Source organism: Paenibacillus luteus, assembly GCF_006542765.1.
Classification (GTDB): Bacteria; Bacillota; Bacilli; order Paenibacillales; family Paenibacillaceae; genus Pristimantibacillus; species Pristimantibacillus luteus.
Window position 1 is genome coordinate 1 of the sequence record NZ_SKCD01000002.1, and the last position, 57,671, is coordinate 57,671.

Sequence of the window (57,671 nt, forward strand, 5' to 3'; positions counted from 1 at the left end):
TGTTGGATTGAACATTCAACGTGATGTACATACTCATCTCTCCCTTGAGACCAGTATGTTTCATCTCGTCAAAGTTGTACATTATTATTCAAGCACTTCTGTACATGTTTAGATTAGCATTTACACAATTACCACAAAAACCCCACTCCCTTCTACCAGATTCATCAACTATTAACTTGCTTTGATCTTCAACTCTTTAAGTGCTTGAAATCATGGAAGTGCTCAAAACAAAACCCTTTTCATTATATTTGATTAAAACAGATTGAGCTGCAATTAAAAGCAATGGCAGGATGCAGCTCAATTGTTATATCTTTCATTGATAAAAGAAGTAAAATTCCAGTAGATCATTAATTGCTTGCTCATAACTCATTTGTAATATTTTCATGCAAAAAGAAATATGACAGCCTAACTCATATGTTTTCTCATTATAAAAATAATGTTTACCAATAAGTATGTTTGTTAATTCATTAATTCGCATCAAATCAGTTTCTACTTCTAAAAGTTGATAACCCTTAAACTCAAGGAACTTTTGCAAATCAACTTTTGGAATATTTTTCACCCCTAAGTCAACATCCTGCAACTATCCACCTCCAAATTAAACTTAACACATCCGATAACTTGGTTTAACGATAATGAAGACTCGTTATTATTACCATACTAACTGAACAATTGTCATTATTGCTTAAAGTCGTATGCAGTTTACTAATCGTAATATGTAATGCCTATTTTTTAAAATCAAGAAACTCTAATAACTCATATACAGCAGCAGCATCACTCATCTTAAAAAATGCACGACAGAATTGAATTGCAAATCCAAAATCATGCTCTACATTATCGAAATAAGCGTTTTTAAGCAGCAAAAGTTCTTTGAAACCTTCTACAGTGTACACGTTATTATTGTGTTTAATAACCTTTAGACCTTTAAATGCAAGAAATTCATGTAATATTACGTTATTCGCAGTATCATATTCCTCTTCAGAATACTCCTCCAACAATAATCACCTCGCCTTCAATAAGAACACTTTAAAGCATGTTTTTGATTATGGGAATAGTGACGATTTCCTCAAATGGATATCGGAGGAAATTATTCAATTGTCAATACTAAACTTAATAAAATACACTTGGTATCAAAGCTGAAATAATCACTACGTATCTTTTTAGTTGCTTAAACGCCTGTATACGTGGCTTTTGTTAATTAGCTATATGGAAAGAGGGATAAACCTTTAAGCTGTTCACTGAGGAAAGTAATGTGTTTAGAAACGATATGACGAAAATAGGCTGATGTCCATTAAAAAAATACGACTGCCCTGACACAAAAATGTCACACCTAGTCCGTACAGTAATCATTCGTAAAGAACATTTAAGGACTCCCCCTAGTAAGTAAATATTTTCTTGGAATTACGTTCCTATTATATTGTATAACGAGCTATTCATTAGAAAAGTCAAAATAGACCACTCAAAATTGAATGGTCTTTAATATTAAAACAGTCAATATAATTATCATTCCTTAATGACCAATGAAAATCATAAAACCACTTTACAATTCCAAGTGAACACTATATAGTATAAACAATTGAGATCAATAGTTTAGTGTGCTTTCTTCAAGTAAAGCGGTTGAACCCTTGAAAAACCTAGTATTTATGCGGTCGTGGCGGAATTGGCAGACGCGCTAGATTCAGGTTCTAGTGGTGTAACAGCCGTGGAGGTTCGAGTCCTCTCGACCGCATCCTTTTCTTAAAAATCATCATAAACTCAACGTTTTAGCAATAATTAAATAATTCGTCATTAAAGTATAGCACATTATCTTTCTGTTTTTAACTAACAGTTGGATGGGTGTTTTTTTGTTATAGTATCGGTGATTATAGCTTCCTATAAAATTCATGAAGCTTATAGTGACCGATGCTGCTATTGATTGCTTTATCAATGAATGGGATTTCAAACTTGGGGATTCAGTGCGTATTTTCGTTCGATATCGCAGTGGCGGAAAATACGCTTTTGCTTTTGGAATAATGATGATATTGTGTTTATTCGCAAGTGAATCGCCTCGGATAATTTCATGGCTAATACCTATTTTACAATATGAAAGGTCGGGGCGTGATGCCTCGACCTTTTTATAATAGATGTAGTGTTAAAATTATCGCGTTTTTAAAAACTCAAGTTAATACAATCGACGGGACAAACGTCTGCACAATCGGCTGCTTTTTCATGGATACAAGCATCTGTTATGACAAATGGCATTCTGTTCCCCTCCCCTATTCCTAATTGTCAGTGCTGTTATTTGATTGCAGCTTAATAACGCTTGGCTACTTCGGTCCAAGTCACTTATGATCAGTCACACTTTTTACGGCTTCCTTTATAGTTCGCAGTTCTGAAGCTCGCACCGCAACCGCAGGTGGCTTTAGCATTAGGATTATCGATTGTAAACCCGCCAGTCATGCCTTGGTTTTGATAGTCAATTTTGACACCGTCCAAAAAATCGAAGCTTCGTTTATCCCAAACGATGTTGAAGGTTTCTGTCGGCAATATTTCGTCTTCCTCCGTCAATAAATCATCCATTTTAATCGTATAAGATAATCCACTGCAACCTCCGTCTTCAACTCCTACTCGAAGAAACAGATCAGCAATATCTTTTTCCATGATCATTTGATGGATAACCGATTGGGCCTTCTTACTGATTTCTATCATCTTAGTCACTCCTCAACTTAAAATTGCCATGGTTTGAAATCCGAACTACTTTCCCTGAAATTCAGATCATAAATTCAAGGATTGGTAGCTCCTTTGTTATTCAAGTATCGAGATAACGAAGCTTGAATGGCTCGCGCTCGTTCATAGATCAGCATACCGGGAAGGTTATAAGGCGGATTACCACCATCCAACAATAATGCCCTTGTAGCTGCGATATATCTCTTGGCAGTTTTAATTTCAGCCCATTCACCAGATGAAGTGTCGGCTTCATCTGGTTCATTGTTGATGCGTATTTCAACTTGTTCGATTTTTCTTTCGAGGTCCCGTATAAACCCCATTTTCTTTTTCAGCCGTTTTTTTAGTTTGCGGTCTACGCAGTCTCTTGGTTTAGAGATATAGTGGTATTGGCAGTATTGGTATGGTAAACCCGGAAGCAAATCTTCAAAGGCCAAGCGAATACAATACTGACCATCGAACACTAAACCTACAACGGGGAAACCTAGTTCAATAACGGACAGAATGAGAGCTTGGAGTTCAGCAACCGTTTCATTTTTCATGCTTTTTGCAGCAATTATTGTACCAGTAAATACTTCACGTATAACGTAGAGCATCTCGTTTCCCTTTACTGGCTGCACACCTTCTATAGACAACAGAATACCGCCATTAAGCTCAGTCGTCTCATGCAGAACTTGGCGAACCCGCTCATTTGATTGAATCCCCACTTCTTGAACAGCTGTCGTGAGTTCACTTACCGGCATATGTTGCTTAAAATCCAACTCTCCTAAGAAGCTTTGCGCATCGTACCCATAGGATGACTGGTTCATGTTGAGCATTTCTGCTTCCGCTGATTTGTAAAAGATACCTTTGTGAGAGCAAATTATATTTTTGCATGTGTAGGCCGTACTCCATGCATCAATGACACCGTTTAACATCGTAATTTTTTTGTGCCAAACGGTGTCGGCACGCCGTAACTTTTTCTCACAATGCGGGCAATGAGTAAATTCAGGTCGGAAATATATTTTACGATTTTCCTTTTGTCGATTTTCCGAAAGCAATGCGAACACTCCTCAAAAAGGTCTGACAATATATTTCGGCACTCACTGCTTCATCTGTTTCTCTGACAAGCATAGGAAAATACTAGGAATGTCTCCAACAGTAGGTTGGTCTCAAACCGTTGCACTCCCTTTGAACCCTTAATAACAAGCTTGTTGATCTCTTCTTGCATTAACAAAAACCCGGACAAACGCGCTCCTACTAAAAAGAGACTACACCTGAATCGCTTACCCGTCAGCAGTGACAATACTCGCCGCAATGATATTATCGCTTGTTATGCCGTACATGCCTCTTAAGTAACCAAGACCACCTCATAAAGCGAGTCCCGCAACGCCTGTTTCCGAAACCGTTCCTGTTGGGGTTGCTAGGCCGTATTTCTGCGTCTCCGTATCTACATCTCCTAGAGTTGCACCTGCTTCTACAACAGCTATACGCCGCACTGTATCAACGGAAACCTTAACCATATCGGATAAATCAATCATAAGGCCCTTGTTGCATACCGCTGTTCCAGCGACATGATGACCGCCACTCCGGATCGAGACCGCCTATTCGTAAAGGAAGCGTTTCAAGGATTTATGTATACACCGTATCCGGACACTTAGTAAACATAATACTTTATAAAGTATAAGGTACAGTTTAAGCCTGACTTTGTCAACATTTTCATTTATAAAGTAGATAGTGATGGAGCAGGTAAATTTATAATCAATTCTCTTCGCGTTCTCGCAACAGCCCAAAAATGGCTGTGCTTGAAAAAAAACAGCAAAAACCTTGATTTCACAAGTTTTTTGCTGTTTGCAAAATAGACTATTTTAGACATTTCAAAATTACTGTTTCAATACTATTTTTAGTTATCGATTCTAATTGATTTAGTGTTATTCAATGCTGGCTCCTCTCTCACAAAAAAAGCCGCCACCCTGGCGACTTTTTCACACACCTTTATCGACTATTCATTATTGCTTCGTTAGCTCGAAATGATCAAAAGCTGCCCAATTCCCCGCATTTCCATCAGACCATATTCCAACTTCAACCTGCCCGCTAGTCACCGGTATACTATTAATTGAGTATTGTGTCCAACTGCCTACTGATCCGGTAATCTGTGTATTCAGCTCCGCTCCTCCATATCCTCTCACCACAAGTTGAATTGAGTTGAAACCGCCGCTTGAACGAACCCATACACTGTACTTGTAGGTTCCATTTGGAACCGCCATGTTCTGGCTCGTTAATTGTGTATAGGCGGAAGAGGCATAATGCGACAGTTTGTAGCTGCCATTGAATGTTTGATCTTTATCAATAATTTGTGCTTCTGGTCCGCCATGCCAATCCGTCCACCCGGATGCATTTCCCCATTCAAAACCGCCATTGCTCAGCAGATTCGCAGGAACCAGTTCAAAATCATCGAATACAGCCCAATTGTTTGCATTCGCATCCGCCCAGACGCCTATTTCAATTTGGCCGTTCGTTATTTTGATATTGTCGATCGTATACTTTGTCCAACCATCACTTGCGTTAGAGGCGATAATCGCAGAATGCTCCGTGACAGCACCTGTCTGTTTGGCGAACAGATTTAACTTCTTTTGACCGCCGCTGCTTCTTGCCCACCCACTGAGCTTGTAAGTGCCATTCGGAACGCTCAGCGACTGTTTCGTTAATTGCTGATAAGCAGTAGCAGCCCAATAGACCATTTTGTAAGAACCGCTGCGTGGAGCGTCCGTATCTACATTTTGAGCGCTTGTTCCATTATTCCAAGAGGTCCAATTCGCTGCACTGCCTGTTTCAAAACCCGAATTTGCAAGCAGATTCCCACTTGTCAAGGCTGTTGAAGGAATGAGCTCCAGCCAGTTCAAGTTCCAACCGCTTGCAGCAGCTTGCAGGCGAAGCGTCTGAACACCTGCACTAAGTGTGACATTTTGCGAAAGCGTCGTCCATGTCTGCCATCCGCCTGTGCTGGGTACGGAATAGGTAGCGAGTGTTGTTGAACCGTTCTTCAGAAGAATCGCATTAGCGGAACCCGTTTGGCTTGCGACCCTGAGACGTACTTTGTATGTGCCAGTGACCGGAACATTTACTCTGTAATCCATCCAATCTCCCGCATCAATATAACCGACATTTAAACCGCTATTACTGTCAAGCGCGGCTTCTGTTTGAACGCCGAAAGAAGCATTATGGTTCTCAGCCTCAATGACGCCAGATGAATCCTTTGTATGCATGGCGGAACTACTCAAGCCAAATCCGTATGGGAATAAAGGTGAATAGTTCGAATCATTCGAGTTATTCGGAATTTGTGACATGCTTCTAGGCCATGTCAACGGCAGTTTGCCTGTGAAATCATAATCGCCGAACAGCACATCCGCAAGCCCATTTCCTTCCGTGCCTGGAAGCCAGCCGGCTATGAATCCCTTCCAATCGGAAAGCTGATTGGTCACGATCATTGGCCTGCCAGACAGCATGATTACGACCATCGGAACGCCGGAGCTCTTCACATTATTAAGCAATGTAATATCCTCCGTACTGAGTTCCAGATCTGCTCGAGGCTGCCCTGGACCAACATCACCGACCATCTCAGCAGAAGGATACTCACCAATGACAACAACAGCTACATCATTCCCAGCAGCACCTGTACCTGATGCAGAATACGTTACATTGGATGAATTCGTAACAGCGCTTTGAATGCCCTGAAGAATAGTTGTTCCCGGTGTTATGTTTCCTGGGGAGCCTTGCCAAGTAATCGTCCAGCCGCCGGATTGATAGCCGATATTGTTAGCTTTGGTACCAGCTACGAATACCTTTGAAGCTTTGGATAATGGCAAAATATGAGCTTCGTTCTTGAGCAAAGTCGCTGATTTGCGGACAGCCTCACGGGCAATCGCACGATGCTCTAAACCACCGAACGTACCGCTGTTGATTAAGCTTCTATCCGTATAGGGAGCCTCAAAGATCCCTGTCTCGAACTTAACTCGCAAAATCCGACTTACAGCATCGTCAATTCTAGCTTGTGTAACTTGTCCGGTGTTGACTAAGTTTTTGAGCGTTGGGATAAACGACTGCCAACTATCCGGCTCCATGAACATATCAATGCCCGCATTGACGGTAGCTTTGAGCGCATCGGAATAATTCGAATAGTAGCCTTGGTTGACTAGCGAATAAGTGCCATTCCAATCCGATACGACCATGCCTGTAAAACCAAGACCTTGCTTCAGCATCTCCGTAATCATATGATAATCCGTATGAGCCTTTATATTATTCCACGTAGTAAGGGAGATCATAACCGTTCTCGCACCTGCATCAATCGCTTCACGATATGGCTGAATGTATGGATCCAGCTCCTGCTCGCTCAAGGTAACATTGCCCTGATCATCGCCATTCGTCGTCGAGCCGTCTCCAACCCAATGCTTAATACTGCCAGCTACCTTCGTCCCTTTCAGAAACCCGCTGTCTGTCGCAAGCCCCTGTAACCCTTGTGTATAGGCGACGCCCAATTGACTAACTAATGAAGCATTCTCCGAGAAGCCTTCATACGTCCTTCCCCATCTCATATCCTGCGGTGCGCACAAGCACGGAGAGAAGTTCCACTGAATGCCTGTTGTCCTTACTTCCTTTGCAGTTGCAGCGCCAATTCTCTTCACCAGATCACTGTCCCTAGTAGCGCCAAGCCCTACGTTATGCGGGAAAATCGTAGCCCCATAGACGTTATTATGACCATGAACCGCGTCCACACCGTATATGATTGGAATCTGTAGACGGGTTTGCATCGCAGCATACTGGAACGCATCGATGGTATCCGCCCATGCAGTTGGTGTATTCGGTGTCGGATTTGATCCGCCTCCGCTAAGTACGGAGCCGATTAACTGATCCTTCACCTGCGTTGTAGTCGCGGATAATCGCTCTACTTGGAGCATTTGCCCCACTTTCTCGTCCAGTGTCATCCGCGATAATAAGTCCGCAACTCTTGCATTAACCGAAATGGCGGGATCTTGATATGGAAGAGGCGCAGCTGAAACACGCGTCGGCATTACCGATGCCATTGATACAAAGATGCAGCTTAAGAGAGCGATGGATATACATTTACGCAGTAGATAATCCGTATTTAATAATTTCATGGCAGCCTCCTATAATGGAAATGCCACCCCGGAGACAGCGTTATGTCTAAACGGGATGGCTTTTCGAAACTGAAATAACGTTTATTGAATCTTATTCATATACCTTGAATTCCGAAATCGACCACCAGCTACCAGAGCTTTGCTTCAATGTAACCTTGATATAACGGCCTTCCGTTAATGGGAAATTAGAGGTAACGACAGCTCCTGTCCCTTCACCATTGCCTACTGTCCTCCAATTGGTATTGTCGTAGGACATCTCCACAGTAAATTCTCTTGCATAGTCACTTGTGCTCGCTCCTGAATCCATAACAATATGATTAATCCATTGATTGGAGCCCATGTCAACTGTGAACGATTGACCACTTGCTTGAGCTGCCCCGCTGCTCCAACGGTTCGTTGTGTTGCCATCCAGTACGTTCGCTGCTGAGCTACCTGCTTCGGTCGAAGATGCAGCAGCTGTCCAGCCCGTTCTGCTCTTCTCAAGTTCACCGTACACGTTCAGTTCAGAAACCGACCACCAGTTGGATGCTGTGCCTGTTTGAACGACCTTGAGGTAACGAGCAGTTTGCGGTGCGAAAGTAACAAGAACCGCAGCGCTGCTGCCGGTGCCGCTCGCAACCGTTAACCAAGCTGTGCCGTTCGTTGAAACTTGAATCTGGTATCCTCTCGGATAATCAGTCGAATTCGGATCCGCATCGATTAATACGCGATTGAACGTCTCGTTCTTACCGAAATCCACTTGATAATATTGACCACTTGCCTGTGATACGCCGCTAGCCCACCATGTAGCATGACTTCCATCAATCGCTCTTGCTGGTACATTACCCGTTGCATCAGATGAGGATGCCGTTGCCGTCCAACCATTTTTATTCAGCATCGGTTCGGAATACACATGAAACTCGGCGATCGACCACCAATCCGGTCCGCTGCCAGTTTGTACGACGCGCACATATTGAGCATATTGCGGTGCGAAGGTAATCGCTTGCTTCCATCCGAAGCCTTGACCGCTCTTCACTGTCGTCCAAGTGGTTCCGTTGTTAGAGACCTGAACCTGATAGCCTCTCGGATAATCCCACTTATCGGTAGACTTTGTTTCGAATGAAATCTGATCAAATACTTTCTTTGCACCCATATTCACTTGGAACCATTGACCGCTTGATTGCGCAGTACCGCTGCTCCAACGAGTCGCTGTGTTCCAATCGAGCGCGTTCGAAGCCGAGCTGCCTGATTCGGAAGATGAAGCAGTTGCCGTCCAGCCCGTTTGAGCAAGAGGAACGGTCGCCATCCAAGGCTCGCCCTTCGCAAACTTCTTGACCGTATTGATAAAGCTGGTGTTTGGTTGAAAATTACTCGTTCCGAACTGTTGAAGCTTAGCAGTTATCGTCGATGCAGTATCATTGTTAATTACTGGAATTGGAGCTGAGTTGCTGTTGTATAAGCCCCAGTATCCGCCAACACCTTCATTCATATCACCTTTGACCTTGTAGGTCCAATTCGTCCATGAGGCATGAATCGCATTAAGCCCGCCCATCCATTTGGACCATACATCATCATAATGATAGAGCGAATATTCACCAAGCAGCACAGGAATATCCCACTCTTGCTGCTTGGACGCCATCGATTGGAGCTTATCCTCAACCAATGCGTTTTGCGCATTCCAATCTTTTCCGTTCGGCATATCATAAGGATGCACTTCATATATGACATTGGTCCAGCCTTTGGTGCTCGGTGCAGCTATATTGCCCCAATCGAAGAACGCAGCGATATAAATCGTATGATCAGGGTCAATAGCGCGAACAGCGCCATACAATCGGTCGTAATAATCCGATTTCTGGTTCACATCATCCGTGTCCTCGCCATAGTCAATCAACGGCTCGTTCATCAGATCGTAGCCAGCAACAGTCGGGTTGTTCTTGAAACGTGTTGCTATCTTCTGCCAGATGTCCACGACCCAATCCTGATAGGTCGTATTTGTCCAGAACTCATTAGGGTTCGGACCGAAGCGTCCGCAGCTGCCGAACGGGCAATTGCCACCAGGCAGAATATGCAAATCAAGCAGTACATAGAGGTTTCTGGAAGCTGCTTCACTAATAAGCCAGTCGATTTTGGTCCAGGCATTGGATTTCCATGTACCATCATCGTTCAACAGCTCATTCCAGCCAATCGGCAAGCGAATCAAGTTCAACCCCATATCAGCAATGTTATCAAGGTCACTCGTTTGAATCCATGTATCCTGATGTGTCGTAACGAGACTTTCAGCCATTGCTGCACCAAATCGCTGTTTGTATGCCGAGTTCATAGAGAGATCATCGTTATTGAGATATACATTCATTTCCCCGATCGTCCACCAGCTTGTGGCGATGCCCGTTTGCGTTATTTTCAAATAACGTGCAGTTACGGCAGGGAAATTAATTGGTGTTGCCTTACGTCTGCCTTGGCCAGTTGCAACCGTTGACCAATTCGTCCCATCCTTGGATACTTGAACGTTATAGCCCCGAGGGTAGTCCTGCTCAGACGTAGAATTTTTCTCTGTATCAAGAATGATTTGGTTGAATGGAATATTGGCGCCCATATCGACTTGGAACCACTGACCATTAGCTTGTGCTGCACCTGTTGTCCAGCGAGAGCTTACACTGCCGTCCTTCACATTATTAGGTCCCGCGCTAGCAGCGCTTGAAGACGCCGTCACTGTCCAGCCTGTCCGCTCTAATGCATTGCTTGAGAAGAGAGAAATATCTGCGATCGACCACCAGCTGGTAGTGCTTCCTGTTTGTGCGATCCGCACATAACGCATATAGGATGACCACCAGAATTCCGCAACGACAATACGGGAACTCCCGTAAGCGCTTGCATACTTTGTCCAATTCACACCATCTGTAGAGCCCAACACCTCATAGCCGCGTGGATAATCGCCAGCAGATGAAGGTCCAGCATCAATGACCACCTTGGAAACATCCTGCCCCGCACCCAGATCGATCTGGAACCATTGGCCATAGGCTTGTGCCGTTCCACTCGTCCAACGAGTGTTTACATCACCATCTAGCGCATTAGCAGTCGAAGATCCTGAGCCGGTGGATGAGGCTGTTGCCGTAAAACCGCTGTTATTCATCGTAGGATCAGAAAATACGTTGAATTCGGCGACTGACCACCACTTAGCAGCATTCGTTCCCGTTTGAACAACTCGGATATATTGTCCTACCTGTGGAGTGAACCGAATAACGGTGTTTTGCACAGTACCCGTACCACTCGCAACATCCTTCCAGGCTACACCATCACTTGATACCTGTACCTGATAGCTTACGGGATAGTCACCACTGAAGCCTGCCGCATTCACATAGATTCTGTTGAAGTAACCGACATAGCCCATATTCACCTGAAACCATTGCCCGCTTGTTTGACCGACACCAGTATTCCAACTTGTCGTATTGTCACCGTCGATCGCATTTCCTGCGCTAGTGCTGTTGACTGATGAAGTTGCGATCCATCCCGTTCGATCAAATGCAAACTCACCTGTTGGAGACATCCAGTCCTCAAAACTTAGCCAGCCACCCAAATTCGTGCCGCGGAGATTCACAATATCCCCCGTACCGGAATTTTTCTTAATAAATTTCCCATCTGTTTTCAGGAAGTCACTAGATGTGAATGCGGCATTAGCCGCTTGCGGTTTCGGGAGAGTGATCAAGAGCTCCATCATGACAGCCAAAGCCAGTACAAGTGACAGCAACCGTTTCTTCTTCATCATTTTGTCTCCTTTTCATTATGCTAAGTAGTACAAATCAACCACAACTCTTATAAAGCGTTTACATTTAATTGAACATATATAATCCCCTTTCTTTAATATGCTACTATTCTATCGAATACCGAAGGCTAAAATCTATTTAGTATATTAGCAATTTTTTATGCACTTTATTGACATTCCTTTCCAATATCCGTAAGAGACTATGCCTTGCTAAAGTTGAAACTTTAGAACATATTGCTACGGTCACGACATCTCTTTCTATATTTACAATCTTATTGCATATTTTTTATTTTGAAATTAAATATTAAACAGCCCCTCAACCAAGTTCGTTGAAGGGCTATTTGAATTTTTATCGAGGTTAATCAGCAAACGGAATGACGATTATACTCTCCACATTCAGTTCGCCATGACCACCTGTAAAACGAATGCGATTGTCCTTCCCAGGCTTTAACACAACGGTGATACTGGCATTTCCAATATTGTCCTGCGCGCTTCCAGTAGATAATGCATTAATGAAGGAGTGATCCTCACCGTTTACCTTCAAATTTAGCTTAGCTAGACGCTCTTCTGTTGCATACTTAATATGAATGGCAGCTCGGCCTCCTTGTCCGCCGTCAATCCATTCAAACTCGCAATAGGAGCCTTCGGTGTGCAAGCCTGCTACGATATGCGTACCGTGCTCATTCGTGTCGAGCTTCGCCCCACCGCCCACGCTGCAAGCTGCAGCCGGATAGTTATGTGAATTTAATTCGGGCGAGAGTGCCGCTCCGACAGGATGAACGCCCTCCTTGGTCTGAACGACGGTGCGGATTGTTCCATCCTCATTGAAATACAAATAATCGATACAAATGCTTCTTAAATTTCCTTCGCCGGAAATGTCCTGATTATGATAGAACAGATACCATTGCCCCTTGAACTGAGCCACAGAGCCGTGAGTGGTTGAACAGCCAGTCGGCTCCAGAAAGATACCACGGTACGTCCAAGGACCAAGCGGATGCTCGCTCGTAGCGTATCTCATCCGGTTATTCCCTTCCAAATTATCCGCATACGTAAGATAGTACAATCCTTCTCTCTTAAAAACCCATGCCGCCTCATGAAAGTCTTCAAGCCCCACAATTTCCCGCATTTCTCCGTTAATCGATACCATATCATCATTCAACTCGCCGCCCTCGCATCTGCTGCCGCCCCCATAATACATATAAGCACGATCATCTTCATCTACGAACACGCAAGGATCAATGAGAGCAAAGCCGCCAAGTCCCGGGACATAGCCCTGATCAGTAAAGCCGCTGGCTGGTTTCTGACTGGTCGCCACACCAATTTTCCAAGTGTCGTTCCAATTCGATCCGCTCGGATGCGGATAATAGAAATAATAGATCCCATTCTTATAAGCACAATCAGGCGCCCACATAAAACCGCCCTCCGGTCTGCCCCACGACACATCCTCCGAGCGAAGAATTTCACCTTCATCGACCCAGTTGACCATGTCTTCAGAGGAGAACACATGATATCTGTCCATATAATCACAGCCTCTGGCTGGATCCATATCATGAGATGCATAAATATAAACCTTTCCATCTTTCCAAACATGGGCAGATGGATCAGCGGTAAATATCGTTGTAATCAAAGGATTCCTTGAGGTTGCCTTCGCAATACTTGCTGGTATGCTTTCATTTCTCATCATCATAATCCTCCTGGATTCATAAATTTCATGGTTAAACAAAAAATAACGGAATAGCTCTCATCAGCATAACCCGACCGACCAATCGTTCACCATGAGACGATATTAAATATTCTAGGCGTTTCAAAAACTCAATCTACTTCTCAAGCCCTTTGAACCGGCAATCAACTATACTTACGAAAAAAAGAGCCCAATTCCATAGTGGAATTAAGCCCTTGATGAGTTAAACTATTTTAAAAAGCATTTGGAAGTTTGTCCAGTATAAATTTAACCGTTATTTTCAAATTACCATCAATCACTGCTACACTAAATACGATGATGATAACAATGGATGTCACTCCCTTCGGATCCCCAAGATCACAAACGATCCTACAATTCAGCGAAGTAATATTCCGTATATTTTACCATCTATATAAGTTCAACTAATGATTTTAGACTCAATGAGCTTCTGGAAGGAAGATTCCATACGGAAGCACAGTCGGTCAATGATAGTCCATTTATAATTTGGAATTTCCTCCATAAATAATCGTGGTTCGTACTCCCGTCTTCAAACTGCAATTGGTGGATTTCGACGTTCATTACTCTTTTTTCAAGTGAGGTAACCGTTCGCGCACAAACTTCGTTTGCTTTCCCTCATCGGCAGCTTCGAGCTTATACATCGGTCTGGTAAACCAGAGATCCGATCGGTGAAGCCATTTGGCCATACTCGTGATGGTGCAGCTTCGTTCAAAATCACGCTTGACATAAGCCGTAGCCAGAGCAGCGTCCAATTGTGCTTGTCGGGAAGCACAACTTTATGTGGAAGTTTCGATATCATCGTCTGCTCGGGAGTCAACTGTTCAGGAGTGCCTGTAGAGACATCATCATGAAGCCATCCAACCCTTATATTTATAAAATTGGTTGGAAGTTCTCACCGTTACAGGGTTTTTACAAATCATCTCCGCAATTTCGGTCACTGCATTAGCTTCACAGCATGTAAGTAAATCGTTTGATCGCGTTCATATATCCGGCAGCTTTTCTGTTATCTCAGCCGTTTTCCAGTTCCAGTTAATCTGCTGTTCGTTTTCCATGGTCATCACTTGTCACGAAAATTCAACAGAAATAGCAAAAACGGATGAAACGGATGAAATAGATGTGATAGATGAGATAGGTCTAAAAATAGATCTAATCTAGCCCAGCGACCCCAAATCAACTGGATATGGCTGGGTTATGGAGAAATAGATCTAATTTTTAGATCTAATCTGGTGAAAATAGCCAAAATCAATGAAATAGGTCTAAAAAATAGATCTAATCTAGTCCAGTGGACCCAAATCAACTGGATATGGCTGGGTTATGGAGAAATAGATCTAATTTTTAGATCTAATCTGGTGAAAATAGCCAAAATCGATGAAATAGGTCTAAAAAATAGATCTAATCTAGTCCAGCGGCCCCAAATCAACTGGATATGGCTGTGTTTTGGAGACATAGATAAGTTGAACGAAAGAAATGAAGGATATGCGAAGCGAGAAGATCGATCTGGAGAAATGAAGTGTTCGCCTTAGTAGCCGGATTCTTACCTTTACATGTCTTAGTCATTCTAAGAATCTGGGTGCAACAACGACCCCATAGAATGATTTACTCGCGCAGCGACCACAACGAGAAATTTTAGTGCAACTTATCTAATACTAATATTAGAAAATAGTTTCATAAGCAGCCAAATCGTTTATGTACATTTAAAAAACATGCTTATGAGAGGTGCTGTTGTTATGAATTCAACTGTCATTACCTTTAGATTTGACGATGATGGAATTATTCCGAATAACCACCAGCTACCGGTACTCCTTTATCTAGGTGCTGCTAAAGACAAGCCTAGTCAAATGGAAGCTTTGTTTAACTACCACAATTGGAGAAACAGCTGGACCAACGGTGTGTACGATTTTCATCACTATCACAGCAACTCTCATGAGGTGCTTGGCGTAAAAAGCGGTTCCTCCACCATTCAAGTTGGCGGTGAACTGGGAAAGGCGATCGAGCTCCATGCCGGAGATATTATTTTGCTTCCTGCTGGTACAGGACATAGACGGCTCAGCGCCAGTCAGGACTTCCAGATCGTCGGCGCATATCCGGATGGCATGGATTATAACCTTAGACGCGGCAAGGAGAGTGAGCTTCCGCTGGCGTTAGAGGAGATCAGCCAAGTTCCGATTCCCGAGACCGATCCGGTATATGGCTTTGACGGGCCAATGCGCTCTTTGTGGAAATAATCCGAATGAAGAAGAACCCCTGATTTCCATGAAGGAAACCAAGGGTTCTTCTCATCTGCATCTATCCAATTAAGCCTGAGCTAGCTTTACAAGCAGATGAGACAGCTTATGCTGCTCCTGCTCGTTCCCAACCTTCCAAAGCTCCTGCAGCAGCTTTTCTTCGCTATTGCGCGGCTCTTCATTTTCCGCTAGATAACCCGCAACCTTCTGTGCAATAAGCGCAAGCTGCTCCTCATTTAAACCGATATTTTCAGCCAGCTCGATCCGCTTGGCAAGATAACCTTTAAATTCCTGAAAATTTTGCAGGATCTCGTCTTTTTTCCCCTCGTCCATTTTGTCGAGTGCCTGATCGATTTTCCCGAGCTTCAGCTCACCGTCTTTATCCACCACATGATTGATTTCTGTCATGCTCATTCCTCCTTCACAAAATGCTTTACTTGATATACTTATACCCTTTCCACCGCTTAAATAAACAAAGGACTAGGGAAGCTGCGCGTCATTCTCCCGAATGACGCACCACGCCACACAATGAAATTCCGTGTGATCAAAAAAAGCCACCGTTCACAAATAAGTGAAGGAGGCTTCGGATTTAGGAATGATTCGGTTCGGTATCCTCGAGAGGGTTTACTCTTTCCTCTGATACAGGAGCGTAACTATAGATTCGGCTTAATTTAACAACCCTACGATTCGGACGGCGAATGACGACGGAGCTTTCATCCCAAGCAACGACGATGCCATGAACATCATTAACTTCCATCCCGTCCCTAACCACCCGAATGGTCTCGCCGCTAACGCGGAACTTGTCCAACTGCTCTTCGCTAATCAATTCCATTCCTCCTGTTGTTATGTAAAAACCCCAATGCCTGCTCTCGCAACGCATTGAGGTTCCTCCAACTATCATGATTAATGATGCTCCATTGAGACTACCTGCTCGCTCAATTAACCCGCATGCTCTTTTGCATCATTCGTTTCATACCATTCATCCAGAACGCGCGATGACATCACGCGCTTTCCGATATAATCGCCCTGGCGGTCCGTGAATTGTTCTTTCCATTCAATGGACAACTCGTCACACAGCTTCACAATAGTTAGCAGCTCCGACCACGCGACATAGCGCTTGTACCAGAAAAACTGCGGATGCTCAATCATATAAGGATACAAATCATCAAATTCCGTATGTTTACAATCTAGTGCACGCTCAAAGTGGACTTTCGCGTCAGTAAGCTTCGCATACATAAACTCTGCAGACATTTCCCCCATAATTTGTGCCTCCCCTCGATCACTTCTGTATCATTATAAGCGATAATGCCGGATGCGAAAAGAGCAATTGTACTGGAACATTCTACTCAAACTTTATTTCACCGTTATCAAGCGATGAAATTCGAACGAGCGGCTCCACCCGGATGCCCTGTTCCCGCAATGTTCTTCCGCCGGCTTGAAACGACTTCTCGACAACGACGCCAAGACCGATTAAGGTAGCTCCGGAGCGTTGAATAATTTTGATCAATCCGCGTGCGGCATCGCCGTTGGCGATAATGTCATCAATAAAGAGTACCCGATCTTCAGCGGTTAGAAACTGCTTTGATACCATAATGTCGGTAACCATCCCTTTGGTAAAGGAAGGCACTCTCTCCACATAAGCGTCAGGATCGGCGATCAGCGTTTTTTTGCGACGTGCAAATACAAGCGGAACACCAAGCGTATACGCCGTTGCGTACGCCGCAGGGATACCAGAGGATTCGACTGTAATCACCTTCGTAATATGCTCCTCAGCGAAGCGCCTTGCGAATTCTTGCCCCATCTCCATTGTGAGTGCAGGGTCGACCTGGTGGTTGATCAAAGCATCCATCCGCAGCACATTACTCGACAATACGGATGATTCTGCTAAAATACGTTGTTTTAAGCTTTCCATCTTTCATTACCTCCACCAAAATCCTTTTCGTTAACGTACCATAGGTCAGGCGAAATGTGCAACCCTCTCTGAAGCTTCAGCCAAAAACTAAACAAAAAGGGAGTATTTCTAAGGAATAATTTCAAATCTACGGAAAAAACGAGCAACTTTTTCCACCTCTACACGTCTAATTAAATATAGATTCTTAAGCATAATAGCTAACTTATCTAACACTCATCAAATGCTATTATAAATCCGATTAATGTTTTATACAGAAAGGAGTGCAGTGCATGATTCCAACTAGAAAAGATACCAATAAAGCAGCAATGCTTGCAGCAGCATCTGCGCTTGTCGTCCTCCTAGCCGGCTGCCAAAGTGCAGTATCAACTCCGCCAGCTACGTATACGGGCAGTACGCTTCCTGTCCAAACGGAGAAAATCAAAGAACCTGATAGTCCACAAAAAACGTATTCGGAACAAGAAGGCAATGAGCTCCCTATAGAAGAGCCGTATCTCAACCATGCAGATACGACGAATGACACAAATGCTGAGACGTCGACAGTTCGGAAGAAAGAGGATACCAAAGCTACGGTTAAAACCGAAAGTGAGGATGCTGCCTGGTCTGCCAATGCCCCTTTGCTTCACGGCATAGCCATTGGCGATAATGAATCATCCGTGACCAAGCTCTACGGCAAGCCTCAAGACACCTATAAGCTTGATGAAGAAACAGAAACTATTAACGTCTTGGAGTACGACGGCTTTGCCGTAGGCATCAACCCAGCGAAAAAAGTTCAATTCGTGGAAGTTTACGGAAAGCTCATCTCGACCGGATTAAACGGACTACATATCGGCGATAACCAAGAAGATGCGTTAAAGTTACTGGGCAAGCCAAACAAGCAAACCACCTATCTGTTAACTTATGAAGCCAAAAAAGCACTACTAAAGCTCGACTTGGACCCCGTACATAATCAAATCGTATCCATAAAGCTGCTTACCGCCAATTCCTAAATCAGGACCAATCCAGCAGCCATAAGGCAAGAAGCGCGAGCAGCAATATTGGAAATGTAAGCAGCAACCCATATTTTGTATATTCACGCCAACCAATAGAGACGCCTCCTTGCCGAACAAGCTGTATCCATAGCAAAGTGGCAAGAGAGCCGATCGGCGTGAGCTTCGCTCCAATTGAGGTACCAAGCAAGCTAGCAAACGGCAAATAATCCGGGCCATTCACCTGAACGATTGCGAGTGATGAGATGAGCACGGCAGGCAGGTTATTAATTGCGGCTGCAAGCAAGGCAAACAATATCCCTGATCCGAAGATCCCCATAAAATCATTACTGCTCGCTATTGGCCTTAGTATTTCTGGCAGCCATGCCGTTGCGCCATGAATATGCAAGCTGTATACAATTAAGTTCATCGATAAAGCAAACACAATGATTAGCCAAGGTGCCCGTGCAATCGTTTCTTTTATAGGCGCCTTTCCCACTGCAGCCGAAGCCCCCCATTGCAGCATCGCGCAGCCAAGCGCGACAGCGGCTACCGGAATTCCCAATCTCTCCGAACCCAAATAACCAATCATCATCAATACAATGTTAAGCCAGGACAAATAAAACAAATGCCTATTTTGGATTGCAGATGCTGGCTGTGGGAACAAATGCGGTGCAAGCGCCCTTTTCCTCTCGCTTAAGATGGAGCGCCCAAAGTAAGCCACAGTGACAGCAATGGTAGCTGCGATTCCAATTAAACCAGGCCAGACCATACGGGAAGCATATTGCCCAAAAGAAAGATCGAAAAAATCAGCCGTTAGTATATTGGTCAAATTGCTCATCATTAAAGGCGCACTTGCCGTATCTGCCATGAAGCCTATTCCCAATAGGAAAATGAGCCTTCCGCTTCTGGAGAGCTTAAGCAATGCCGTGATTTCAAGTACGATCGGGACCATAATTAGAATGGTTCCATCGTTATTGAAAAACACGGTAATCAAGGCAGCCAAAAGCGATAACCCGATAAATAAAACCAGTTGGCGGTTATGGAAGCGATGAACGATATGCAGCGCAGCCCAGCGAAAGAAGCCGTTATAATCAAGCAAAGCAGTGAAAATCATAATGCCAATTAACGAAAATGTGGCATTCCACACAAAACTCCAAATATACGCCGCATCCCCCGGCTTAAGAAGCTGTGCTGCGAATAACAAGCCCGCTCCAGCCAATGCGACAAAAGCCTCATTTACTCCTTTTGGTTTAATTAAGATAATGGCTAATGCTGCAATAAAAACAGCAATGGTCAAAAGCATGGACATGTTAAGTGCTCCTTCAGCTGACAACGATGACTGATAAAATTTTGAAAAAAGTCATGCCTGTCCCCGATAGGACATACCTTCTAATTATAGAGGGTCATCGAACGGAGGACGGTAGACAATGTGGAAACGTATCGGAAAGGTGCTGCAAATCGCTTCAACCTACATGGGCACTATCGTAGGAGCTGGTTTTGCCACCGGTCAGGAAATTTTACAATTCTTTACCCGGTTTGGCTATTGGGGAACCATTACCATTGCACTCTCTACCGTGTTGTTTATCTGGTTAGGAACAAAGATGATGCTCATTGCAAGCGAAATCAAGGCAAAATCCTATGAGGATCTGAATAAAGCCTTATTCGGAGACACTTATGGAAGGCTCATCAGCCACTTTATGCTGGTCGTTTTGCTCGGCGTAACAGCTGTTATGCTAGCAGGTGCGGGCACGATCTTTTATGAGCATTGGAACATTTCCTATCAATCCGGATTGCTTATTACGATAGCGGCCTGTTATTTCTTGCTGCGTAAAGGGATGAATGCCATCCTGACGGTAAACGCTATTGTAGTCCCTATCATGCTCTTGTTTACGGTGCTTATTGTGATCGATACCTTTAGAACGCCCGGCGCTGATAAGTTTCTCACCTTATCCAGTGACCACTCGATATGGGCGGCATGGGCTTCACCGTTCCTTTACACCGCCTTCAACCTGTCCATGTCACAAGCCGTACTTGTCCCGCTTGGCGCAGAAATTAATGATCGCAAAGTCATCATTGCCGGCTCCTGGGTCGGCGGAATTGGCATCGGATTTATGCTGCTGGCGGGACATGTCGCTCTTTCCGTACATATGCCCGGCATCCAGCAGTTTGCCATTCCGATGGGCGGCATCGCCCGCCAGCTTGGCCCAAGCGTGCAGTTCATTTATATTTTTATTATTTTCGCAGAAATTTTCACAACGCTTATCGCTGATATTTACGGGCTGACTCTTCAACTGCACGAGCGGCTGAAATGGGCGCGCAGCTTAATTGTTCTGCTCATTCTTGCCATTTGTTATGTCGCCAGCCAAATCGGCTTCGGCATGCTGTTATCTACTCTCTATCCGATTTTCGGATTAATCAGCTTCGGCTGGCTCATATTGATCATACGCAAGCGGGTAGCATCCAGCTAGATCTAAGCCTCTGCTACTGCCATCATTACAATTGCACAAGCACTGCTTCCGCACAATGATGCTGCAAGGCATCCCGGACATGCTCATGGCAGGTCATAACGATGATCTGACGTTCACAAGATAGCTCTTCCAGAAGCTTGGCCACGGCATGCAGGCGGTCTTTGTCAAAGTTAACAAACACATCATCCAGCATAAGGGGTAGCTTGGCTCCATGCGAAGCTTCCTCTGCCAACGCGAAGCGCATGGCCAAATAGACCTGCTCCGCTGTGCCCCTGCTCAGAACCTCGCTGTCAATCAAACGCCTATCCGACGTTTCTAGCTTAATTCCCGATTCTCCTGGTACCGTCAATACTCGTATGTATTTTCCTTCCGTCAGCTTCTCGATAAACCGCGAGGCGTTGCGAAGCACAACGGGCTGCCGCTCTTCTTCATAAATTCGTTTCGTTCGGCTAATCAGTGCCGCACTGACCGAGAGAACCGCGTAGCGTTCTGCGGATGACTCCAATTGAGCCAAAGTCATTTCTTTCTCAGCTAGCAGTCTCTGCTGCTCCGCTTCCTGCAGCAAATGCTCCATGGATTGCCGAAACCGTCCCATCTTCTCTAGCGCTTCCCGTTTCTCCCTCTCCAGCTCCTCAAGCTCTGTCAAAGAAGATGACTGCATGGCTTGCAATTGCTCTTCATCATAGCCTTCGAACAGCAGCTCCAATTCCCTTAGCCTCTCTTCGGAAAGTCCGGCAGCAATCTCCAGCTCTGCCTTCGAGAGCTCTAAATGAATGAACTGAAGGGTACGGCGATGCTCTAGCGCCAGCGTATATTCAGCTTCGCCCGCCAGGCCAGCGGCAGCAAGCTGCGCAGCAATCTCCGCATCCAGCTCCTGCAAACGGAGATCGGCGGCATGCTTCGCCATATGCAGTTCTTCACGGCGCGCGATGATGCCGAGCGCGTCCTGTTTGGCAGCAGCATGGCGGCGAATCTCGGCATGCAGCAGCCGCAAGGCAAGCGCGGGGTCTGCAGCGTGCTGAGCGGCAGCTTCTTCGAAATGCTCGCACAGCTCGGCCGCCTGCTTAGCGAACGCGGCCAGCGTACTGCCTGCGGCGGCGTGCTTCGCCGACAGCCGGTCATATTGCTGCAGCCGCTGTAAAGCTTGCTCGGCCAGCTCGAATGCTTCGAGAACGGCGGTCGGAGACATATCCGCCGGAAGCGAGCGGACTGCCAGCCAGCCGGCCCATTGCCGGGCAGCTGCTTGTTTGGTTTGTGCAGCAGCGGCGGCAGCCTCGCGGCGGCCTGCAGCATGCGCGCGCAGCCGGTCGAGGCGCTGGGCGAGCTCGCTGCAATGGTCGAGGAGGCGCTCGCTCGTTAGCAGCGCCTCGAGAGTGGTTTCAACTGCGGCGCGCAGCTGTACGCGTGCCTGCTCAGCCGCGAGCATGTGCTCGGGCGAGCGATAATGTTTCGCTGCGAGTAGTGCGGCAGCGGCTTCTCTGGGCTCCCGCACTATTACCTCCAGTGCTTTCATCACACGTTCTTCGCGCGATTCAAGTGTTGCCGCACTCGAATTGCCTGCATTTGCAGCTGTGCTGCGGCTTCCGCGCCCTTGTCCTCTGCCGTGCTGCTGCCCCGCGAGTTCCCTGCCAGACGCAGCTCCGCTGCGGCCGCGAACTAGGGCAGCAGCCGCAAGCAAGATAGCCGCTCCAGCAAGCACAAGAACAGCGAGGCTGACCTCGCCAGCCCCGACTGCAAGCGCCAGCGCCGCTCCCCCGGCTCCAGCGGCAGCTGCCCACAGCATGCCAGCTCCGCTTCCGCCCGCTGGCTGCCTGGTTTCCGCCGCCTCGCCAGCGCTGCCGGCTGCACGCACCCGCTCGAGCTCCCACTCGCGGAGCGCAAGATCCAGGGCGTTCCACGCCCCCTTCAGCGCTTCCCGCGTGCCTGGAAGCACCTCAAACCCCTCGCCGCCACTCTTCTCGCGGCGAGCCTGCTCACGTTCGGCGGCTGACCTCGCCTCCTCCAAAGCTAGCGACGCTTCCAGCTCCTGCTGGCTCAGCGTCTCCAGTTCAGCCGCGATCCGCTCCTCCGACCGCGACAGCTCCAGCGCCTGCTGCCGTTCATTCCGTACCAAATCACGGTCCGCCACGGTCACTTGCAGCTCCCGCAGCTGCCGCTCCGTCCACTCCGGCGCAATGCTGCTTACTAAACGAGCGATCATTTCATCATGCTCTCGCAGTTCTGACGCAAGCTCGGCGCGATCCTGCTCCAGCTTGCGCATGCTGTCCGAGGCTTGCAGCAAAGCCTCCGTTTCAGTTCCTAGCCGGATCAGCTCTTCGTCGTAGCTAATCGCCTCAAGCTGAAGCTCGATCAGCATCCCTTTTTGCCTATGCTTCTCCCATTCCTCGCGCCGCTCCGCTCGCTGCCTGAGCAGCTCCGACCAGCTTCTCTCAGTCGCCTCAGAGATTTTCCCTGCATAAGCGACTGACTCCCGCTCCACAAGCAGCTTTTGTTTCCTCATCCATAAGGGCCGAGCTGAGCAGGCTTTACTCATTAAACGATGTCGAGCCGCTTTCTCTGGAAGCTCCGATTCCATACGAACAATCGAAGCCTCTAGCTTCGTGGTCTGAGCTGTCAGCTCATTGTAGATCCCAATCGAATCTTCCCGCTTACGTAGAGTTGCTTCAAGCTGCTCTAACGATTTGAGCTGCTGGTTCATCGGTTGCAGCGAACCTCGAGGCTTAAAGAGTGATTCCATCTCCTGAAGAAGACGTTTTTCAGCTGCAGCGATCGTTTTGCCATTATCCCAGCCGGCTTGATACAAGTACCGGCCCAGCTCATCGCCTGACAGCGCTCCAACCTCTTGCAGCTCAGATAGGGTAATTGCAAATAGTTGGCGATAAAGCCTTTCGGTAACGCCGCCAAGGAACAGACGCTCCCAATCCGTTTGCAATAGCAATGTCCCCTCTGCATATCGCGCATCTGCTTCGCTATTTGTCTCTTGTGTGGCTCGGTCCGTTTGGCCCTCTCCAATGCCAAGCTCTTCCCCCAACCCGCGCAGCTTAAGCTTACCGGCATGATCTGAGGCATAGCGTTCCAGTACGAAGAGCTCATTCTCCGCATTGCTAAAGAACAATCGGCCCCCATGCTTGCCGCCGTTCACCGGCTCCTGCCGCTCAAGTGGCTGCCCTCGTCTCGCGAACCCAAACAGCATGGTGCGTATAAAACCAAACATCGTGCTCTTGCCTGCTTCGTTAGGTCCATATACGATAACAACAGGCGCATTCAGCGGAATCTGCCGCGCATTCAACTGCCCATATCCGTTAATTTCAGCCTTCACAAGCTTCACGCTATTCTTCATCTCCTAAAGGGCTCACGACTACCGCCCACAGCCGCAAGCCCTAACATTATCCATAGCTCTATAACTGCCGTTCTTGGCTCCAAGCGTCAGCACTCTCGCCTATTCCAGCCAGCGCTCAGGAAGCTCGTCCCTTTAGTCAGCCAACCACATTCCTTCTATGTTCCATCCCTCTCATTGCCGCCATAAATAGCTCCCAGCGTCAGCTCTCTTGCCTGTTCTAGCCAGCGCTCCGGAAGCTCGTCCCATTTGTCCCGCAGCAAGCGACCCAGCTTCGCATGACCAGCCATGCTACTCACGGCATCCTTCGCAAAATCATGCCATAACGTTTGGTCCGCTTCCAATAATGCGCTTAAGCGATAAAGCTCGCCTGCAAAGCTGTCCTCCGCTTCCAGCTCTTCCCAATCCAGCTCAGCACCTGTAGCAGCTTCCATGCTATATAGATGAATCCATGTCTCGCCTGTGGCAAAAGACTGCCTTTCTTGCAGCTGCTCCAGCAGCGTCCGCATAATAAGCGGTTCCGACAATTTCTGGTGCAGCACTCCGCGGCCAACCAGATTCACGCGCAGCATGATAGAACGCCCGGCTGACTCCAGCAAATGCTCATCCATTAACGACTCTAGCTGCTGCAAAAGCTCTTGCTCCGTGCTAGCCTCGGCGATCGAATGACTAATTTCAAGCCAGCGGACCGAGTCAAGCGGCAAAAAAGTCATTTTTACCGCTTTAGCAGTCGACACCTCAACCAGAAAGCAGCCTTTAGCTCCCGTTTCCCGTGGATTTCGGCCTTGTACATTGCCTGCATAAACCACATGTGGATATTCATGAAGCACTCTTCGATGGTGAATATGTCCAAGCGCCCAATAATCAAATCCGTTGCTCCCTGTCAACTCGCTCAGCGAACAAGGTGCATAAGGATCATGGGAAGCGTCTCCATCAACATTGCCATGCAGCAGCGCGATATGGAAAGGAGCTTCTGGCTCGATGCGATAAGCAGCCGCTATATTTTCTGTCATGATGCGCGTACCGTACGATCTGCCGTAAACAAAAGCAGCCAGCTCACCGCTCTTGCGATAAGCCGGCCGATATTCCATCTGCTCTGCTCCAAATACATGCACATTAGGCGGCAGCTGCAGGGCTGCCCGCTTACCGCTCAGCGGATCATGGTTTCCGTGAATGACGTATATGGCAATGCCATGCTCATGAAGCTTCTCCCACTCTCTTGCTAGCATAAGCTGTGCCCGCAAGGAACGGTCTGCCTCGTCAAACAAATCACCCGCAAGCACGATAAAATCCACCTGCTCATGGATCGCTGCCTTCGTCAATTGTCGCAGCGCGGCAAAGGTCGAATCGCCTAATGTCGCCCGCACCTGCTCCGGTGCCTTCGCTAGGCCGCGGAACGGACTATCCAGATGCAGGTCTGCCGCATGAATGAAACGAAAAGAAACCGTCATGTGATAACCGCCTATTCCCTTAAAATCTGCCGTTACTCCGGCTTCATGCTGAGGTAAACCTTTTTTAATTGCGCGATGACACGCTGCAGAGAATATACCTTTTTCGCTTTGTCCCAGCCTGCTCTTGCCAGATTATACCGATAGGTAGGATCGGTAACGACCTTCTCAAGCGCGTCAGCAAGCGCTGATGGATTCTCCGGCGGTACTAGCAGCCCGTTAACGCCATCATCAATCTGTTCGGCAATGCCGCCTACATTCGTACCGATTAAAGCAAGCCAGCATAATGCGGCCTCCGCAAACACCGAACCAAATGCCTCTGCTCGCGACGGGAGCACGAATACATCAAAAAACGGCATAAACTCCTCTGGATGCAGCATATATCCGTAAAAAATAATGTCATCATAAAGATCAAGCTCCACCGCCAAAGCCTCCAGCTCCTCGCGTATCGGTCCATCGCCGATAATATGGAGAACAAACGGATGGCCTTTTTTCTTAAGCTCCGCGCATGCGTGCAGCAGTACATCAAGGCCCTTAGCCGGAACCAAGCGGCATACCGTGATCAGCTGCGTAACTTCGTTCTCATGGGCAATCGGCTTGAATCTTTTCTCATCAAAGCCATTTGGAATGACCTTGATGCTTTCAGGATGCTTAATGTACGGAGCAATGTAGGAACGGAATGATTCCGAAACGGTCAGCAGATGATCCGCCTTCGCTTCAAGCTCGCCATAAATGCTCATCAAAAATTGATGTTCTTGGCCGCCTTCTTCAATTTTACCGTTCAAAATGAGCTCTCGCTCATAACTGGAGTGGATCGTTACGGCAAGCGGCGTTTCCGGGAAAAGCTGCTTCATGACGAGTGCGGCAATCGGATGATGAGCATGGATAATATCGTATGGCTTTTGAATCCGCATCTTGGTCCACCATACGTAATCCTTGTAGGTTTGTATATATTTATCTACCATTGCATTGCCTTTGTAGACGGTATGGTCAAAGGTCTCAAACACGACCTCCTCTTGTCCTTTGCTTCTAACCCGCTTAGGCAGCGAGAATAATTCCATTTGCCAGCCCAGCTTAATAAATCTATCTTGAATGTACGGGATCATGGAAGAAACTCCCCCCGGCTGCTCCGGCGGAAAAAACAAGGCTTGTAAAATATTCATGTGTCCCATCCTTTCAACGTAAAACATCTAAATCAACTTTTCGTTCATCGTAAAACATGATATAGTAGAACGTATGTTTCTGTAAAGTTAGCAAACATAATACTATACGACGGTGGTTAACTTATGTCCATGACAGAATGGCTCTCAGGTCCAACCGGTCAGCTGCTATCTTCATCGGCAGTGATCGTTATCCTCATCTTAATGCTTCTTATGTCGGTTAAGCTTTATGCCAGCTACCGAAATAAACGGATTTATCGCTTGCTTATTACTGCCATCCCACTCATTGTAGCCAAGCAATGTTTGCTCGTTGTGCTGGCCTATCCGGGGCATGCTTTCTCCTCGTGGCTTTATTTAGCGTTTACCGTTTTGCAAATCATCTCTTTTATTATTATAAACTTTGTTTTCATGAAATTATATACTCATCGTTCCGCACAGCTGAAAGTCACACCCTTTATCATTATGAGTATGCCTGCAATCGTCATTGCAGGCATACAATTTGCCTTTACACCTTTTACGATGGAGACGGTTGTCGGCTCGCAAGCTTTCACCTTCCCTGCGCTGGACTTTTATGGACTTATCGTTATTTTCATGATTATGCTCGACACTAGAAGCGCGCATATGAGCTCCAAATATTATGCCAGCTTAATCGTTTTCTTTGCAAGCGAGGTTGCAAGACTTGCCAATGCTTATGTATTTCACGACTCGCTCTCTTGGCTCGTTATCGTCAGTCAACTGCTGCCAATCGTTTATTACTCCTTACTGTTTATCCTACTGTTCGAATGGGTGATTGACCGGCTTATGCAAACCTATCAGTCCTCCATTGTCGATGGCCTGACCGGCCTATATAATCGCCGTCATTTCTATTCCAAAGCCCAACAGCTTCTTCAATCGAGCAAGTCCATCGCGATTATTTTTTGTGATATCGATAATTTCAAGAAATTAAACGATACCCATGGACATCACAAAGCCGATGGCGTATTGAAACAGGTAGCCGAAATTATGAAAGAGGAATCGAGCGGTATTGGCTCGGCAGGGCGCTACGGCGGTGAAGAGCTGCTTAGCTGTATCAGCACGGAGCAGGTTAAACCCGAAATCGTAGCCGAATCCATCCGTCGCAGAGTGGAGCAGGAGACGATGGTAACTGTCAGCGTAGGCTTCAGCACCACCAAGGACAGCAAGGATGTGCAAGAAATGATCAAGCAAGCGGATGAGGCGATGTACGTTTCGAAAACAACGGGGAAAAACAAAGTCAGCCCGTTTAAATCAGCCGCTGCTTACAAAAAATCAAAAACATAGAGGCCTGTTACGTCCCCTGTTCTTCCGGAGTTCCATCTGGATCAACAGGGGATTATTTGTATATGGAGGTTGATATCCTAAGCTTGATGGCTTCCACTAACCGCTACCCTCTTCAAAAAATTATTCATTAATAGCGGAAGAGATATCAATATGGGGGGATCATCCGTTCTCGGGGCATAAAGCATCACTTGCTGGTGAGAGGCTCCATAGTAAGGAGTAACGATGATTGGCTCTTTGGAACGTGTACGGAGCGTTTTGTGAGGCAATAGAAAATCTTTCGCTGCTGTTCCCCACGCGACCGAAGTTGCCATTAAATAATACGTCCCAGGCTTGACACCTGTCAGGCTGAAATGGCCCAATGAAGATACAAGCGTGCCGTATAAGGGCAGCCCTTCCGGAATTGGTCTGGCAAATAATCCGATCAGTATGACGCCTTCAAACGGAACCTCCGCATGGATAGTCCCTTGTACCGTATCCGGCTGTGCTGAAGGCAGAGTCAATGTGCTCCAGTGCTTAAGTTCCTGCAAGGAGCGCAATTGAACGTCGGCCTGCTGCGCCGAGTTGCGAAATTCAGACGGCGTTACCCCCACCCGTTCTGTGAACCGTGAGGTGAAGGTTCCGAGACTCTGCTGCCCAATCTCAAGTGCGATATCACGAATGCTTAACTGCGTATGCAGCAGCAAATCCTTGGCCTTCTGCAATCGGTGCGAGGAAGCGTAATATAGCGGAGAGAGTCCGGTCTTCTCTTTGAAAATCCTTGTAAAATGAAAATTGCTATAACCTGCGTAACCCGCTAGCCTCGATAGGGGCATCGGTTCATAAATATTCTCATGAATATAGGCGATAACCTCATCCATTTCTGAATAGCGATTCGTAGTCATTACGAATTTCCCCTCCCGCCGGAATTCAAGCGCCACAATACACACAATGAGAACTAATGTTCGTATTTATAATATCACATAGAACAAGAATAGGGAACCGGATTTTTGTAAAAAAAGAAAAAACACGGCAGCTTTAGTATTCCTCTGCTGCCGTGTTTTCGATTTGATAAGCTCAATATTTCTCCACCGGATATAACGTCAAGCTATAAAGCAGCTTGTGCTGCTTCAAGAATTGCCGAAGCCTTTGCTTCGCGGTCGAACATAGCGGTTATGATGATGATGATGATGATGACCAGCTCCTTACCGTTGCCATTCACCATCCGTTTTAAAAATGTAGTATAGCTTATCGTTTGGTTATGATTGGCTTCTCTAATGCATATAGCTCGTCCTCGAGCGTCTGCATGCGCTCGAGGACTGATTTACGAGCCTCGTTAAGGGCATGATTATATACGTGCGGGCCAATTTCCTGCAAAACAAAATCAAGCAGCTGCTCCGCAGCAATCGATCCGATCGTCTCTGAGCGTTCCGACTCGAAGAAATACTGTATCCTCTCGGTTAATTGCTCCTTCTGTTCCTTTGGCAATTTCATTATTAACATGGTCTCATGCCTCCAATTGTCCCTTCAATACGGTTACTGCTTGTCCATATAAATAGACGCGGTCACCCTCCGGCTTCACTTTGACAACTCCGCCTCGCTCCGATGCTTGATAGCCTGTTAATTCTTCTTTCCGCAGTCGTTTCGCCCAATAAGGGGCAAGCGCGCAATGGGCAGAACCGGTTACGGGATCCTCGTCTACGCCTGTACCGGGATAAAACGCACGAGAAACAAAGTCATAAGGCTTTCCGTTACTGCGGCTTGTAACGATGACGCCGCGGGCTTCGACTTTTGCCAGCAGCGCAAAGTCTGGACGCAGCGTACGAAGCGTTTCCTCGCTGTCTACTTCCACAAAAAAATCCATTCGGTTCCGTCCAACATATCTAGGAATAAGCCCGAGTCCCTGGACAAGCTCCTCCGGTGCAATAGCGCCTTCAGGCGGCTCGGCAGGAAAATTCATCTCGATCCATTCTCCGTTTAGCTTTGCAGTGAGAAGTCCGCTTCTCGTATGGAATCGAGCTTGCTCGGTATGCGGCAATCTGCCGGATTCCCATAGGATATGAGCAGTCGCAAGCGTAGCGTGGCCGCATAGATCGACCTCCCCGACTGGCGTAAACCAGCGCAAGCCCATGCTCTCCTCACCCGGAGTCACAAAGGCTGTCTCCGACAAGTTCATTTCCGCTGCTACCTGCTGCATCCAGCTCTCTGTCTGCGGCACTTCCAAGAAACATACAGCTGCCGGATTCCCTTTAAAACGTTCATTGGTAAAAGCATCTGCAATATATAAAGGTATACTCATCTTGTATTCCATCCTCTCTTCAACCATATCGTACCAAAACATGCCAACAACATTCCGTAAACAAGATGACCGGTTACCCACCATAATAAAGCTTCGGCATCCCACGTATCCGGAGTCCTGCTCGAGAGCTGGGTAAGTGGAACCCATGTACAGCATGCAATTGCCGTCCCAAACCCCAGGCCGAGTGCTATCGGAGAGTTCCAGAAGCGCATTAAGCCCAGAAAAAGAATGCCCACTGGCATAGCAACGGACAAATGCAGCGCAAATTCGGCGAGCTCAGGCATCGGATTCGGCAACCAACTAACAAAATCAACGTTCAGTAGCAGAATATACACGTGAGTTCCGGTTATTTTTTCGAGCAGCTTCATCACTAGACCTAGTCCACTCCCGCTAAGCAACCCAGTGATTCCTCCATATACGAGCAGCAGTACGAAACGCCTGTTCGTAATCACTCCAGAACTGCGCCCACGCTCCATCTTGCTCCCCCTTCTCGTACCTACAAGCAAAAACGCCTTCGGCGTCCTTAGACGCTAAAGTAGCTTTGACGGTGAAATATAAACCCTTTGTAAGCTAACAAACTTATAAATTCTTATATTTTGAAATAAAAAAGTGCCTGCCTTCGCAAAAGAGCCGAAGCGTTTGGCAGCTCTGCCATGCCCCGTTCCAATGCGCGCAAACACTACACAATCTATACATTATCCATTGAGTGGAATCAGTAGTTCTACTGGCTCTTCCTCCAAATGATGCTCGTCAATATAAAACAGCTCCAGCGATACGGCGTTTTCCTGCTTCTCCAGTCGCATCTCGTTGATCCATGCGTGAAGCTGCTCGTATCCTTCACCGATTCGTTTGTTGGAGCAAGCAACCATGGCGTAACGATGCTCAGGAATCGTGAACTGTACCATGCCAGGCGGAACCTCCTCCAAATGCTGAACCTCATAACAAGCCCAGTAGGTGGCGAACGCTTCATTTCCAAAATACGGGCTATACAGCACCGTAGATTTGACTGCATCGTTCAGTTCATGCTTGCGTGTCAAAAACTCGGTTTGCAGTCTGATCGCTTCATCCGGAAAGGATGAATAGGGACCGCAATAACTGATTCCTGCCAAATGGAGCGCAGGCTTTGTTACGATTGAGCAGTTTTCCACGCGATTTCCTCCTTCGAATCTGTCAGGACTTGTGCGCTAGGATGAGCTTTCTCTGCCCATAGTGTATCATGTTTTACTAGCAAATGGATAGTCGTTTACGCTTTAAACATGTTGCCTGTTAAAATTCCAGCCGCTTCATAAATTCTTCAACGGCGCTGTAACCTTGCTGCTTCAAATACCAGTTATTAGCCGCCGCTTCGATTAAGCCTGCAACATCTCTTCCCGGCTGCAGCTGAATTTCAATATGAGGGATTTGGACGCCCATATATTCCGTAAACTTAGGCTCCAGCTCCAAATCATTGTTCAGCTCGTTGTCCCGCCATTTGGTCAGTTCGATGTCAAGCACGATGCGGGTCTCGTCCTGAAACGCCTGCCTGCCATACAGCCTGACTACATTGATCAGACCGATGCTGCGAAGCGCGAGAAATTCCTTTGTCTTTCCATTGTGGCTTCCCAGCAACGTTTGCGAGCTCAGCTTCTTCAGTACGACGATGTCATCCGCAACAAGCCTCGACCCGCGCCTGATCAGCGTGTGGGCCGTCTCGCTTTTGCCTATTCCTGATTTTCCCCGCAGCAAAATGCCGATTCCCGATACGTTCAGGCATATGCCGTGAATCGAAATTTCAGGAGCAAGCGTCTTGAGAAGATACGAATCAAGCATCCCGAGAAATTGAGCGGTAGGCACCTTCGTGCGAAGCAACGGAATGCCCTCCTGATCGCAATATTTCGTTAAGTACTTCAAACCTTCTTGACCGGCAGTAACGACAAAGCACGGCGGATGATACTTAACGATATTGCCGATATGATGATTCCGCTCTTCCTCGCTCAAGGAGTGTAAATACGTAATTTCTTTTTTACCTAAAATCTGAACATGCTCCTGCGGAAAATAATCAAAGTAACCAACAAACTCCAGCCCCGGGCGGTAAGCCCTGGCTTTCACTATTTGCCGATCAAGCTGTTCTGCTCCCGCCAGCACCTCCAATGAAAATCGCTCTGCAAGCTCGCGTATCGCTATTGATTTCAAAGCATTTCCCCCTTAGCGGTTTCTCCAACTTCCCATTTTGTTTAACCATCAGTATACCACATCGTTTTGCCCTACCTTACGGCTGTAACCAAATCGTCATCAACTAAGAACCTGTTGAGCGATAATGCCGAACACCGTGGCTCCACATCAATAGGCAAGGCACTAGAAAAGCAATGCCTGCCAGCGGTGCCAACATATAAGGCAGATCATTTCCCGTTGATTTGCCGAGCAGATACAGCAGAGGCAAATAATTCACGCAGCCAAACGGGATAATGAACGTAAAGAAGCGGACCACCCATTTTTGATAGATATTAAGCGGATACTGGGCCATCTCTCGGCCACCGTCCGTAAAGATGTTAGCGATCTCTAGGCCCTGCACGGTCCAAAAGCACATCGTTGCAGCGAGAATGAAAATGCCGGTGAATATACAAACGCCGCTTACGATCATAAATAAAAGGACAAGCACCTTTAACATCGACCAATCCATGACCAATTGGCTAATCGCCCAACCAAGCACAAACAAGCTTTGCGCCAGCTTTCCTACACGGGAAAACTCGAACTTTGAGCCAAGCACCTGAAGCACCGTGCTGCGCGGGCGGACCAAAACACGGTCAAAATCCCCATTTCCAACCAAAGTCGAGAAAGAATCAAAGCCTCGGGCAAAACACTCGCTTAACGCATAAGACATATGGATGATGGAGAAGCATAACGCGACCTCCTGAAATTCCCAACCCCTGATTTGTCCAAACCGTTCAAACAAAAAATACAAGCCGGCGAAAACTGAGAACGGCACAAGAAATTGGCCGAGCGTGAGCAGCCAGAAGGAAGCGCGATATTGCATTTGCGATTTAAATAACATAGCTATATATTTTCCGTACAATTTCATTTGTTTTACCCTCCATTTACAACGACATTACGCAGTGCCTTCGCCATTGCCATTTTTCCCATAGCGACCAGTACAAACAGCCAGACTAGCTGTATGCCGATTCCGATAAGCGCCTCTTCCTTCGTAATATGGCCGGAATAGACACGGAAAGGAAAATCCGCTGTCCAGCGGAAGGGAAGCACATAGACAATGCGCTGCAACCATTCGGGCATCAGTGGTACAGGAATAACCATGCCCGCGAGAAATTCACCGATGACGCCAAACATAAGCAGCGAACCCGCTGGCGACAACGTGACGAACACAGAAATGTACATCAGCATGGAGAGCGAGACGATCATCAGCAATCCAAATAGTAAAGCAGACAGAAATAATAGGAAAGCCGCGGGATCTAACGGAAGCGGCATGCGGTAAGGCTCTGGCAGGAAAAGAGCGACGAGCAAAATCGGAAAGCATCTCAGCAGCGCGCTAGCCAATCGCTGTGCAAGCAGCTTGGCGAACCATAAGCCGTATATGCCGCTTGGCCTGCAAAGCTCGTAGGCGATATTGCCGGTCGTAATGAGCTGAAACAGCTCGTTATCCCGAAACCACAGCATCACAAAAGCAAGAAAGGCTTGCTGCAGCCACACGTAAGTAATAAGCTGCTTCAGCGAGATCGGCAGCTCGGTAGCCGCTCCGCTGTAGAACGCTTCAAAAACCATAATAATAATGAAGCCCCAGAAAAATTGCGTAGCCACTCCCGCAAGCGCAGCTGTGCGGTATTGCATGCCATTAGTCAACCGCAGCCTGAACACCGATAAGTAAGCTTTCATTATATTTGATGCTCCTTATAAAGTTGGACGATCATATCCTCAATCGGAAGCGTATCAATCGTAACATCGAGCAGCTCCACCTGCTGCGACAACCGAATCAGTACTTCACTTATGACGACCTGCGAGGTATCTACGCTTAGCACGGCTCGTTCTGCTGACCAAGATTCAACAACTGCCCCTTCCACCTGAAGCGGCTCGTTGTGGTGACTATATACGACAGTGATCGTTTTTCCTGTCCCGAACCGGTTGCGAATCGCGTTCAAGCTTCCGTCATATAGCAGCTTTCCTTTCCCAATTAGAATGATACGATTAGCTAGCGCTTCAATGTCATTCATATCATGCGTGGTCAAAATAATCGTAACACCCTTCTCTTCATTAATCCTTCGGATAAAACGCCGCACTGCTATTTTGGACACTGCATCAAGGCCAATTGTTGGCTCGTCCAAGAAGAGAACGCTTGGGCTATGCAGGAGCGATGCAGCAATCTCGCAGCGCATCCGCTGTCCCAAGCTGAGCTGTCTGACAGGCATCTGGATGATCTCCTCGAGCTCCAGCGTTTCCGTCAGCAGCGCTAACGTGCTCCTGTATTCCTCCTCAGGCACCTTATAAATATCCCGAAGCAAATCAAAGGAATCCAACACTGGCACATCCCACCAAAGCTGTGAGCGTTGTCCGAATACCACGCCGATATGCTTAACGTAATTCACCCGATCCTTCCACGGCGTATAACCCATAACGGTACATGTGCCGTGATCGGGTACAAGAATGCCGCTCATTACTTTAATCGTGGTTGACTTTCCTGCCCCATTCGGTCCAATATAACCGACGATCTCCCCTTGCTCGATAGTGAAGGAAATATCGTTAAGCGCTTCCACAATCTTATACTCTCTTTTGAATAAAGCCTTCATCGCTTGCTTTACCCCTGATGAACGCTTAGCAACTTGATAGGCTTTGCTTAAGCCTTGAACTTTTATCACTGCTTATACCTCCGCGCAAGATTTGAGAGGAAGATATTAACATCCTCTATATGATAGTGTCAATCCTTTATTCGCTTAAAACATAGCTTAAATTCCAGTACGAGAACGCATACTAACCAAAAAGGAGTGATGAATATGGAAAAGAATAATGAGAAAACAAAAAACGACTACCAACCGGATATGACAAACTATGACTTTGTCTGGGGCAGCGATCAGGACGAATACGTCAAGGACGAGCAATCAGCCGTTGAAGCTCCCGAGCAAAAAAACAAGCAATCCAAACAATAATTTAAACACCTCCATAGGTAATAAGAAAATTCAGCTTCCCAACCGCCGTGCCGGATGCTAGCCGATTGGCGTGAGACAGACAAGAAAATCGCTCTTATTTTGCCAGCGGGGCAAAATAAAGAGCGATTTTCTTATTTATAGCTATGTGATTGGATTAAAAGTTGAAAACAAAATCATCGTCATTCAGTGGCTCTACGTGAATCGTACGCACATAACCGTTTCCTTTTTTCGAGAAAAAGTCATGCTGCTTCGTATGCGTGCTAATTCCGTTGAACACGATCGGGTTAACCGGCTCTTCAGGGAAATGAGGCTCCATGCCAAGGTTCATCAGCGCTTTGTTCGCATTGTAGCGGACATAAACGTTCACTTCCTCCGCAAGGCCCAGTGGTGCATACAGATGCTCGGTATAGATCACTTCATTCTCATAAAGCTCGTTAAGCAGAGCATAAAGCTCGATTTGCAGTTGAGCTTGATCTTCGGCACTGAACGTTTGGAACAGCTCCTGCGCAAGAACGCCGACGTATAGGCCATGGATGCTCTCATCACGAAGGATCAAATCGATAATTTCGCCGCTGCTCGTCATTTTACCTTGGCCAGCCAGATAAAGCGGGTAGAAGAAGCCGCTATAGAACAGGTAACTCTCCAGGAATACGGATGCTGCCATCGCCTTGTAAAGCTCTTTCGGGCCCGTAATGTTCGAGTACCAGGAAGAGATTAATGTCGCTTTCTTCTGCAGCTGTTCATTTTGCTCGACCCATCGGAAAATTTCATCAATTTCTTCTCCCGATGCGAGTGTTGTGAAGATGCTGCTGTACGATTTAGCATGAATTTGCTCCATCATGGACATAAACGACAGTACCGCTTTACGCTGCAAGCCATCAACATGCTCCAATATTTTCGGCATGCCGATGCCGCCTTGAATCGTATCGAGCAAAGTCAGACCGCCGAGCACGTTCTTGTAGAGCGTGCGCTCAGCGTCCGTCATTTCCATCCAATCCATTTTATCATCTGATAAAGGAATTTCTTCATCCGTCCAAAATTGCATTACATTTTGCTGCCAGAATGTTAGGGTGAAATCGTCATCCGGGCGGTTCCAGTTCACTGCTTTCATTTGGTGAGCTCCTTCTTTGCTACGTAAGCGTCTATTAAATTAAACCTTAAACGGCGCAGCTCGTGCATTCCTCAACGGAAAGCCGCTTCGTTCTTGTGTAATATAGCGATTTGAGTCCTTTTTGTGCGGCGTAAACATAGAAACGTGCCAACTCGCGAGTCGTTACATTACTATTTACATGCAATACGGACGAGATGCCTTGATCTATGTGCTGACCAATTTCTGCAATGAGATCAATAAGCTTGAATTGATCAATATTGTAAGCCGATTTGTAGTAGAAGTAATTCTCTTGCGCTAAATACGGCATTGGGTAATACGTTGTTGAGTTCGCGTAGGTACGCGTTTCAATATGCTCTACGATAGGCATGACGCTCGAAGTCGCATTTTGGATATACGAAATACTTTGTGTCGGTGCAATCGCAAGACGGTAAGCATGGTACAGGCCGTGCTCTTGTACTTTAGCTTTAAGCGCAGACCAGTCTTCTGGTGAAGGAATTTCCATCCCTTCGAACAATTCCTTAACGCGGTCGGTTTTCGGACGGTAATCCGTCTCTTCATAGCGAGTGAAATAAGTTCCTTTGGCATACTCGGAGCGCTCGAAATCCTTGAACGTAATGCCGCGTTCTTTGGCGATTTCCATACTTTGCTCAAGGGAATAGTAGTTCATCATCATAAAGAATACGCCGGCAAAATCCTTCGCTTCTTCACTTTCATAAGCGATTTTGTTTTTAGCCAAGTAACCGTTAAGGTTCATTGCGCCAAGACCAACAGAATGCAGCTCTTCATTCGCTTTGCGAACGCCCGGTGCATTGTCGATATTAGACAAGTCGCTGACAGTCGTCAAGGCTTCGATGCCAACATGAACGGATTCTTTCACTTTTTTGTGTTCCATGACGTTCACGATGTTAAGGGACGCAAGGTTGCAGCTAATATCGCGTTGAATGACATCTTCAAAGCCATAGTCCTTAATTTCGGAAGTCTCTTGCAGTTGGAAGATTTCCGTACACAGATTGGACATTTTGATCGAACCGATATCTTTCAATGCGTGAACGCTGTTCGCATTCGATTTATTCATAATATATGGGTAGCCGGATTCTAGCTGAATCGAGGCGATTTTTGTCAACATGTCACGTGCATTCATTACTTTTTTCTTCGTTACAAGCTCGTTAGCAAGCAGTTCCTCGTACATTTCATCCATATCCATGTCATCTAGATGTTTACCGTATGCTTTCTGAACGGAATGCGGGCCAAACACAAATAACGGTTTGTTTTGAGCAGCAAGCTCATAAAATTTATTCGGAATGATCAGACCAATCGACAACGTTTTGATCCGCGCCTTCTCGTCTGCGTTAATTTTTTTGCAATCCAAGAACTCGATAATATCCCAGCCGAAAATGTTGTAGTAGCCTGCTCCTGAGCCTTTACGTTGACCCATTTGGTCTGCATAGGAGAAAGCATCCTCCATAAGCTTCAGTACTGGCATGATGCCTTTTGCAGCGCCTTCTACGCCTTTAATCGGCTCACCGCGTCCACGAAGCTTCGAAAGGTTAACAGCAACGCCGCCGCCGATTTTCGAGAGCTGCATACATGTTCCAAGTACATAGTTGATCGAGTTAAGAGAATCATCCATCTCCAATAGGAAACAGGAAACCATCTCGCCGCGACGGCTCTTACCGGCATTCAAGAACGTCGGTGTTGCAGGCTGCAAACGTTGATCGATCATCGCTTCAGCGATGCGGAGTGCTCTGGCTGCGTCGCCTTCGCCTAGATGTAAGGCAACAATCGCTACACGATCGGAGTATTGCTCAAGATATTGTGATTTGTTGTTGGTTTTCATCGCGTAGTCCTTATAGAACTTCGATGCTGCCATGTAGGATTGGAATTCGAAGCCGCTGTTCGCGGTCAGGGTGAATACTGCTTCCACCTGATCGTATGTATACTTGTCGTATACATTATCGTAGTAGTCGTTTTCGATGAGGTATTCTAGCTTATGCTTGAGGGAGTCGAACTTCACGCTTTTCTCGTCTACTTCTTCCATAAATGCAGCTACTGCCTCTTTATCTTTATCCAGCTGGTAAAATCCGTCAGCACCGCGCTGCATCAATTCGTTGTTCAATTCAATATGTTTCAATGGTTCGCACCCTTTCGACAAAATGTTGCCTATCTTGATTGGTACCGGACAGCTCAAACTTTAAAATAACGGGAACATCGTACATTTGTGAAATCGTGTCCGCGCTTTTGGCGAATCCGTTTCCCCAGTTTCGGTTGCCGCTGGCAGAAACGCCGCGAAGCATTCCGGAGTGGCTCGCAAGAAACGAAGTCACTTTCTCCGGTACCTGACCGAACCCTGTTGTGTACGTAACCAGCACGAACGGCTCGTCCACTTCATCCTTCTCATCAATAGGCACTGCCCGCATGTTCAATTTATTGATGAAACGCTTGACATTACCTGTTTTGGAATCATAGACAACTAGCATAGCACGTTCGCTCCCTTACTGATTTTAAGCAATTAAAAAGCGCTTCTGACTAGCAATTCCGTCAGTTGCGCTTGTTCATGATAACTTAACGTTTATCATTGAAGGCACCTATCAACATCAATATGTAGTTGATGTTTTTGATTCTACATCAATATATAGGAGTAGTCAATGAAAATTATGGAGAAAATATTAATCTATTTTTTCGGCGCACTCGACTATTTTACCAGATGCGGATATGATGGGATAGTGACATTTTATTGCTATTTTGGAGGCTAGGATGAACTCAAAAACAACCGCAGAACAAATACGGGAAACGATCGAGAAACTGTTCAAGGATGCCGGATATACCGCGCCTGAGCTGCTGAATTACATCGAAAATCTTGAGAAAGAGCAGGAAGAAATGACTCAATTGATCAAAAAATTGAAGCTCGATTCGGTACGAAAAGCATCTGCTGCTGCAGGTATGAACAGTCGGCTTAAGGATGCATTACGCGAGTAACAGGAATCTTGAGTCACAACATCTAGATATATGCAATAGTCTGATCGCATTTTTTGATAACAGTTGTCGTTCAACAAGGCGTCCCTGATAAAATAATGCAATCAGACTTGTATTCCAACAATTCTTCTATATAGCACTATATGTTGATACCAGATAGAAGGTTACATCTACGAGACACACAACCAAGCAACCGTCAATCCACTCCGAATTAACTTTCATCCTGCATCGTTAGCGCATGATTTCATTCTACTAGCTATTCTTCTCCCATCTACTAGCAACCGTATATGCTTCATAACCTCCGACCGCTAAAGCTGGTGTACTATAAAAGCAGATTTGCACCTACCTCCAACGTACACTGAATGACATTACGCCAACGTTTCTCCATCTGCACTCGACAAACTCTGCTATTAATCACTATATGTGCTTACAGACCTTACTTCTACTTCTAGCGCACCTAAACCTCCCCAGAGGCTGAATGCTGCTTTATGTGACAGGACTGGAAGGCAGACAACAAAGAGAGTCCTGAGGGGTCTGAGCAGACCTCTTAGGACTCTCTTTTGCTGGCTAGCGCATCGTGTGCAGCGTAGCTTATTTGACGGCTGCGAAGAACAAACGCTCCGATTCATGATCCGCAGGCGTGAATTCGAAATCCGCATAGCGGTCAACCGTCTGGAAGCCTGCACGGCGCAATGCTGCTTCAATCCAGTCAGGATCGTAAGCACGCTGTACATGGGATTCCTCAAACCGATAAAACCTAGAATCCTCCTCGCGGGAGAAAATAGTAAGATGATGCTCAATCTCGCAGCGCTCTTCTTCGAAATCGCATGTCCATATATAGGCGACATCACGCTCATCAAGCGTAAACGGCTGCTCCTCGGCGTAACGAATCAATTGGCTGGGGGGATGCATATCGAACAGAAAGGTTCCTCCCGTTCGCAGACCCGCATATGTGGCTCGGAAGGCAGCTTCAATATCCGCTTCCTCCGTGAGGTAGTTTAGGCAATCGCAAAACGATATAACCGCATCTACGGGCTCTTGAAGCTCCCATTCGCGCATGTCCTGTTGAAGCCATTGAATCGAACCCGAACGAGGTTTAACAAGCTGCTGAGGCAGCTCATCCCATTTGCTTCTGGCAACAGTTAGCATATCTGAGGAAAGATCGATGCCATAGACATGGCAACCCGAGCGGGCAAGCGGGATAGATAAACTCCCCGTGCCGCACCCCAGATCGACAACCGTTGAAGGCATGCCGCCATAATGCGACCAGCCGGCTCTTGCAAATCCCAGCCAATCCGCGTAGGGCATATCCTCCATTAGCTGGTCATAGACAGTAGCGAACTGTCCATAGGAACGAGTCATTGTCCATCCGCTCCTTCAGCATCAGAGCCTATTGCAGCCGAAGGGTCTTCAGACTGCTCGGCCGCAGGCTCAACAGCCAAATAAGTCCAGCTGCCCTTCTGGGTGACTAACCTCTCTCTCATTAGCTTACCCACGGCACGCTTGAAAGCACCTTTGCTAATTCCGAATTTTTGCTTGATAATATCCGCGTCAGTCTGATCAGAATAAGGCATTCCGCCACCTGGGCGCTCTTTAATAAATGCAAGAATACGGTCCGCATCTTCTACGCGTCCCACTTCTTTCCGCTGTGCCATCGAGAGATTGGCTCTGCCGTCTTCCCGAATAAAGGTGACACGTGCGCTAACGCGCTCACCTAGACGGAGCGGCCGAATGCGCTCAGCACTAGGAATTAGTCCGTAAACTCCAAACCCGACGACGCCGCCGTCGATCATCACAAACGAACCGAGCTGAAGCGTCTTCGTCACCCAGCCTTCAACCCATTGGTTGTTCCAGCTCTCAGGAGCCGCGAATACGAGCTCCGATAGCTCTTCCTCAAATGCGATCTTGGCGACCAGCCTCCCGATTTTGTCATGCTTCATCACAACAAACACTTCATCGCCTGGAAGCGGTCTGTACTCAATGCTCTCTGGCAGCTCGGAAAGCGGAAGCAACAGCTGCCTGCCTAACCCCATCTCCAGAAAACAGCCAAGTCTCGGATGTACGTCCGCCACCTTCAAACGTGCCAGCTCACCAAGCTGCAGCAGCGGCTTCTTCATCGTAGCGGCCAAACGGTCCTCCGAATCATAAAAGATAAAGGCCTCCACTTGATCGCCAATTTTAGGCTTAGAGCCGACGAGCTCGGTATAATGCATTAGGACATCCGACTCGTCATCCGTCAAGAAATACCCATAGGGCGATACTTCTCGTGCCACCCTTAGGATTTGAGTCGTGCCGGCTTCAAAAGTCATGCGAACTCCACAACCTTCGCATCCGACCAGAGACGCTCAATATTGTAATATTCGCGTTCTTCCCGGTGAAACACGTGAACGATAACATCGCCTAAATCGATAAGAACCCATCTCGCCGAATCCATGCCTTCGATCCCGCGTACCCGCGTACCGCTTTTATCTGCTTGCTTGCGAATTTCAGTCGCGATAGCCTGTACCTGAGTATCCGAGTTACCGCTGCAAATCACAAAATAGTCTGCTACCAAGGATACCTCTTTCAAATTTAAAGCAACAACGTTCACCGCTTTTTTGTCTTCTGCTGCCGCGACCGTTATTTGTAACAATTCATCCGAATGCACTGCCATAGTTCAGCCTCCTATTAATCATTATTCTAATAAACCGTTTCGTGCCTCTACCGTCAACGGAAAAATCCGTTTTTTCTTTTCTAATAAGAAGGAAATCGTTGAATTGAAGCCAGCAACCAACGCTTGGTTCAAATCCTGCTCACTCAACTCGCGGATGAGCGATACTCCGGGGAAATCTCTGCCTGGCTCCATATAGTCAGCCAAGCATACGATTTTCTCCAGCTTGCTCATGCCTCTACGCCCTGATGTATGATACCGAATCGCATCCAGCACTTCCTGATCCGACACCCCATATTCATGCTCAGCCACCCAAGCTCCAACAGGAGCATGCCAGAGCTCTTTATCATATAATAACAACTCTGAAGGCAAAGCTCGCTCGCGAATAATCTGAGCCATTTTCTCCGTAGGCCAGTACTTGGCAACATCATGCAAAATAGCGGCAAGCTCGGCTCGAACGGGATCTTCGTCGTATCGTTTAGCCAAAATCACTGCAGTCTCCATAACGCCTTGCGTATGGAGCCATCTCCGCTCCGGCATTTCTGCCTTTACTTTAGCGATCATTTCATCACGATTCATATAGCCTGTGCCTCCTCAAATAGCTGTTTACCGAGTCCGGCACTAAATATTGAATAGATTGCCCTGAACTCGCCCTGCTTCTAATGACAGTTGAAGAGATTTCAATAGCCGGCATATGAATCAGCTTGATCCTCTCCTGTAAGTAGCCAGGAAGAGCATTGAAGTCAATTGGAGTTTCCGGACGTGACAAGCCGATAAAGGTCACATGAGCAGCGAGAAGCTCAATTTTGTACCACTGCGGCAGATCATTGATCCGATCCGAGCCGATAATATAGGAAAACGTGTGCTCCGGATAACGTTTCCGGAGTTCCATCACCGTATCGTAAGAGTAGCTTATCCCTCCGCGCTGAAGTTCAAGATCTAACGCGCGAAAAGCCGCATTGCTTTCAATCGCGCTGCAAACCATTTCATAGCGGTGCTGTCCATTCACTCCAGGTTCATTCGGTTTGAGCGGTGGACCATAAGACGGAATAAACCATACCTCATCAAGGCCGCACTGTTCATGGGCCGCTTCTGCCGCTATCAAATGACCGATATGGATGGGGTCAAAGGTTCCGCCCATAATACCAATCTTACTCACTTGTAGAACCCCTCTCTACCTAAAACCATACTGGGTTCATCATCAACTGCAAGCAAATCGTTGCTCTAAACGCAGGATGAAGGATGCTTGCTCTAAACTTCATGAAATACAACGATTAACGAGCTGCCCTAGGAAGCTCGATTTGTTTATTGTCCTTGGATTCCTTGTACAAAACGATCGTTTTGCCAATGACTTGAACAAGCTCTGCTCCAGCTGCCGCTGCAACCTCGGCACCAATTTCCCGAGGATCATCGAGGCAGTTGTTAAGCACGGAAACTTTAATCAGCTCACGCGACTCGATAGCTTCTTCAATATGACGAACCAAATGATCGTTCGTCCCGCCCTTGCCAACCTGGAAGATTGGAGTCAAATGATGAGCGAGTGATCTTAAATAACGTTTTTGTTTTCCTGTAAGCATGATAGGTGTTCCTTCTTTCATCTCAATAATTCGTTAGTCCGTTCTAAAACAAAAAAATGATATTAATTTTGCAGTGCGGCGAGAACAGTCTCCCGCATCGCTGCAACTGGAGCTGGCTGGCCCGTCCAATATTCAAAGGCATATGCCCCTTGATTGATAAACATGCCCAGACCGCCGTGAATCCGGCAGCCGCGCTGCTCGGCCTGTTGCAAAAACTTTGTTTTCAGCGGGTTATAAATGAGATCGCTCGCTACCGCGCCTGGCTTTAACCAATCCGCATTCATAGGCGTCTCGTCCACATGGGGGAACATCCCGACCGATGTCGTATTGATAACAATATCCGCATGCAAGCAAGCGGCCTGAAGTTGTTCATTCGAAATGGCTTCAACATCAGCTTTATCTTTAAACGATTCGGCAATCGCTTTCGCCCGATCTACAGATCGATTGGCTATGGCAATATGAGCAGGCTTCTCGCTTGCAAGGGCATATACGATACCTCTAGCCGCCCCGCCCGCACCAATGACAACAATTCGTTTGCCTGCAAGCTCGCTTTCCGCTTCTTCCTTCAATGAACGGACATAACCGATCCCGTCGGTATTATAACCGATAAGCTTTCCATCCTCGTTCACGATCGTATTAACCGCACCAATCGCCTGTGCACCCGGGTCAATTTCATCGAGCACAGACATAATATCCAGCTTATGTGGGATCGTAACATTAATGCCGCGAATGCCCATTGCCCGAACACCAGCAGCAAAATCCTGTATACGTTCGCTTGTAATATGATAAGCCGTATAAACGCCGTTAATGCCCGTTTCCCGAAAGGCACGGTTCATCATGATTGGTGATTTCGAATGGCGGATCGGATCCCCGATCACACCAAACAAAATCGTATTGCTGTCGATCCGATTTCCTGCTCCCGCAATTGTCACAGCGGATTCCCCTTCCAAGCGCTATCAGTTTAAATCATGGAGTCGCGAAGCATAACCTTAACGCCTTTAGGTGCATAAATATCAATAACGGCTCCGCCGGTTCCATTCACTTGAATCCAGCCAAGGCCCGATATGAATACGTCTTTGTTAAGTCCACGTTTTACGCGAAGAGAATGCCTTGTCCATGCCGGAATGGTCTCCAGCTCCTCGAGCGATGGACCGCCGAGCAATTGGCCGCGGTGATCGGCATATAGCTCATCAGCCCGCTCCAGCTTCGTGCGATGCATATTCAAAGCATTCGATACATAGAACGTGAAGGACTGGCGGTCACCTTCGACAAAATCGAACCGAACAAGGCTGCCGATAAACAAAGTCTGGCCAGAGTTCAATTGATATACAAGCGGTTTGATTGGCTTGTCCGGCAATAGAGAGCCCAGGAAGCTGCGCGGAACAACCTCAGTCATACGCGTAGAATACACAATTCCTGGCGTATCAATAATAGCCTTGCCATCCTCAAGCGGGATATGAACGGCATCAAGCGTCGTTCCCGGATAACGGGAAGTCGTTAGCTCTCGTTCCATGTCGCTGTAATCGCGAATAAGTCGGTTAATCAGCGTAGACTTTCCAACATTTGTTGCGCCTACCACATAGACGTCACGGTCATTGCGGTAATGCTCCAATGCCTCGATCACACGCTCAAAGCCCATATTCCGCTTGGCGCTGCATAATACGACATCCACAGTGCGCAGTCCTTCTGCCTTTGCCTGCTGCTGCACCCAGTTGCGAAGCCGGTTGACGTTCATCGCTTTCGGCAGCAGATCAATTTTGTTGACAACAAGCAGCACCGGATTATTGCCCACGAAGCGTTGAAGCCCAGAAATCAAACTTCCTTCAAAATCATACAAATCGACGATATGGACAACCAGACTATCCGTATTCCCAATGCTGCCGAGCAGCTTCAAGAAATCATCCTGATCTACGGCAACAGATGAAGCTTCATTATAGTTGCGAATACGGAAGCATCTCTGGCAAATAACCGGATCCCGTTCCATTGCACCTTCCGGCAAATAACCTGGCAGCTCAGGACTATTCGTCTGTAGTGCCACGCCGCAGCCCGCACACGAACGTGTTGCCTGACTAAGCTGTTGTTCCATCACTTTGTTTCCCCCTCATACCATAACCCTTTTTTTCTTAAACGCACCAAAGCAAACCGTTCAATTCGGCGGTTAACCCTTGTCATGATCCCTTCGTCAGCTGGAGAGATCGGTGTAACAAGAATCGTGTACAGTCCCATTCGATTTCCGCCCAGCACATCGGTCAACATTTGATCGCCAATGACGACCGACTGCTCTGCAGCCAGTCCAAGTACGCCAAGGGCTTTACGGAACGATTTAGCCGCCGGCTTGCGCGCAGCATGAATAAAAGGAATATTCAGCGGTGCGGAAAATTTACTTACCCGTGTTTCATTATTATTAGAAACGATAACAACCTGAAAGCCCCGTGAGCGCACATAATCCAGCCACTGCACCAGCTCAGGCGTAGCTAACGCCTCCTTAGCACCAACGAGCGTATTATCCAAATCCGTAATGATGCCGCGTACGCCTCTTGCATGCAGCTCATCTAAGTTAATTTCATACACTGTATTGACGCGCATATGCGGCAACAGCCGTTCAAACATAATGGATATCCCTCTGCTTTCTGCTTGCTATCTTACGAAACTATACCATAGAAACCAAATTTGTTGCAAAAAATACCGCCGCCAATTTCTTTGGCAGGCGGTATTGGTACTGAAATTAAGGAGCCCAGCTTGCTCTAACGCTATATCATCGCCTGCTGATGAGCCAACAATGAAAATAGCGACCAGCATTTCAGCCAGTTACCTTAATTGATCGATTAATGATTTCACTCTGACTACAAAGCGATCCGCATCCTCAGTGGTTGCCATAGCCGGGCTGTATTTCGCTTGCTCAAAACCATCGAGCACTACTCGGAAATCGTCCCGCAGCCTCTTTTGGTTCTGTGACCAACGAAACACGGCTTCTCGCAGTGTCTCATGCTCCTGACGCTCCATCCCGCGCTTCTTACAAACACGAAGCAACTTGTTCGTCTCAAGCACGATCCGATCATTTGCCGTGTATGAACCATGACGCAGCTTCCGCCAAGTGAATACCAGCTTATCTCGGCGAATGAACGCCCACACAGCCGCAACTGCCACGAGCAGCGAAATTGAAAGCCATATCCATAGCTTAGCATTCGAGGAGCTTTCCGTTTTCTCGACGGTTGCCGGATCACTTTCGCCTTCATCGATTTCCGGCAGCGGTGCTACCTCTTCCTCTGCTATCGTATAGGGAAACGAAAAACCAGACGTTGCTTCAAATGGAATCCAGCCAAACCCTTCAAAATAAATTTCCACCCAGGAATGAGCATCCGAATTTCGTACCGTATAGGTACCTGAACCGTTTGGATTGATACTAGGATCCATAAATTCACCAGGAGGCCCAAAATCGCTAGCCGGCAGCACGCCAGGCGCAAAGCCTTTTACCCATCTCGTAGGCAGACCCAAGCTCCGAGCCATCACAGCCATTGATGTCGAGAAATAATCGCAATAGCCTTCTCTCAGCTCAAACAAAAATTTATCAACAAAATCAGTTGTTGTACCAGTCAGCCTAGATTCATCAGGCAAATTATTGTAATTATAAGTAAGCCTCAAATACGTTTCCAGCAATTTTGCCCGGTCGTAATCATTGGTAGCGTCTGCAGTTACCTGCTTGGCCAACTGTTTTACGCGGTCAGGCAGTGAATCGGGCAATTGTAAATAGTATTTATTGCGTGACGCTTCCGCCTGGTCAGACCAGCCTGCCTTGGATTCTCTGAGCTTTACTTCATCCAGAACAGGAACGGAGGAGGTTACCGAATACGTTTGTGGATATTTACGGTTTTTCATCGACCAGTTCAACAACCGAAGCTCTCCTGAGCTTGGCTCCCATACTAATCCTGTAGGCAGTACAGCTTCTTCATCATCGATCCAGTTAAGCTTGGTGACTGGCGCAGCTGCGAACAGAATCGGATAAACATCCTTGCGGATCATCGTAACGATTTGGCTGATTTCTGTCGTTCCCGCAGCTGGAGGCTCATCCAAAGATAATAGCGCAGTCTCCTTTGCGATGCGGGTGGCGGCTTCGACGTCTTGCTCAGCCTTACCTTCAATCCATCCGTCTCCTGTATATTCGGCCTTTGACTCGCCGCGCCAGTAGCTGCGGTGCGAAGTTGATACAGTCATCATAGGTGAATAGTCAAATTGAAAGCCACCGCCGAGCTTCTCATCGTTCCGACTATAGCCGGAGCTCGCATTGCCGGAACTGCTAGGTGATTGAGCATCCGTACCTTTATCCCCAAGGAATACTTTGACGGTTTCCCCCTTTGATTCTCTCCAAATCGTATAGGGGTCCTGCAGGATCGGAGAAAGCGACGGCATATTCAGCCCGACAATCATCAGCACCGATAGGACAAGCGCAATCGGTACTATTAATTGAAGCGGATATTCGATAAGCTCTTTCCAGCTTCTTGGATGTTCGCGCTGCAGCCTCGATAAATGACTAACAACGAGCCAGAGCAAACCGATAAACACAACCATAGCGACTTCGTCCCATAACCATATCGGTGTAAAAGAGTCCGCGATCGTTAATACCAGAATACTTGCGCCTACCAACCCGAACATTCGAATTCGTGTTGTCGTCCATAAGCCAAACAAATTATGAAGCAACAAAAGGGCAATACTTATCCAAATAAAGGGGTTCAACTGCATCATATGAGCTTGCAGCCACCAGATCCACTCTTGCCAACGTTCAGGAGTCGCAATGATCCAGTTCATCTCCACAAGCCTTGTCGTAATCCATATAGCAGCTGCAATTTTGAGGAAAAACTTTAGAAAACGACTCTTCTGTGGCAGAAACAGTTCAATCGCAGCCGCTGCGTACAGAGTGTAATGCCCGATCGCAATCGTCTCTTCCCACCAGTAATCTTCAAAAATAATAATCGTATTGGATAAAATAATAGCAACAAATAAAAACCTTAGCTTCTCATACCAATTGGCTGTCAAATAGGTGAACAAAGAGTTCAACGCCTGCTTCATGCAATTCCACTCCCTTCAAGCACCGTAGGAAGCTCCTGCAACTGGCGAATTTCAAAAACAGGCCATCCTCGTTCTCTCATCACTTGCTTCCATGACGTGTTATGGCTCAGCAAATCAACGGACGATGAAATATGAAGCAAGCAAGGGGTAATCCCCTTGCGCGACAGCCATTCCATGCTTCGAATGACATCAGTGCCGGTATCAGGCGATACGACTACGGCAAAGCTTCCTGGCTCAAGCAAGGAATCCGCACGTTGCAATGAGGCATATAAAGGATGCGACGCGTCTGCATCAACAAAGGTCAAGTGCTTCAGCATGACGTTTCGCTGCTCTAGTCCCGCCTTCGGAGCAACCATCGTCACCGTTTCCCCTATGGAGAGCAAGCCCATCGCTGTATCGCCTTTTAATCCGTTTTCGAGCAGCGAAGCGGCTGTTGATACTGCCAACTCAAAGCGTGTCGCAAGCTCATTCTGATAACCTCCCGGATTACGGTCAAGAATCACAACCGTGCGTGGCAGAGATTCACGCTCGAAAGCCTTAGATTTCCATTCCCCCGTCTTCGCAGTGGCATTCCAGTGCACACGTGATAAGCGATCCCCATACAAATATTCCCTAACACCGTTGATTTGGGTTGTCTCCTTCGCTGAGCGGGAAGCAATCGCATGGGAATAGGGACCCCGAATTCCCCTCTGAATGCCGCTCCACTGCCTAAGCGGTACCGTTTGAGGCAGCACGCTAAACACGGTTTCTGTTCCGAATTGACCGGCATGCTCAAACAAACCAAATACGTCATAAGACAAACACTTCGTATGCGTAAAACGGTATTCGCCCCGTTGGAGCGGGGGCGTCTGATAAGTAACTTGGCCGCTGCGCTTCCAATTCGGTACGAAGGAGGTCTCGAAAGCCAGTTTCTGACCATTATGGCGCTGCAATTGGTCTCTGATAATTACATAAGGAAGCGGATAATAACCTGGAATCTTGACTTGCAAATTCACTTCAAGCGCACTCCCGGCTGATAGAGAGTGATCGTGGGATGCAGCGCCAGGCATCGCATAGCTGCGACTTCCAGTCACTTTGCTTATCCCGCTCCATCTGCCTAGCACTAAATATACAAGTAATAGATTCAAGATCATAAATAGCATAAATGCGGTTTTTCCGCCTTGAAATAAAAAATAAAAAAGACTGGTCGTATAGATCACTGCGACAAGCTGCCAGCGCAGCCTCTTAGATTTAGTCGCTGCCATCCGCTTAGCGCTCTAGCCGAACCGGCACTTTCGTGGATTGAATCACCTGTGCGATGATATCCTCCGCCTTAAGTCCGTTCATTCTGGCTTCCGTCCGAAGAAGCAGGCGGTGAGCTATGACAAACGGAGCGAGCTCCTTCACATCATCTGGCGTTACGAACTGGCGCTGCTGGATATAAGCGCTCGCTTTCGCTGCTCTCGCAAGCGCCAGAGCAGCGCGAGGGCTTGCTCCCAGCATTACATTGGCATGCTCCCGTGTTCCTCTGATCAAACCGACCAGATATTTGCCGACAGCCTCGTCAATGTGAACCTTTAGCACTTGATCCTGGATATGAAGCATATCCGAAATATTAATCATCGGTTCGATCCGATCCGATGGATGTATTCCTTCATTAGATAATACCATGCGGTGTTCGTCGGATTCACTAGGATAACCAAGCGACAGCTTCATCATGAATCGGTCAAGCTGCGCTTCCGGCAGTGTGTAGGTACCTTCAAACTCTATTGGATTTTGCGTGGCTAGCAAAACGAACGGGCGAGGAAGCTCATACGTATCTCCGTCAACCGTCACATGGCCTTCCTCCATCGCCTCTAGCAGTGCGGATTGCGTCTTCGTCGTTGCACGGTTAATTTCATCGGCTAATAGAATATTAGCCATGACGGGACCTGGACGAAATAAGAAAGTCTCCTGTTTTGGATGATAAATGGATACGCCAGTAATATCGGTAGGAAGCAAGTCAGGATTACATTGAATGCGGCGAAATTGGCCGCCGATAGATTTTGCCAACGCTTTCACTAGTTGTGTCTTGCCTGTGCCGGGCACATCTTCAAGCAAGACATGACCGCCTGCGATTACAGCGATCAATAATCTTTGGATTTCTTCCTGTTTGCCAAGGATACAAGTTTCTAAGTTTCGTAGAATAGTAGCGCATAATTGCATGTCTGCAGGACGAATATCCATTTCATTACCTCCCGAAATAATGCCTTAGTTCATGTTCAATACTACTATTTTACAGTACATCCATTCGGGTATACAAATTTTTTCGCTACAAAAAAAATTGGAAGATCCCACAGGATCCTCCAGCTTGTGTCTTTCTATATTATCCTTTGGGTCTAACGACAAGTGCTGCCAGAAAAGAAAAAATAATGGCAGACGAAATACCTGCGCTTGTTACTTTGAATATGCCGGATATGACCCCTATCCAGCCTTGATCATGCAGCTCTGTCAACGCCCCATGAACGAGCGCGTTGCCAAAGCTGGTGATCGGGACCGTTGCCCCCGCCCCCGCGAATTTTACCAAAGGTTCATATAATCCTACTCCATCGACGATGGCGCCAATAACGACCAAGGTTGACATCGTGTGAGCAGGCGTTAGTTTAAATACATCGAACATGATTTGTCCAAGGACGCAAATGCCCCCGCCTATCAAAAAAGCCCATAAAAAAATCATAACCGCTTACCCCTTTCCTGCACTAATGGCTACTGCGTGCGCAATGCACGGGATACTCTCCCCTTGCTGGAAAGAAAGCGGAGAAAGCAAAGCACCTGTAGCAACAACGAGAATTTTTTTCAATTCACCTTTCTTGATTCGCTTCAGCAGATGTCCATAAGTGACTACTGCCGAGCAGCCGCAGCCGCTGCCCCCAGCCTGTACCTTTTGTTTCTGCACGTCATAAACCATAAGCCCACAATCCCCAAAAATCGTCTCATCCATTGGAACGCCGTTTTGCAGCAGCAGCTCCTTTGCAATCGGATGGCCAACCCCAGCCAAATCTCCGGTAACGATTAAATCGTAGTCGCTTGGCTTACGTCCGGTATCATTGAAATGTGCCTGTATTGTATCGACTGCCGCGGGCGCCATAGCTGCTCCCATATTAAACGGATCGGTAATGCCTAAATCAATAACCTTGCCAATTGTGGCGCACTCAACAACGGGGCCATCACCCGATGCAGCTACAACTGCCGCTCCTGCCCCTGTAACTGTAAACTGAGCCGTTGGCGGCTTCTGCGAGCCATATTCAGTTGGATAGCGAAACTGCTTCTCTACGGTACAGTTGTGGCTGCAGGTGCCTGCTAATACGTAACTTGCTGATCCGGAATTCACAAGCATGGATGCAAGTGCCAGCGATTCCATGGATGTGGAACAAGCACCAAAAACTCCGATATAGGGAACGCCCAGCGAACGTGCTGCGAAGCTATTGCTAATAATCTGGTTCAATAAATCTCCGCCAATATAAAATTGTAGCTGGTCGCGTTCAATGCCAGCATTTTGAATAGCGAATTCAGAAGCTTGCTCCAGCAGCAGCCGCTCCGCCTTTTCCCAGCTTTTTTGCTGCATATCAAGCTCAGGATGGACCAGATCGAAATCTGCAGCGAGCGGCCCTTCTCCCTCATCTGGACCGACAACGGTCGCCTCGCCTATGATGACCGGGCGCTTCTCAAACCACCACGTCTGTTTTCCGCGCAGCATATTACTGACCCCCAGTACCGAGAATAAGATGAGCGATACCGACGAAAAAGGCCGCAACTGTACCAAAGACAATAACGGAGCCTGCCAGCTTGAACATATTGGCGCCGACTCCAAGCACGAGCCCTTCGCTACGATGCTCCAAAGCCGCCGAGCACATGGAGTTGGCAAAACCCGTCACAGGGACAGCTGATCCTGCACCTGCCCATTGCGCGATCTTGTCGTAAACGCCGAGGCTCGTCACGATGACCGACATCAGGATCAATGTTGCTACGGTTGGATTGCTGGCTGCCTCCTCGGTCATACCCATTCCGTGGACGTATAGCTCCTGAATAGCTTGTCCAAGCACGCATAAAGCTCCGCCAAAGACAAACGCTTTTAAGCAATTCCCAAGAATGGACCGAGGCGGCTCCATCGTTTTAGCGAAGGATTGGTATTCCTTTGGCGACATCGCCATTTTTTTATAATTACTTTTGCTTTTTGTGGCCAATGCTGCATCCTCCTTTTCCGGCACGGTTCTTCAGTTGCACGATAGTGAAAGAACGTTGCCGTTTTTCTTTCTTCACGTTCATTATTTGTAATAGAAGGAAGCAATATTCCAGCAAAAAAAGGATTGCCCCCGGACTAAGTAGTTAGTCAGGAACAATCCTTTTCTCAAAGAATTAAAGCAAACAATAAAAGCACAAGCAGGACAAACAATGCGAGCACAAGAATGCTCATGTGATGACGCTGCCGCTTTGTCGACATAGGTACGGTGCTCCCCTCATACCGGGCTTATAACTACAGCATATGCCAAACACCCAGGATGGAAGCTGGTCCAAATCGATTCAGCTGAATAAACACTATTCCTCGATAATCATAACGCCTTTGGCAGCCAAACTGTACAATCCGCTTACAGGCTCACCTGACAGGAGATCCGGACGCGGCTGCGCACCAAGCTGCACTTCGGCAGCATCCGCATTGTGATTCAAAATAAACAAATACGATTTGCCGTCTTTGCTTCTGCGGGTAACTTCTACACCGGAAGGAGCGGCAAGCAGCGGCTCGATTCCTTTATCTTTGCATAGATTTGCAAGCAAAGCTTGCAGGAAATGCTGGTCCGGACTCGTGGCGATATACCATGCTTCACCTTCACCGAATTTGTTAACCGTCACAGCAGGCATGCCTTTATAGAAGTCAGAGCCATACTCGGCGACTACTTCGGCACCTTCCGAGTGAATCAAATCGCATAGAAGGCTGCAGGTATATGTGCCGCTAAGTGCATCGTCTACCTTTTTCATGACCATCTGATTTTGTTGACCAGGCAGCAGCGAATCAATTTCCTCCGCCCAAATGCCAAGTACTTTGCGCAGCTTGCCTGGGTAACCACCCGTTGTGACCAAATCATTCTCATTTACGATACCACTGAAGAAAGTCGTAATGAACGTGCCGCCACGAGCGACAAAAGCTTCAACCTTCTCCGCAAAGCCGGGCTTGATCATATACATCACAGGTGCAATAACCAAATCATACTGATCCAACTGTTCTTCAACACTAATCATATCCGTCTGGATATTCAGCTCAAACAGGGCATCATAATATTTATGGACTTCATCCACATATTTCAAAGCGACGCTTGGTCCGCTCGAAAGCTCAACAGCCCAACGGTTTTCCCAATCAAATACGATAGCCGCTTTCGCATCTATTCGCGAATCAAGCAATTTGTCCGAAAGCGCCGTCAGTTCATGCCCAAGCTCCGCGCATTCACGGAAAACACGGGTATGCTCGTGGCCAACATGCTCAATGACAGCGCCGTGGTACTTCTCGCACGCGCCGATTGAGCGGCGAAGCTGGAAGAACATTACGGTGTCTGCACCATGCGCAACGGCCTGATAGCTCCACAGGCGCATGACGCCAGGACGTTTGAGAGCGTTGTAAGCCTGCCAGTTTTGCTGGCTTGGCGTTTGCTCCATCAGCATGAAAGGCTGGCCGCTCTTTAAGCCGCGCATCAATGCATGGGTCATTGCCGTGTAGCTTACAGGCGTGTCAATGGACGGATAGTTGTCCCAAGAAACGACGTCCAGATGCTTTGCCCATTTGAAATAATCAAGCTCAGGGTATGTCCCCATCAGGTTGGTTGTAATTTGAATATTTGGCGAATGCTTGCGGACCTCATCGTATTCAATCAAATAACATTCCAGCAAGGCATCCGATTGGAATCTACGGTAATCGAGCGAAATGCTTTGGAAATTCGTCCGGTTGCCGCCCCACTCCTCGCTGAGCGCATTTGGAGGTACGATCTCATCCCAATCGTAGAACGTATGCCCCCAGAAGCTTGTATACCACGCTTTGTTCAGCTTCTCAATGGTGACGTAACGTTTTTGCAGCCATGCCTGGAATGCATCGGCACAGTTATCGCAGTAGCAATACCCGCCATATTCGTTGGAAATATGCCAAGCAACAAGCGCAGGATGATCCTTATAGCGCTCCGCCAGCTTTCCTGCAATCAGCTTCGAATATTTGCGGTATGCCGGACTGCTTGGACAAGAATTGTGGCGTCCACCGAATTTCCGTTTGCGTCCTTCGTAATCTACACGAGTCACATCAGGATATCTTTTTGCCATCCATGCGGGATGAGCACCGGTACTCGTTGCTAAGCAGACCGAGATATTATCCCCATGCAGACGATCTATAATTTTGTCCAACTCTTCAAAGTCATAGTGTTCTTCGCTCGGCTGAATACGAGCCCATGAGAATACGTTCACCGTTGCGACATCGATATCCGCAAGCTTGAACATGCGAAGATCCTCCGACATCGTCTCGTCATCCCATTGTTCCGGATTATAATCGCCGCCGTACCATATTTTTGGAAGCTTGTTATGTATCATAATAGCCCTATCTCCCTTCGATTTTGAGAAATAACAACAAGGGAAGAGAGCCCATGAAATGAGCCCTCTCCTTCTTTGTTTATTTTAAACTTATTTGGACCAAAGTTCTACACGATCCTTTACCATTTTTGTGAATTCAGCGTTCAGCTTCGCTACGCCTGCATCATCCAGATCCTTAAGGAAGGCATCGTATACTTTGTCGAAATCAGCTGGTTTAGCAAGAATCGCTTCTGGAATGCGTTTTTTCATAATATCTTGCGATTTTTGGAAAATAACATTAGCTTGAGAGCCGGTTTCGAATGGAAGTGTCCAAGCTGCGCCGTATTTGCGCTCTGGGAATGCATCTGCTGCTGGCCATAGATCTCTATACGTAGTTACATTGTATTTGGCAAGCGTCTTTTTGTCTTCTTCGGAGTACGCCACTTGAATTTGCTCTGGGAATATTGTCGTGTAGTAGTTGCCGGAAGGATCCTTTACTCCATCTCCGTAACGAGCGGATAGCAAGTAGTTGTCAATACCCGTTGTTTTCTTGAATGTGTTGTTGTCGTTCGACTTCTGAGCTTGTACTTCCGCAGGAATGACACGCTTGCCATCTACTATGTTGTAATGTTTGCCTTCAATCCCCCAGTTAACAAGCACTTGACCTTCATCAGAAGCAAGGTAATCAAGGAATTTAATCAAACGAACCGGATCTTGAGCATCCTTCGTAATACCAAGCCCGTTGCCGCCAACGTAACCAGTACCCTGGAAGGAGTGATCTTGGAATGTGTCATTCAACGTTACAGGGAAACGTGCGTATGTCGCTTTAAAGTTACCTGCAGCTTTCAGCGCGTTTTGCGCGTCGGCATAATCCCAATCTTGATCGATTAGACCAAGAACGCGGCCAGATGCGACTTTTGCTTTATACTGGTCGTATTTTTGAACGAAGCTTTCTTTATCAAGCAATCCGATGTCATTCATATGATTGAGCCAACGGAAATATTCTCTTTCTTCTGGACGCTGGTAGTGCATGATCGACTCATACGTGTCTTGATTCACATAAAACTCACCGTCATCCGGAGCGCCTGTTGCATAGAAAGCAGGATTCGTCACGGAGATCAGGATTTGCCATTCGCCACCATTAAGCGACAAACCGATTGTCGGTTGGCCGTCAGCCGTTTTCGGATTTTTTTCAATGTATGCTTTAATCGCCGCTTCGTAATCTTGAACGGTTTTGATTTCCGGGTAACCAGCTGCTTCAAGCACTTGGTGCTGCAGTTGGAAACCGCCTCCTGATTCGAAATAAGTATGACCTACGCCGCTAGAAGGTAGTATATAAATCGCATCATCGTCTTCACTCCAGCGAAGACGGTTGAAATATTCGCCGTATACTTTTTTGATGTTCGGACCGTACTCCTCGATTATAGGACGAAGGTCGATTAATGCGCCGGCATCAACTAATTTTCCTGCGCTGCCTTTTGGCATAACAAGGTCTGGGTATTCATCGCTTGCTACCATAAGTGCGAACATTTCTTCGTCAGAACCGCCTACAGGAAATTCCTGTTTCATCGTAATACCTGTTTTTTCTTGAATAACTTTACCGACTTCGGATTGCATGTCATCCCAGTTAGCGTTGACGTCGCCTGAAGCTAACCGGATCGTAATCGGTTCAGCCGCTGCACCTTCGTTGGCAGAATTGGTTGCTTCATTTGTTGTACCCTTGTTCGTGCTGCCATCATTATTCGAGTTGCCGCATGCTGTGATAAATACGAATACAAGTGCCAACATCAAGCTTAAAGTGATTTGCATCTTTCTTTTCATTGCTGGAAAGCCTCCCTTTTTTTCTGTTGCTGATGTACATGTATATAACAGGAAACCTGCTATTACCAAGATTAACTTTTTACTGCTCCAAGAGTCATGCCCTTCACGAAATACTTTTGAAGGAACGGATACACCATAAGAATCGGTATGGTAACAACAATCGTGATCGCCATCTTAATCGATTCCGGTGAAACGGAAACAATCGATTGCTGCGCATTAGGATCGCGATAGTTGTTGCCTGATTGCGTGGACTGCAGTACCTTCATAAGCTCGTACTGAAGCGTCGTATTCTCCGGATTCCGATTGTTAAACAGATAAGTGTCAAACCATGCGTTCCAATGACTGACTGCAATAAACAAAGCAATGGTTGCAAGAACCGGTTGGCACAGCGGAAGAATGACCTTCCAGAAAATCGTCCAG

53 protein-coding genes and 1 tRNA gene (1 of these 54 running past the window's edge) are annotated in these 57,671 nt (G+C 47.0%); 7 read left to right on the top strand and 47 right to left on the bottom strand.

Features of this window, described 5'->3' with window-relative positions:
* Nucleotides 1–313 precede the first annotated feature (313 nt).
* The gene (locus tag E0496_RS00905) at nucleotides 314–580 is read right to left on the bottom strand and encodes a hypothetical protein (RefSeq protein ID WP_141499759.1); all 267 of its coding nucleotides are present in this window, start codon (nucleotides 578–580) and stop codon (nucleotides 314–316) included.
* A 142-nt stretch (nucleotides 581–722) separates the two neighbouring features.
* Nucleotides 723–995 carry a hypothetical protein gene (locus tag E0496_RS00910; RefSeq protein ID WP_141499760.1) on the bottom strand — a complete coding sequence of 91 codons (273 nt, stop codon included), beginning with the start codon at nucleotides 993–995 and terminating at the stop codon, nucleotides 723–725.
* Between the two features lie 647 nt (nucleotides 996–1,642).
* Between E0496_RS00910 and E0496_RS00915 the strand changes: the two genes are divergently transcribed.
* Nucleotides 1,643–1,726, top strand: a tRNA-Leu gene (locus E0496_RS00915).
* Nucleotides 1,727–2,328: 602 nt separating this feature from the next.
* Here E0496_RS00915 and E0496_RS00925 read toward each other — a convergent pair.
* From E0496_RS00925 to E0496_RS00955, 7 genes are all read right to left on the bottom strand, one after another.
* On the bottom strand, nucleotides 2,329–2,685 hold the full coding sequence (locus E0496_RS00925) for a HesB/IscA family protein (protein ID WP_141499761.1): 357 nt from the start codon (nucleotides 2,683–2,685) through the stop codon (nucleotides 2,329–2,331).
* 74 nt (nucleotides 2,686–2,759) lie between these two features.
* The gene (locus E0496_RS00930; RefSeq protein ID WP_241674487.1) at nucleotides 2,760–3,749 is read right to left on the bottom strand and encodes a transposase; all 990 of its coding nucleotides are present in this window, start codon (nucleotides 3,747–3,749) and stop codon (nucleotides 2,760–2,762) included.
* Nucleotides 3,750–4,049: 300 nt separating this feature from the next.
* The gene (locus E0496_RS00935; RefSeq protein WP_206669692.1) at nucleotides 4,050–4,274 is read right to left on the bottom strand and encodes an FAD-binding protein; all 225 of its coding nucleotides are present in this window, start codon (nucleotides 4,272–4,274) and stop codon (nucleotides 4,050–4,052) included.
* Nucleotides 4,275–4,688: 414 nt separating this feature from the next.
* Complete coding sequence (locus tag E0496_RS36045) at nucleotides 4,689–7,835, bottom strand: glycoside hydrolase family 3 N-terminal domain-containing protein (protein ID WP_141499763.1); 3,147 nt, start codon at nucleotides 7,833–7,835, stop codon at nucleotides 4,689–4,691.
* Between the two features lie 91 nt (nucleotides 7,836–7,926).
* Nucleotides 7,927–11,574, bottom strand: a complete 3,648-nt coding sequence (locus E0496_RS00945; RefSeq protein ID WP_161601271.1) for a discoidin domain-containing protein — start codon at nucleotides 11,572–11,574, stop codon at nucleotides 7,927–7,929.
* Between the two features lie 358 nt (nucleotides 11,575–11,932).
* Complete coding sequence (locus E0496_RS00950) at nucleotides 11,933–13,258, bottom strand: family 43 glycosylhydrolase (protein WP_241674489.1); 1,326 nt, start codon at nucleotides 13,256–13,258, stop codon at nucleotides 11,933–11,935.
* 575 nt (nucleotides 13,259–13,833) lie between these two features.
* Complete coding sequence (locus E0496_RS00955) at nucleotides 13,834–14,025, bottom strand: winged helix-turn-helix domain-containing protein (protein WP_141499766.1); 192 nt, start codon at nucleotides 14,023–14,025, stop codon at nucleotides 13,834–13,836.
* A 975-nt stretch (nucleotides 14,026–15,000) separates the two neighbouring features.
* On the opposite strand from E0496_RS00955, the gene E0496_RS00960 reads away from it, so the two are divergent.
* The gene (locus E0496_RS00960) at nucleotides 15,001–15,498 is read left to right on the top strand and encodes a cupin domain-containing protein (RefSeq protein WP_141499767.1); all 498 of its coding nucleotides are present in this window, start codon (nucleotides 15,001–15,003) and stop codon (nucleotides 15,496–15,498) included.
* A 69-nt stretch (nucleotides 15,499–15,567) separates the two neighbouring features.
* Here the strand turns inward: E0496_RS00960 and E0496_RS00965 are convergent, their stop codons facing one another.
* The 4 genes from E0496_RS00965 to E0496_RS00980 all read right to left on the bottom strand — a co-directional run bounded on the left by E0496_RS00965 (nucleotide 15,568) and on the right by E0496_RS00980 (nucleotide 17,410).
* Nucleotides 15,568–15,906 carry a DUF3243 domain-containing protein gene (locus tag E0496_RS00965; protein ID WP_141499768.1) on the bottom strand — a complete coding sequence of 113 codons (339 nt, stop codon included), beginning with the start codon at nucleotides 15,904–15,906 and terminating at the stop codon, nucleotides 15,568–15,570.
* A 181-nt stretch (nucleotides 15,907–16,087) separates the two neighbouring features.
* Nucleotides 16,088–16,324, bottom strand: a complete 237-nt coding sequence (locus tag E0496_RS00970; RefSeq protein WP_141499769.1) for a hypothetical protein — start codon at nucleotides 16,322–16,324, stop codon at nucleotides 16,088–16,090.
* Between the two features lie 113 nt (nucleotides 16,325–16,437).
* Entirely contained in the window at nucleotides 16,438–16,758 is a 321-nt protein-coding gene (locus tag E0496_RS00975) for a hypothetical protein (RefSeq protein WP_141499770.1), read from the bottom strand.
* Between the two features lie 82 nt (nucleotides 16,759–16,840).
* Nucleotides 16,841–17,410, bottom strand: a complete 570-nt coding sequence (locus E0496_RS00980) for a xanthine phosphoribosyltransferase (protein ID WP_141499771.1) — start codon at nucleotides 17,408–17,410, stop codon at nucleotides 16,841–16,843.
* 269 nt (nucleotides 17,411–17,679) lie between these two features.
* On the opposite strand from E0496_RS00980, the gene E0496_RS00985 reads away from it, so the two are divergent.
* The gene (locus E0496_RS00985) at nucleotides 17,680–18,396 is read left to right on the top strand and encodes a hypothetical protein (RefSeq protein WP_141499772.1); all 717 of its coding nucleotides are present in this window, start codon (nucleotides 17,680–17,682) and stop codon (nucleotides 18,394–18,396) included.
* Between the two features lies 1 nt (nucleotide 18,397).
* Here E0496_RS00985 and E0496_RS00990 read toward each other — a convergent pair whose 3' ends face one another.
* A complete protein-coding gene (locus E0496_RS00990) occupies nucleotides 18,398–19,687 on the bottom strand; it encodes an ArsB/NhaD family transporter (protein WP_141499773.1) in 1,290 nt (429 codons plus the stop codon).
* Between the two features lie 118 nt (nucleotides 19,688–19,805).
* Here E0496_RS00990 and E0496_RS00995 point away from each other — a divergent pair, with 118 nt between their 5' ends.
* Nucleotides 19,806–20,846 (top strand): YkvI family membrane protein, encoded by a 1,041-nt coding sequence (locus tag E0496_RS00995; protein WP_141499774.1) that lies wholly within the window; start codon nucleotides 19,806–19,808, stop codon nucleotides 20,844–20,846.
* Between the two features lie 25 nt (nucleotides 20,847–20,871).
* Here E0496_RS00995 and E0496_RS01000 read toward each other — a convergent pair whose 3' ends face one another.
* The 3 genes from E0496_RS01000 to E0496_RS01010 all read right to left on the bottom strand — a co-directional run bounded on the left by E0496_RS01000 (nucleotide 20,872) and on the right by E0496_RS01010 (nucleotide 26,794).
* Nucleotides 20,872–24,174 carry an AAA family ATPase gene (locus tag E0496_RS01000; RefSeq protein ID WP_161601272.1) on the bottom strand — a complete coding sequence of 1,101 codons (3,303 nt, stop codon included), beginning with the start codon at nucleotides 24,172–24,174 and terminating at the stop codon, nucleotides 20,872–20,874.
* A gap of 167 nt (nucleotides 24,175–24,341) precedes the next feature.
* On the bottom strand, nucleotides 24,342–25,634 hold the full coding sequence (locus E0496_RS01005) for a metallophosphoesterase family protein (protein WP_141499776.1): 1,293 nt from the start codon (nucleotides 25,632–25,634) through the stop codon (nucleotides 24,342–24,344).
* A gap of 32 nt (nucleotides 25,635–25,666) precedes the next feature.
* Nucleotides 25,667–26,794 carry a glycosyltransferase family 4 protein gene (locus E0496_RS01010; protein WP_141499777.1) on the bottom strand — a complete coding sequence of 376 codons (1,128 nt, stop codon included), beginning with the start codon at nucleotides 26,792–26,794 and terminating at the stop codon, nucleotides 25,667–25,669.
* A 123-nt stretch (nucleotides 26,795–26,917) separates the two neighbouring features.
* On the opposite strand from E0496_RS01010, the gene E0496_RS01015 reads away from it, so the two are divergent.
* Nucleotides 26,918–28,090: a GGDEF domain-containing protein gene (locus tag E0496_RS01015; RefSeq protein WP_141499778.1), complete on the top strand. Its 1,173-nt coding sequence runs from the start codon at nucleotides 26,918–26,920 to the stop codon at nucleotides 28,088–28,090.
* 77 nt (nucleotides 28,091–28,167) lie between these two features.
* On the opposite strand, the gene E0496_RS01020 is transcribed toward E0496_RS01015, so the two are convergent.
* The 9 genes from E0496_RS01020 to E0496_RS01060 all read right to left on the bottom strand — a co-directional run bounded on the left by E0496_RS01020 (nucleotide 28,168) and on the right by E0496_RS01060 (nucleotide 35,209).
* Complete coding sequence (locus E0496_RS01020) at nucleotides 28,168–28,971, bottom strand: helix-turn-helix transcriptional regulator (RefSeq protein WP_141499779.1); 804 nt, start codon at nucleotides 28,969–28,971, stop codon at nucleotides 28,168–28,170.
* Nucleotides 28,972–29,314: 343 nt separating this feature from the next.
* Nucleotides 29,315–29,569 (bottom strand): DUF2164 domain-containing protein, encoded by a 255-nt coding sequence (locus E0496_RS01025; RefSeq protein ID WP_141499780.1) that lies wholly within the window; start codon nucleotides 29,567–29,569, stop codon nucleotides 29,315–29,317.
* 4 nt (nucleotides 29,570–29,573) lie between these two features.
* Nucleotides 29,574–30,365: a PhzF family phenazine biosynthesis protein gene (locus tag E0496_RS01030; RefSeq protein WP_141499781.1), complete on the bottom strand. Its 792-nt coding sequence runs from the start codon at nucleotides 30,363–30,365 to the stop codon at nucleotides 29,574–29,576.
* Nucleotides 30,362–30,841 (bottom strand): hypothetical protein, encoded by a 480-nt coding sequence (locus E0496_RS01035; protein WP_141499782.1) that lies wholly within the window; start codon nucleotides 30,839–30,841, stop codon nucleotides 30,362–30,364. The genes E0496_RS01030 and E0496_RS01035 overlap by 4 nt, the downstream gene beginning before the upstream one ends.
* Nucleotides 30,842–31,060: 219 nt before the next feature.
* Entirely contained in the window at nucleotides 31,061–31,513 is a 453-nt protein-coding gene (locus E0496_RS01040; protein ID WP_141499783.1) for a GyrI-like domain-containing protein, read from the bottom strand.
* A 118-nt stretch (nucleotides 31,514–31,631) separates the two neighbouring features.
* Nucleotides 31,632–32,537, bottom strand: a complete 906-nt coding sequence (hprK, locus tag E0496_RS01045; RefSeq protein ID WP_141499784.1) for an HPr(Ser) kinase/phosphatase — start codon at nucleotides 32,535–32,537, stop codon at nucleotides 31,632–31,634.
* 103 nt (nucleotides 32,538–32,640) lie between these two features.
* Nucleotides 32,641–33,423, bottom strand: coding sequence for an ABC transporter permease (locus tag E0496_RS01050; protein WP_141499785.1), 783 nt, complete (start codon nucleotides 33,421–33,423; stop codon nucleotides 32,641–32,643).
* Between the two features lie 5 nt (nucleotides 33,424–33,428).
* Complete coding sequence (locus E0496_RS01055) at nucleotides 33,429–34,232, bottom strand: ABC transporter permease (RefSeq protein WP_141499786.1); 804 nt, start codon at nucleotides 34,230–34,232, stop codon at nucleotides 33,429–33,431.
* The gene (locus E0496_RS01060) at nucleotides 34,232–35,209 is read right to left on the bottom strand and encodes an ABC transporter ATP-binding protein (protein ID WP_241674490.1); all 978 of its coding nucleotides are present in this window, start codon (nucleotides 35,207–35,209) and stop codon (nucleotides 34,232–34,234) included. The genes E0496_RS01055 and E0496_RS01060 overlap by 1 nt, the downstream gene beginning before the upstream one ends.
* 135 nt (nucleotides 35,210–35,344) lie before the next feature.
* Here E0496_RS01060 and E0496_RS35470 point away from each other — a divergent pair, with 135 nt between their 5' ends.
* Nucleotides 35,345–35,497 carry a hypothetical protein gene (locus E0496_RS35470; RefSeq protein WP_161601273.1) on the top strand — a complete coding sequence of 51 codons (153 nt, stop codon included), beginning with the start codon at nucleotides 35,345–35,347 and terminating at the stop codon, nucleotides 35,495–35,497.
* A gap of 154 nt (nucleotides 35,498–35,651) precedes the next feature.
* On the opposite strand, the gene nrdF is transcribed toward E0496_RS35470, so the two are convergent.
* Genes nrdF through nrdI form a run of 3 tightly spaced genes read right to left on the bottom strand, consistent with a single transcriptional unit; the run spans nucleotide 35,652 to nucleotide 39,085 of the window.
* Nucleotides 35,652–36,608, bottom strand: a complete 957-nt coding sequence (nrdF, locus tag E0496_RS01065; protein ID WP_141499787.1) for a class 1b ribonucleoside-diphosphate reductase subunit beta — start codon at nucleotides 36,606–36,608, stop codon at nucleotides 35,652–35,654.
* Between the two features lie 46 nt (nucleotides 36,609–36,654).
* Complete coding sequence (nrdE, locus tag E0496_RS01070) at nucleotides 36,655–38,739, bottom strand: class 1b ribonucleoside-diphosphate reductase subunit alpha (RefSeq protein ID WP_141499788.1); 2,085 nt, start codon at nucleotides 38,737–38,739, stop codon at nucleotides 36,655–36,657.
* Nucleotides 38,726–39,085, bottom strand: coding sequence for a class Ib ribonucleoside-diphosphate reductase assembly flavoprotein NrdI (gene nrdI, locus E0496_RS01075; protein WP_141499789.1), 360 nt, complete (start codon nucleotides 39,083–39,085; stop codon nucleotides 38,726–38,728). Before nrdI ends, nrdE begins: the two co-directional genes overlap by 14 nt.
* A 277-nt stretch (nucleotides 39,086–39,362) precedes the next feature.
* On the opposite strand from nrdI, the gene E0496_RS01080 reads away from it, so the two are divergent.
* Nucleotides 39,363–39,584 (top strand): hypothetical protein, encoded by a 222-nt coding sequence (locus tag E0496_RS01080; RefSeq protein ID WP_141499790.1) that lies wholly within the window; start codon nucleotides 39,363–39,365, stop codon nucleotides 39,582–39,584.
* Between the two features lie 588 nt (nucleotides 39,585–40,172).
* Here the strand turns inward: E0496_RS01080 and E0496_RS01085 are convergent.
* From E0496_RS01085 to E0496_RS01170, 18 genes are all read right to left on the bottom strand, one after another.
* The gene (locus tag E0496_RS01085) at nucleotides 40,173–40,943 is read right to left on the bottom strand and encodes a class I SAM-dependent DNA methyltransferase (protein WP_141499791.1); all 771 of its coding nucleotides are present in this window, start codon (nucleotides 40,941–40,943) and stop codon (nucleotides 40,173–40,175) included.
* Nucleotides 40,940–41,890, bottom strand: a complete 951-nt coding sequence (locus E0496_RS01090; protein WP_141499792.1) for a CvfB family protein — start codon at nucleotides 41,888–41,890, stop codon at nucleotides 40,940–40,942. The genes E0496_RS01085 and E0496_RS01090 overlap by 4 nt, the downstream gene beginning before the upstream one ends.
* Nucleotides 41,887–42,234 carry a ribosome silencing factor gene (gene rsfS, locus E0496_RS01095; protein ID WP_141499793.1) on the bottom strand — a complete coding sequence of 116 codons (348 nt, stop codon included), beginning with the start codon at nucleotides 42,232–42,234 and terminating at the stop codon, nucleotides 41,887–41,889. Before rsfS ends, E0496_RS01090 begins: the two co-directional genes overlap by 4 nt.
* A gap of 21 nt (nucleotides 42,235–42,255) precedes the next feature.
* The gene (gene yqeK / locus E0496_RS01100) at nucleotides 42,256–42,810 is read right to left on the bottom strand and encodes a bis(5'-nucleosyl)-tetraphosphatase (symmetrical) YqeK (RefSeq protein ID WP_141499794.1); all 555 of its coding nucleotides are present in this window, start codon (nucleotides 42,808–42,810) and stop codon (nucleotides 42,256–42,258) included.
* On the bottom strand, nucleotides 42,800–43,390 hold the full coding sequence (nadD, locus tag E0496_RS01105) for a nicotinate-nucleotide adenylyltransferase (protein ID WP_141499795.1): 591 nt from the start codon (nucleotides 43,388–43,390) through the stop codon (nucleotides 42,800–42,802). Before nadD ends, yqeK begins: the two co-directional genes overlap by 11 nt.
* Before the next feature lie 115 nt (nucleotides 43,391–43,505).
* On the bottom strand, nucleotides 43,506–43,808 hold the full coding sequence (gene yhbY / locus E0496_RS01110; RefSeq protein ID WP_139997674.1) for a ribosome assembly RNA-binding protein YhbY: 303 nt from the start codon (nucleotides 43,806–43,808) through the stop codon (nucleotides 43,506–43,508).
* A gap of 62 nt (nucleotides 43,809–43,870) precedes the next feature.
* Complete coding sequence (gene aroE, locus E0496_RS01115) at nucleotides 43,871–44,740, bottom strand: shikimate dehydrogenase (protein WP_241674491.1); 870 nt, start codon at nucleotides 44,738–44,740, stop codon at nucleotides 43,871–43,873.
* Nucleotides 44,741–44,769: 29 nt separating this feature from the next.
* Nucleotides 44,770–45,894, bottom strand: coding sequence for a ribosome biogenesis GTPase YqeH (gene yqeH, locus E0496_RS01120; protein ID WP_141499911.1), 1,125 nt, complete (start codon nucleotides 45,892–45,894; stop codon nucleotides 44,770–44,772).
* On the bottom strand, nucleotides 45,894–46,418 hold the full coding sequence (locus E0496_RS01125; protein ID WP_141499796.1) for a YqeG family HAD IIIA-type phosphatase: 525 nt from the start codon (nucleotides 46,416–46,418) through the stop codon (nucleotides 45,894–45,896). The genes yqeH and E0496_RS01125 overlap by 1 nt, the downstream gene beginning before the upstream one ends.
* Nucleotides 46,419–46,616: 198 nt before the next feature.
* A complete protein-coding gene (locus E0496_RS01130) occupies nucleotides 46,617–48,872 on the bottom strand; it encodes a DUF4129 domain-containing transglutaminase family protein (RefSeq protein WP_141499797.1) in 2,256 nt (751 codons plus the stop codon).
* The gene (locus tag E0496_RS01135; protein WP_141499798.1) at nucleotides 48,869–50,116 is read right to left on the bottom strand and encodes a DUF58 domain-containing protein; all 1,248 of its coding nucleotides are present in this window, start codon (nucleotides 50,114–50,116) and stop codon (nucleotides 48,869–48,871) included. The genes E0496_RS01130 and E0496_RS01135 overlap by 4 nt, the downstream gene beginning before the upstream one ends.
* 4 nt (nucleotides 50,117–50,120) lie before the next feature.
* On the bottom strand, nucleotides 50,121–51,077 hold the full coding sequence (locus E0496_RS01140) for an AAA family ATPase (RefSeq protein ID WP_141499799.1): 957 nt from the start codon (nucleotides 51,075–51,077) through the stop codon (nucleotides 50,121–50,123).
* A 139-nt stretch (nucleotides 51,078–51,216) separates the two neighbouring features.
* Nucleotides 51,217–51,567: a stage V sporulation protein AE gene (gene spoVAE / locus E0496_RS01145; protein ID WP_139997664.1), complete on the bottom strand. Its 351-nt coding sequence runs from the start codon at nucleotides 51,565–51,567 to the stop codon at nucleotides 51,217–51,219.
* Between the two features lie 6 nt (nucleotides 51,568–51,573).
* The gene (gene spoVAD, locus E0496_RS01150) at nucleotides 51,574–52,587 is read right to left on the bottom strand and encodes a stage V sporulation protein AD (RefSeq protein WP_141499800.1); all 1,014 of its coding nucleotides are present in this window, start codon (nucleotides 52,585–52,587) and stop codon (nucleotides 51,574–51,576) included.
* A gap of 1 nt (nucleotide 52,588) precedes the next feature.
* Nucleotides 52,589–53,041 carry a stage V sporulation protein AC gene (spoVAC, locus tag E0496_RS01155; protein WP_141499912.1) on the bottom strand — a complete coding sequence of 151 codons (453 nt, stop codon included), beginning with the start codon at nucleotides 53,039–53,041 and terminating at the stop codon, nucleotides 52,589–52,591.
* Nucleotides 53,042–53,426: 385 nt separating this feature from the next.
* A complete protein-coding gene (locus tag E0496_RS01160; RefSeq protein WP_141499801.1) occupies nucleotides 53,427–55,451 on the bottom strand; it encodes a beta-galactosidase in 2,025 nt (674 codons plus the stop codon).
* A gap of 90 nt (nucleotides 55,452–55,541) precedes the next feature.
* Nucleotides 55,542–57,251 carry an ABC transporter substrate-binding protein gene (locus tag E0496_RS01165; protein WP_141499802.1) on the bottom strand — a complete coding sequence of 570 codons (1,710 nt, stop codon included), beginning with the start codon at nucleotides 57,249–57,251 and terminating at the stop codon, nucleotides 55,542–55,544.
* A gap of 71 nt (nucleotides 57,252–57,322) precedes the next feature.
* Nucleotides 57,323–57,671, bottom strand: partial view of a carbohydrate ABC transporter permease gene (locus E0496_RS01170; RefSeq protein WP_141499803.1) — the end only. Its footprint extends 545 nt past the window's final position; 349 of the gene's 894 nt are visible here — the last part of the coding sequence; its start codon lies off the right edge, out of view; its stop codon occupies nucleotides 57,323–57,325.

Bases quoted from the DNA above. Each gene is read 5' to 3' on its own strand.
- E0496_RS00925 (WP_141499761.1), bottom strand. From the start codon at position 2,685: ATGATAGAAATCAGTAAGAAGGCCCAATCGGTTATCCATCAAATGATC.
- E0496_RS36045 (WP_141499763.1), bottom strand. From the start codon at position 7,835: ATGAAATTATTAAATACGGATTATCTACTGCGTAAATGTATATCCATC.
- E0496_RS00945 (WP_161601271.1), bottom strand. From the start codon at position 11,574: ATGAAGAAGAAACGGTTGCTGTCACTTGTACTGGCTTTGGCTGTCATG.
- E0496_RS00950 (WP_241674489.1), bottom strand. From the start codon at position 13,258: ATGATGAGAAATGAAAGCATACCAGCAAGTATTGCGAAGGCAACCTCA.
- E0496_RS00960 (WP_141499767.1), top strand. From the start codon at position 15,001: ATGAATTCAACTGTCATTACCTTTAGATTTGACGATGATGGAATTATT.
- E0496_RS00965 (WP_141499768.1), bottom strand. From the start codon at position 15,906: ATGACAGAAATCAATCATGTGGTGGATAAAGACGGTGAGCTGAAGCTC.
- E0496_RS00975 (WP_141499770.1), bottom strand. From the start codon at position 16,758: ATGGGGGAAATGTCTGCAGAGTTTATGTATGCGAAGCTTACTGACGCG.
- E0496_RS00980 (WP_141499771.1), bottom strand. From the start codon at position 17,410: ATGGAAAGCTTAAAACAACGTATTTTAGCAGAATCATCCGTATTGTCG.
- E0496_RS00985 (WP_141499772.1), top strand. From the start codon at position 17,680: ATGATTCCAACTAGAAAAGATACCAATAAAGCAGCAATGCTTGCAGCA.
- E0496_RS00990 (WP_141499773.1), bottom strand. From the start codon at position 19,687: ATGTCCATGCTTTTGACCATTGCTGTTTTTATTGCAGCATTAGCCATT.
- E0496_RS00995 (WP_141499774.1), top strand. From the start codon at position 19,806: ATGTGGAAACGTATCGGAAAGGTGCTGCAAATCGCTTCAACCTACATG.
- E0496_RS01005 (WP_141499776.1), bottom strand. From the start codon at position 25,634: ATGACGGTTTCTTTTCGTTTCATTCATGCGGCAGACCTGCATCTGGAT.
- E0496_RS01010 (WP_141499777.1), bottom strand. From the start codon at position 26,794: ATGAATATTTTACAAGCCTTGTTTTTTCCGCCGGAGCAGCCGGGGGGA.
- E0496_RS01015 (WP_141499778.1), top strand. From the start codon at position 26,918: ATGTCCATGACAGAATGGCTCTCAGGTCCAACCGGTCAGCTGCTATCT.
- E0496_RS01020 (WP_141499779.1), bottom strand. From the start codon at position 28,971: ATGACTACGAATCGCTATTCAGAAATGGATGAGGTTATCGCCTATATT.
- E0496_RS01025 (WP_141499780.1), bottom strand. From the start codon at position 29,569: ATGTTAATAATGAAATTGCCAAAGGAACAGAAGGAGCAATTAACCGAG.
- E0496_RS01030 (WP_141499781.1), bottom strand. From the start codon at position 30,365: ATGAGTATACCTTTATATATTGCAGATGCTTTTACCAATGAACGTTTT.
- E0496_RS01035 (WP_141499782.1), bottom strand. From the start codon at position 30,841: ATGGAGCGTGGGCGCAGTTCTGGAGTGATTACGAACAGGCGTTTCGTA.
- E0496_RS01050 (WP_141499785.1), bottom strand. From the start codon at position 33,423: ATGAAATTGTACGGAAAATATATAGCTATGTTATTTAAATCGCAAATG.
- E0496_RS01055 (WP_141499786.1), bottom strand. From the start codon at position 34,232: ATGAAAGCTTACTTATCGGTGTTCAGGCTGCGGTTGACTAATGGCATG.
- E0496_RS35470 (WP_161601273.1), top strand. From the start codon at position 35,345: ATGGAAAAGAATAATGAGAAAACAAAAAACGACTACCAACCGGATATG.
- nrdF (WP_141499787.1), bottom strand. From the start codon at position 36,608: ATGAAAGCAGTGAACTGGAACCGCCCGGATGACGATTTCACCCTAACA.
- nrdI (WP_141499789.1), bottom strand. From the start codon at position 39,085: ATGCTAGTTGTCTATGATTCCAAAACAGGTAATGTCAAGCGTTTCATC.
- E0496_RS01080 (WP_141499790.1), top strand. From the start codon at position 39,363: ATGAACTCAAAAACAACCGCAGAACAAATACGGGAAACGATCGAGAAA.
- E0496_RS01085 (WP_141499791.1), bottom strand. From the start codon at position 40,943: ATGACTCGTTCCTATGGACAGTTCGCTACTGTCTATGACCAGCTAATG.
- E0496_RS01090 (WP_141499792.1), bottom strand. From the start codon at position 41,890: ATGACTTTTGAAGCCGGCACGACTCAAATCCTAAGGGTGGCACGAGAA.
- rsfS (WP_141499793.1), bottom strand. From the start codon at position 42,234: ATGGCAGTGCATTCGGATGAATTGTTACAAATAACGGTCGCGGCAGCA.
- yqeK (WP_141499794.1), bottom strand. From the start codon at position 42,810: ATGAATCGTGATGAAATGATCGCTAAAGTAAAGGCAGAAATGCCGGAG.
- yhbY (WP_139997674.1), bottom strand. From the start codon at position 43,808: ATGCTTACAGGAAAACAAAAACGTTATTTAAGATCACTCGCTCATCAT.
- yqeH (WP_141499911.1), bottom strand. From the start codon at position 45,894: ATGGAACAACAGCTTAGTCAGGCAACACGTTCGTGTGCGGGCTGCGGC.
- E0496_RS01125 (WP_141499796.1), bottom strand. From the start codon at position 46,418: ATGTTTGAACGGCTGTTGCCGCATATGCGCGTCAATACAGTGTATGAA.
- E0496_RS01130 (WP_141499797.1), bottom strand. From the start codon at position 48,872: ATGAAGCAGGCGTTGAACTCTTTGTTCACCTATTTGACAGCCAATTGG.
- E0496_RS01135 (WP_141499798.1), bottom strand. From the start codon at position 50,116: ATGGCAGCGACTAAATCTAAGAGGCTGCGCTGGCAGCTTGTCGCAGTG.
- E0496_RS01140 (WP_141499799.1), bottom strand. From the start codon at position 51,077: ATGGATATTCGTCCTGCAGACATGCAATTATGCGCTACTATTCTACGA.
- spoVAE (WP_139997664.1), bottom strand. From the start codon at position 51,567: ATGATTTTTTTATGGGCTTTTTTGATAGGCGGGGGCATTTGCGTCCTT.
- spoVAD (WP_141499800.1), bottom strand. From the start codon at position 52,587: ATGCTGCGCGGAAAACAGACGTGGTGGTTTGAGAAGCGCCCGGTCATC.
- spoVAC (WP_141499912.1), bottom strand. From the start codon at position 53,041: ATGGCGATGTCGCCAAAGGAATACCAATCCTTCGCTAAAACGATGGAG.
- E0496_RS01160 (WP_141499801.1), bottom strand. From the start codon at position 55,451: ATGATACATAACAAGCTTCCAAAAATATGGTACGGCGGCGATTATAAT.
- E0496_RS01165 (WP_141499802.1), bottom strand. From the start codon at position 57,251: ATGAAAAGAAAGATGCAAATCACTTTAAGCTTGATGTTGGCACTTGTA.